This window comes from Agromyces sp. NPDC058110 (assembly GCF_042884735.1).
GTDB lineage: Bacteria > Actinomycetota > Actinomycetes > Actinomycetales > Microbacteriaceae > Agromyces.
The window spans coordinates 229093-284623 of record NZ_JBHVTI010000006.1 but is presented as its reverse complement, the minus strand read 5'-3'; the positions used below and the strand labels follow the sequence as shown (position 1 = coordinate 284623).

Genomic DNA, 55531 nt, shown 5'->3' with positions numbered 1-55531 from the left:
GAGGAGGATCGTGTCGACGCGCCTCGTCGACTCGAGGATCTGCGGCCCCTTGATGAGAATGCCGAGCTGCGCGCCGCGCGCGGTGCCGACGAGCAGCGCCATGGGCGTCGCGAGGCCGAGTGCGCAGGGGCACGCGACGATGAGCGTCGCCACCGCGGCGGTGAAGGCGACCTCGGGGCCGGCGCCTGCGAGCAGCCATCCGACGAGCGCGGCGAGCGCGAGCCCGATCACGATCGGCACGAACACCGCCGAGACGCGGTCTGCCAGGCGTTGCACGTCGGCCTTGCCGACCTGCGCCTGCTCGACGAGCTTGGCCATCGTGGCGAGCTCGGTGTCGGCGCCGACCCGCGTCGCCCGCACGACGAGTCGCCCGTCGACGTTGATCGTCGCCCCGACGACGGCATCGCCCGGCGTGAGCTCGACGGGCACGGACTCGCCCGTCAGCATGCTCGCATCGACGGCGGAGGCCCCCTCGACCACGACGCCGTCGGTCGCGATCTTCTCGCCCGGACGCACCACGAACCGGTCGTCGACCGCGAGGTCGGCGACGGGCACGCGCACCTCGACGCCGTCGCGGAGCACGGATGCATCGCCGGCGCCCATCTCGAGCAACGCCGTGATCGCCGCCGTCGAGCTTCGCTTGGCACGCGCCTCGGCGTAGCGGCCGGCGAGCACGAAGACCGTGACCGCGGCCGCGACCTCGAGGTAGATCTCGTCGGCGCCCGCGCCGGGTGCGGTGAACAGCTCGAACGACATGGTCATGCCCGGCATGCCCGCGTGACCGAAGAACAGCGCGTAGGCCGACCAGGCGAGGGCCGCGAGCACGCCGACGCTCACGAGGGTGTCCATGGTCGCGGCGCCGTGGCGCAGGTTGATCCACGCGGCCCGGTGGAACGGCCAGGCCCCCCACAGGGCGACCGGCAAGGCGAGCGCGAACGCCAGCCACTGCCAGTTCGTGAACTGCAGCGCGGGGATCATCGACAGCGCGACGACCGGCACGGCGAGCACGGTCGACACGATGAGCCGACGACGCAGGGATGCCGCGCCGTCGCGCTCGTGCGCACTGCCGTCGTCGTGCGATCCGGCGCTGGTGGTCCGGGGGTCGCCGGCATCGGCGCGGCCCGCCCCAGCGGAAGCGAGGTCGGCCGCGGCCGCGGTCGCCTTCGGCGAGGGTGCGGTGGCCGTGTAGCCCGTCGCCTCGACCGTCGCGATCGCGTCGTCGACGCTCACGCCGTCGGTCAGGCGGATGCTCGCCTTCTCGGTGGCGTAGTTGACCGTGGCCTCGACGCCGGGCATGCGGTTGAGCTTCTTCTCGACGCGCGCCGCGCACGACGCGCAGGTCATGCCGCCGACGAGCAGGTCGACCTGCTGGGCGGTCATGAGGCCAGTTCGGCCACCTCGTAGCCGGCCTCGTCGACGGCGGACGCGATCTCGTCGGCGCCGACGGCCGACGTGCTCTGCACGGTCACGCGGGAGACCCCGCCCGCGACGAGCTCGACGTCGACCGACGTGACGCCCTCGAGTCGACCGAGCTCGCCGGTGACCGAGCCGACGCAGTGCGCGCAGGTCATGCCCGCCACGCCGAAGGTCGAGGTCGTGCCGGATGCTTCGTTCGTGCTCATGTGTTCCTCCTGCGTTCCTAGGTGGTACCCCCGTGGGGTATTCGTACGAACCCAACGGTACACCACCCCGGGGTATTCCGCACACGTGCGCCGACACCGACGGACACTGCGCGAACACCACCCGAGCGTCGCCCCGCCGTCGCGAGCGAACGCGACGGGAACGGACGGATCAGGTCGTCAGGCCGCCGGCGTCGCGCAGGTCGCGAGCTCGGTCATCTTCGCGGTCGCCTGGTCGAGCGACCAGGGCAGCTCCACCAGCGGCGCCTCGCGCCCGTCGACGGCGTCGGCTTTCGACCCGATCGAGGCGAGCGCGAACGCGGCCTCGCGCACGAACGCGTCGCTCGCACTCGAGTTGTTGAGCACGATCACCACGGTCAGCCCAGACGTCGGGTCGGTGAGGGCGGCCGTGAGCGTGCCGGGCGCCTCGCTGACGTCGCCGCGCATCGGGCCGTAGGTCGAGCCGCCGATGCCGCCCTGGTACCAGGTCGGCACCGAACCGCTCAACGCCTGCGTCGCCCACTGGTCGGCCGTGGTGCTCTCGGACCACAGCGAGCCGGTGGCGAACGCCTCGCTGAAGACCTGCAGGTCGTGCAGCGAGGTGACGGCGCCGGCGGCCTCGGCGCCCATCGAGCTCGACTGGTCGGACTGGTCGAGGCGCGTCGCGCAGTCGGGGCTGCCGTCGCCCTTGAGGGCCGCGGAGTACGCCCCGAGGAGCCCTCGGCCACTGGCGTCGGGACCGGGGATCGCCGTGTCCTCCAGCCCGAGCGGGTCGAACACGTACTGGTCGGCGAGCGCCTGCCACGACTGCGCGGTGTGCCGCTGCAGTCCCATCGCCACGAGCAGCACGCCGGTGCGGGACTCCCGCACCGCACTGCCCGGCGCACCCGTGCGCGAGAGCCCCATGCCCGTGGCGACGAGCTCGTTGTCGGACCAGGGCCGCTCGGGGTTCGTCGTGAACGCCTGCTCGAGGCCGGGGTAGTAGTCGGCGACGCCGGAGGTGTGCCGGCACAGCTGCTCGTACGTGATGCCGTCGAGCGAGGGGATCCAGTCGACGTCGTCGGCGATCTGGTCGGTCAGTTCGAGCCTGCCGTCGTCGACGAGCTTGAGCATGATCGCGCACGTCACCTCCGACGTGATGGTGCCCATGCGGAACGGCGTGTCGACGGTGACCGGCGCGGCTCCCTCGTCGAACGAGACGGTTCCGGATGCCGCGGTCCACTCCCCCGACCACGGAGCCCAGACGCCGGCGATGCCGCCGCTCGATCCGCTCAGGGCGACCGCCTGCTCGAGCACGCCCTGCAGGGCGTCGGCGCTGGTGTCGACGAGCCGGGCGTCGACCGGATCGAACTGCGCGGCCGGATTCGCGGGCCCGAACGAGCACCCCTGGAGCCCGATCGAGAGCACGACGAACGCTCCGGCGGCGATGCCCCATCTCCGCCGCCGATTCCCCCGGCGAGCAGCCACAAGCCCCCCTAAGCTGTGTCTCGACGAGAGTCTAACCCGGCGTTCCTGTGCAAGCGATCAGGACGCCGAGCCGATCTCGCGGTGGGCTCCCGACATGAAGCGCTCGACCGCCGGATCGACGATGATGTCGCTCGGCCGGAGCGGCCTCGAGAGGTAGAGGCCGTCGAGCGAGGTGAGCCGGCTGAGCGCCACGTAGGTCTGCCCGGGGCTGAACACGCGGGGGCCGAGGTCGACGATCGCCGTGTCGTAGCTCGCCCCCTGCGACTTGTGGATCGTGACCGCCCAGGCCAGCCGCAGCGGGAACTGCGTGAACTCGGCCACGATCTGCCGCTCGAGCTTCTTGCGGCCCGGATCCCACGAGTACTTGTACTTCTCCCACGTCGCGGGCTCGACCTCGTGCTCCTCGCCGTCGACCTCGACGCGCAGCTCGCGGTCGAGGCGCGTGACCGTGCCGATGGTGCCGTTCACCCAGCGCTGGCCCTCCGGCCCGATCATGGTGTCGTTGCGCAGGAACATCACCTGGGCCCCGACCTTGAGCTCGAGTCGCTCGTCGGCGGGGTACGCGCGGCCGCCGAAGTCGCCGGCGACCTCGGCCTCGTTCGCCTTCGACGTGCCGGGCAGGCGATGCAGCTGCGTGGCGTTGATGCGGTTGACGGTGCCGTTGGTCGTGGCGAGCGTGATCGCGCCGTGCTCGGGCAGCGGGCGCCGGGCGCCGATGCCGTTCAGCACCCCCGCGATCTCGGCGGTGACCATGCCGTGCCGCACCGCGTTCAGCATGTGCTTGAACTCGGCGTCGTGCTGCCGATGCACTTCGCCGAGCTCGAAGATGCGCAGGTCGGTCTCGTGCCACACCTTCGCGTCGAAGAACCACATCGAGTCGTACGTGTCGGCGAAGTAGGCGCGCTCGTCGCCGTCGCCCGGCACGGGCGCGAGCTGGTACGGATCGCCGAACATGACGACCTGGGCGCCCCCGAACGGCTCGCGCCTGCGCTGCCTGGCCTGACGGAGCGCGCGGTCCATGGCGTCCATCAGGTCGGCGTTCACCATCGAGATCTCGTCGATGACGAGGGTGTCCATGGCGTTCAGGATCTTGCGCACCGCATCGTTCTGCTCGATCTCGTGGTCGGCGATGACGCCGATCGGCAGGCGGAAGAGGGAGTGGATCGTCTGGCCGCCGACGTTGAGGGCCGCCACGCCAGTCGGCGCGCAGATCACGATCTGCTTCTGGGTGTGGAAGTTCAGGTGGTTGAGCAGCGTCGACTTGCCGGTGCCCGCACGACCCGTGACGAACACGTGGTCGCGGGTGCCCTCGATCGCCTCGAAGACCGCGGTCTGCTCGCGCGTGAGGGTGGGGGCCACTGGTTCTCCGGGTGATGGTCGCCGCCCGCCGCGGGCCGCTTCTGGGTGCGCCGGCCTGGCGCGCTCCAACTGTAACCGGGCGACGCGGGTTCGTCGGCGCCCGGCGCTCCGGATGTGCAGGCCGCATGCAGACCGCCGCAGCCTGTGGACGAGCGGATGCCGCGGCGCGACGCCTGCGGCATGCGTCGCCGCCTAGACTGACGGGGTGACTGGCTCGGGGGTGGCACGCGGCCGGCTCTCACCGCTGTCGATCGCCGGGTGGGCCGGGCTCGCCGTGCTGCTCGTCGGAGCCTTCCTCGCCGCCCTCGGCGGGCTCAACCAGACCACGTACGGCGCCGCGACGTTCGTCGAGCGCTACCTCGACGCCATTGCCGACGACGATCTGGCGACCGCCGTCACGACGCCCGGCGTCGCCCTCGACGCCGACGAGCTCGAGGCGAAGGGGCTGTCGGCCGACATCTCCACCGCGATGCTGAGATCCGATGTCATCGAGGCCGGGCCCGAAGACGTGCGCATCGTCGACGACGTCGTGAACGACGACGGAACGCACACCGTCACAGCCAGTTACCGGCTCGAGACGGCGATCCTGCAGACGTCGTTCGACGTGCGGCCGATCGACCCCCTCTACGGCGTGCTGAACCGCTGGGAGTTCGTCGAGAGCCCGATCGCGGTCGTCGACGTCACCGCTGCGCACTACCCCGTCTTCACGGTCGGCGACCTCACCCTCGACACGCGCGCCGGGAAGACCGGCGACGAGCTGAGCGCGTTCACCCAGACCGCGCCCTACCTCGCGATCGCGCCGGCCGCGTACGTGTTCGGCGCTTCCGACACGCTCGTCGCGGCGGCGCCGGTGCCCGCCACGACCGAGCCCGGCGCGAACGTCGCCGTGACCGTCGACGCCCAGCCGACCGCCGACTTCAACACGCGCGTGCAGACCCAGGTCGACGCGTACCTCGACGGCTGCGCGACCCAGGCGGTGCTGCAGCCCGCTGGCTGCCCGTTCGGCATCGAGATCGACGACCGCGTGCTCGGCACGCCCGTGTGGTCGATCGTCGAGTACCCCGAGGTCGTGCTCACGGCGGGCGAGACGGCATTCGACATGCCCCCGACGGCCGGCACCGCCCACATCTCGGTCGAGGTGCAGTCGCTCTTCGACGGCGAGATCAGCCAGCTCGAGGAGGACCGGCCCTTCAAGGTCGCACTGAGCGCGACGATCCGTCCCGACGGCAGCATCGCGATCCAGCTGCAGCAGACCGACTGATCCCGCGTTCCCTCGACCACGGCGAGATCGCCGCGGCGCGACCGGGGTCAGCCCTGCCGATCGTGCTCGGCGATCGCCGCGAGGCGGGCGTTGTAGGCTTCGAGCTCGGCGTCGCCCGTGCGGTCGGCATGCCGGTCGCGCCGCTTCGACTCCTTCTGGTCGCTGCGCGACCACTGCACCGCGACGGTGATCGCGAGCGCCACGGTCGGGATCTCGCCGATCGACCAGGCGAGCCCGCCGCCCATCTGCTGATCGACGAGCGCATCGGTGCCCCAGCCCATCGCGCCGTACCAGTCGGCGAGCAGCAGGCCGGCGCTCGACATGATCGCGAGGCCGAAGAATGCGTGCAGCGCCATGGTGCCGAGCAGCAGCACGAGCCGGAACGGGTACGGCAGGCGGTACGGCACCGGGTCGATGCCGATGAGCGACTGCACGAAGAGGTACCCCGTGATGAGGAAGTGCACGATCATCCACTCGTGCCCGATGTGGTCGACCATCGTCCAGCGGAACAGCGGCGAGTAGTAGAAGACCCAGAGCGACCCGGCGAACAGCACCGCCGCCACGATCGGGTTCGCGATGACGCCCGCGAACTTCGAGTGCACGGCGAGCAGGATCCACTCGCGGCCGCCGCGCGACCCGTCTTTGCGGGCCTTGATCGCGCGAGCTGCGAGCGTGACGGGGGCGCCGGGCACGAGCAGCACCGGCACGGCCATCGTCAGCACCATGTGCGCCGCCATGTGCGCCGAGAACAGGTACTGCTCGTAGGCGTTCACGCCGCCGTTCGTGATGTACGCGAGCAGGAGCATGCCCGAGACCCAGAGCACCGAGCGGTACACGGGCCACTTGTCGCCGCGACGCCGGAGGCGCCAGACGCCCGCGAGGTAGAAGAAGATGCCGAACGCGCAGCCGAGGATCCAGAGCAGATCGAGGTTCCACTCGGTGAAGTAGCGGTACAGGTCGGGCCACGGCGGCAGCGGCTCGCCCGTCAGGATCTCGGCCGGCGTCTGCGCGATGACGCCCGGCTCCTCGGCCACGGGCGTCGCGGTACGGGCGAGCGCGGCGGCCACGCCGGAGGCGATGCCCATGAACGCGAGCTCGGCGACCACCAGCACCCAGAACTCGGAGATGCGGGATGCCGGGCGGGCGCCGGCCGCGCCGGAATCGGCCGCGCGCGACATCCGCCCGATCAGGTACCGGCGCTGGATCGCCCCGAACCCGCCGAGCGCGAGCAGCGCGAGCAGCTTCACGACCACGAGCACGCCATAGGGCGTGGCGAGCTGGCTCCACGTGCCGATGCGCAGGGCCGCGTTCGCGTACCCCGAGACGGCCACGACGATGAAGCAGATCAGGGCGACGGTCGAGTAGCGCGCGAGCACGACCGGCAGCCGCACGCCGTCGAGCTCGCGGCGCAGCAGCACGATCGTCAGCAGCCCGCCGAGCCAGACGGCCGCGAACACGAGGTGCAGGCCGAGCGACGTGATCGCGGCGTTGTGCCCGGCCGTGCCGGCCGAGTGCCCCTGCTGCGCCATCGGCACGAGCGAGACGACGGCGAGCACCGCCACGAACACCAGGGCGGTGTGGTTGCGCACCGCGAAGCAGAGCACGGTGACCGCGGCGCCCACGAGGGTCGTCGTGAGCCACGACTGCCCGAGCGGGATCGTCGTCAGGAACTGCCCGAGCTGTGCGCCGAAGGTGTCGCCGAGACTCAGCGGAACGCCCGTGACGACGAGGAACGTGAGCAGGCCGGTCAGGGCGCTGGCCACGGTGAACACGGCAGCGGATGCGGCGGCGACGTCGAGGGCGACGTCGAACTCGCGCCGCTTCGGGGTCAACGCCCAGACCGCGAGCACGAGGGCGCCGAGCATGCCGGCCGCACCGAGGTTCACGAACAGCTTCGCGATCGGCAGGCCCCAGCGGGCGAAGGGCCCCGGGTCCTGGATCAGCTGCGGCGCGGCTCCCCCGCCGTAGGCGAGTGCCGCGACCGTCGCCACGAGCGCGGCGACGATGAGGGCGGCAGGGCCGAACACACGGACTGAGCGGGGCACCGGACAAGCCTACGCGGCGCACGGCGCCTGCCCGGCCACAGGAGGTTACGCGGGTGGCCGGGCAGCGGCGGGACGCGGAGCGCGACGACGTCCCGCCCCGGCCGCGGCAGGCCGAGTGCGACGACGGGCCCAGCCGCAGCACGCGGAGCACGACGACGTCCGCTCGGCCGCATCGCCCGTGCACGACGAAGGGCGCCCGGCCGCAGCCGGACGCCCTTCGGGGTCGCGAAGTTACTTCGCGGCAGCCTTCAGCTTGGAGCCTGCCGAGACCTTGACCGAGTAGCCGGCCGGGATCTGGATCTCGGCGCCGGTCTGCGGGTTGCGGCCCGTGCGGGCGGCACGGTGGGTGCGCTCGACGGCGAGCCAGCCCGGGATGGAGACCTTGGTGCCCGAGCCCACGGACTCGGCGAGGGCCTCGAAGAGGCCGCCGAGAACGGCGTCGACGGTGGCCTGGCTCTGCCCGGTCGACGCAGCGACCTTCGCGACGAGCTCGGTCTTGTTGAGCGACTTGTCAGCCATTGAATGTCCTCCTCGGACGTTCGCTGTTCTGTACAGCAGTTTTATGAATTTCGGGAACGATCGTTCAACCGCCCCCGTGGCCGTTCGGGCCGCCTCGAATGTAGCAGAGAACCCCGGAATCTCGCGGATTTCCGGCCTTTTCGGGCAGGGATGACCCGGCGTGTCGCGCCGTGACGACCATGGCGGCCCACCGATCGAGGTCGCGCGATGCGCGCCGCGGCCGCCCGCGGCATCCGTCATCGATGCCCGGAGACGACGAAAGGGGCGCCCCGGAGAACCCGGGACGCCCCTTTCGGAAAGCGGGTGCTTACCAGCTCGACTTGGTGATGCCGGGCAGCTCGCCACGGTGCGCCATGTCACGGAAGCGGACGCGCGAGACGCCGAACTTCGTGAGGACACCGCGGGGGCGGCCGTCGATGGCGTCACGCGAACGCACGCGGATGGGCGATGCGTTGCGGGGGAGCTTCTGCAGGCCGACGCGAGCGGCCTCGCGGGACTCGTCGGTGCCGTTCGGGTCGACGAGGGCCTTCTTCAGCTCGAGGCGCTTCGCCGCGTAGCGGTCGACGATCACCTTGCGCTGCTCGTTGCGCGCGATCTTGCTCTTCTTCGCCATTGTTTAGCGCTCCTCTCGGAAATCGACGTGCTTGCGGATCACCGGGTCGTACTTCTTGAGCACGAGACGGTCGGGGTTGTTGCGACGGTTCTTGCGGGTCACGTAGGTGAACCCGGTGCCTGCCGTCGAACGGAGCTTGATGATGGGACGGATGTCCTGCTGCTTCGCCATTAGAGCTTCACCCCACGAGCCTGGATGTCCTTGACGACCGCTTCGATGCCACGGGCGTCGATCACCTTGATGCCCTTGGCGGACACGTTCAGGGTGACGTTACGACGAAGCGAGGGCACGTAGTAGGTCTTCTTCTGCACGTTCGGGTCGAAGCGGCGCTTCGTCCGGCGGTGCGAGTGCGAGATGTTGTGACCGAAGCCGGGAACGGCTCCAGTCACCTGGCACACTGCTGCCATTGGTCTTTCCTCCAATACCGAGGGGCGGATGCCCCTCCCAAGGTCTCTTGTCTGCTGACGACCACACGCCGGAACCCGCGATTTCTCGCGGGGAACGAAGTGGGATTGTCGCGGTCTGGGCAGTGGATGTACCCAGCCAAAGGTACAGTCTACCAGAGAGGCCGATCACGGCCGAATCGAGCGGATGCCGCGGCGGGCTGCCGCGACATCCGCCCAGGGGTTCAGCTGGTCAGGGTCGAGACGTAGTCGCTGTTGTCGGCGATCCACTGCTCGACCACGGGGCCGTAGTCGTCGGAGTCGTTCTCGTTGAACATCGCGTTCTCGAGCGAGTACAGCAGCTTCGAGTCCATCGTGAAGGCGCTCAGCCAACCGGCGAGGGTCGGGTGGGTCTCCTCGAACGACGCCGAGCCGAACGAGTGGATGCCCTCCGAGCCGCCGAGCGCGCCCTCGGGGTCCTCGAGGTCCTTCAGCGGGAACGCGTCGTACGCCCAGTGCGGGCTCCAGAGCGTGACGGCGATGTTCTCCCCGGCTTTCGTCGCCGCGGTCAGCTCCGAGAGCATCGCGGGCGTCGAGCTCGTGAGGTACTCGAGGTCGTCGAGCCCGTAGGTCGGAATGACCTCGTCGGTCGTGACCCGGTTCAGGCCCGACCCCGGCTCGATGCCCACGAGGCGGTCGCCGAACAGGTCGGCGTTGTCGGCCAGCTCGTCGAGCGAGTCGATCGGGGCGTCGGCGTTCACCGCAATGGTGAGCTTCGCGTCGCGGTTCCATGCGCCCAGGTCGACGATGTCGTCGCCGTACTCCTCGACGTAGTCGGCGTGCGTCGTCGGCAGCCAGGTGTCGAGCGTCACGTCGTAGTCGTCGCTCGCGAGCCCGCTGTACACGGGTGCGGGGTCGGCGTAGTCGATCGTCACGTCGTAGCCCTGCTCGGTCAGCACCGCCTTCCAGAGCTCGCTCGCGGCGACGCCCTCGTCCCAGCCGTTGAACACGGCGATCGTGACGTCCTTCTGGTCGCCGTTCTCGAGGGTCTCGGCCTCGCCGCCGTCGGCCGAGCAGCCGGCCAGCACGAGGGCGGATGCCGCGGCGAGCGCGAGGGCTCCTGCAGACACGGACTTCTTCATGGTGTTTCCTTTCCTCCCGCGGGCTGTGGTCCGCGGGTGTTGGGGATGCCGCGCAGGCGCGCGACGGGGCGGCGACGGCGATCGGATGCCGCGGCCGGGGTTCTGCGGAGGTCAGGCCGTGCGGGCGGGCACGGGCGCGTCGGCCGCAGGTGCCGCCGAGGCAGCGGTCGGAGACGTCGTCGCCTGCGCAGCGGCATCCGGAGCACTGGTCGCCGATGCGCCGGTCGCGGGTGCGCTCGTCGCCTGGGCGCCCGTCGCCTGGGCAGTTGTCGCCTGGGCACCCGTCGCCTGGCTCGACGACTTCCGGCCCGCGCGACGCCGGCCCGCGCCGGAGCCGAGCGCGCCAGTGATGCGGTCGAGGATGATCGCGAGGATCACGACCGAGAGACCGGCCTCGAAGCCGAGGGCGACGTCGATGCGGTTGAGCGAGGCGACCACGTCGCCGCCCAGTCCGCCTGCGCCGACCATGCCAGCGATGACCACCATCGAGAGCGAGAGCATGATGACCTGGTTGACGCCGGCCATGATGCTCGGCATCGCGAGCGGCAGCTGGATCTGGCGCAGGATGCGGCCGGGCGAGGCGCCGAAGGCGTGACCGGCCTCGACGACCTCCTTGTCGACGCCGCGGATGCCGAGCTCGGTCAGCCGCACGCCGGGGGCCATCGCGAAGACGATCGTCGCGACGATGCCGGGCACGACGCCGACGCGGAAGAGGATGAGCGCCGGGATCAGGTAGACGAACGCCGGCATGGTCTGCATGAAGTCGAGCACGGGGCGCACGATCCTCGACGCGAGGTCGGATCGGGCGGTCCAGATGCCGACGGGCACGGCCAGCGCGATCGCGATGGTGCTCGCGACGAGCACGAGTGCGAGCGACTCCATCGCGTGGTCCCACTGGTCGACGCCGACGATGACGAGCAGGCCGAGGGCGGTGCCGAGCGACAGCTTCCACCCCTTGAGGAACCAGGCGAGCGCGGCCAGGGCCACGATCACGATCCAGAACGGCGGGGTGGCGAGCACGAACTCCACCGCGTCGTAGAACGCGAGGAAGACCGTGCGGATGATCGCGAAGAACCACCCGAGGGTGTCGGTGAGCACGTCGATGAAGCCCTCGGCGAGGTCGCCGAGCGGAAGTCGGAAGTCGTTCATGCGAGGCTCCCCCTCAGGGCTGCGAGTTCGTCGGCGGGCACCGGCGTGTCCGGTGGGGCGGCGGCCGCGGTCTCGCGGAGCGTCGCCGTCATGACGTCGACGGGCACGGTCGCGGGCGTCTGCAGCGCCTGGAGCTCGCCGGTGTCGGTGCTCACGTTGCCGAGCGCGGCGAGCAGGGTCACCCGGGGCACGACCCCGAGGAGGCGGCCCTCGTCGTCGACCACGGCCAGCGGCAGGTCCTGCTCGACCGAGCTCTCGAAGAGCTCGGACAGGTGCGTGTCGGGTCCGACGACGGGGTAGTCGTTCGAGATCGCGCCCTCGAGCGAGCGCTCGCCTCGCCGGACGAGCCGCAGCACGTCGCGGTCGTGGGCGACGCCGAGCAGCCGCCGGCCGGCGCCGACCACGAAGACCATCGACGTCTGCAGGTCGCGCATCGCGCGCAGGGCCGCGCGAGGTCCGGCCGAGCCGGAGGCCATCGCCCGGGGCGTCTCCATGACGTTGCCGGCGGTCAGCACGCGGGCGCGGTCGACGTCCTGCACGAACTGCGCGACGTAGTCGTCGGCCGGGTCGGTCAGGATCTCCTCGGCGCTGCCGATCTGCACGACGCGGCCGTCCCGCATGACGGCGATGCGGTCGCCGAGGAACATCGCCTCGTTGAGGTCGTGCGTGATGAAGACGATGGTCTTGCCGAGTTCCTGCTGGAGCTCGACGAGCTGCTCCTGCATCTCGCGACGGATGAGCGGGTCGAGCGCGCTGAACGCCTCGTCCATGAGCAGGATGTCGGCGTCCGCTGCGAGCGCCCGGGCGATGCCGACGCGCTGCTGCATGCCGCCCGAGAGCTCCGACGGCATGCTGTCGGCCCACTCGGCGAGTCCCACCCGCTCGAGCACGCGCTGGGCGCGCACTCGGCGCTCCGACGCCGCGACGCCCTGGATCTCGAGCCCGTAGGCGGTGTTGTCGAGCACCGTGAGGTGCGGCAGCAGCGCGAAGTGCTGGAACACCATGGCGACGTGCCGACGACGGATGCCGCGGAGTCGGCGGGGTGCGACGCCGGTGAGCGTCTCCCCCATCACCGTGACGGTGCCGGCGGTGGGCTCGACGAGCCCGTTGAGCATGCGGATGAGCGTCGACTTGCCCGAGCCGGAGAGGCCCATGACGACGAAGATCTCGCCCTGGCGCACGTCGAAGTCCACGTCGACGACCGCGGCGGTGCCGAGCGGTGCGAGCTCGGCGCGCGTCGCGCCGGCTCGCAGGCGTTCGAGCGCTTCCGCCGGGCGGCGACCGAAGAACTTGGTGAGCCCCCGAACCGCGAGCGCGTCGACGGGGGCGAGGTCGGCGTCGGATGCTGCGCGCGGTTCGGCGGCAGTCCGCCCGCTGTTGCCGGGCTGTTCGGGGATGCTGTGCTGCTGGGGGATGCTGTGCTGTTCGGGCATCGAAGGTGCTCCATCGGCACGTGCGGGAACCGCAGCCGGGTGCAGGGAGGCAGGCGGGAGCGCACGCGTCACGGCCGGGTTGCGGCGATCCGGGATCCGGGACTCAAGCAGCGACGGAGGTCGTGCGAATCCCGGCTCCAGCGCGCATCGCCATCGGGGCGATGCACCACGCGCGGAACCGTACGACCTCCGAGGTGAGTGCCGCCGGGGCGGCCTCGCCCGGAGGGCGCGGACTGGGTTGGGCGGCCCGTCAGGGCCGCATTCAACCGTATGGCCCTCCGACGGGGGTCGCCAAATCCCTCACTCGGAAATCGTCCTGATCTGGGGTTCCGTGCCCTCAGGTTTCGGAATGCTCCTCCGTGAGAGCAGTGCCGCGGTGAAGAAGCAGAGCGCGCCGAGCGCGGTGCCGAGGTTCGCCCAGAGCTCGCTGACGAGATCGCCGGAGGCGCGCAGCACGTAGGCTCCGAGCGCCGAGGCGGCGAACGCGACCGATCCCGCGGCGTTCAACCAGGTGCCGTGCCACGTGCGCGCGTCGAGGTCCCACAGGGTCCCGCGGTCCTTCGTCGCGATGACGGCGAGCGTGCTCGACACGAGGAAGGCGAGCGAGCCCCAGGCATCCGGCTTCCAGCCCGCGCCGGCGAGGTCCGGGCGGGCGAGGGCCGCGGCGAGCGCCGCGCCCGTCGAGATGTTGAACAGCAGCGTTCCGGCGAACTGCACGGCCGCCGCCCACCAGTCCGCGCGGTCGGCGGGGTTCGTGTCCTGGTGCGGCGCCGAACGACCGCTGAGGCTCAGCTGGATGAACGCGGCGGCCGTGAAGAGCACCGATCCGACCACGAAGGTGGTGGCGGTGCCGACCGCGCCGATCCATGCGGCGTACCAGGGCAGGGCTCCGGCGAAGAAGCAGGCCGACCCCGCGGCAAAGCCCCAGGCCTCGCGACGCAGTCGCCGCACCGTCGAGACGCGCGGCTCGGTGGTCTCGCCCACGGCAGACGCCTCTCCGCGATCAGTGGTGGAACGTCGGCCCGAGTCCCGGGTGCGGCATCGGCGCCTCGAGCGAGTCGAGGAACGCCGTCTCGGTGCGGATGTCGCGCAGGAGGTCTTCGGCGAGATCGTGGCTGAGCCCGTCCCGGCTCACGATGCGCATGACCGTCTGGTCGGACTGCTCGCCCGACAGCGGATACGCCGGCACGAGCCATCCGCGGATCCGGAGTCGCTCCGACAGGTGGTACAGGGTCCACCTGTCGGTGTGCCCGGGCTTCAACCTCCACGCGAAGACGGGGATGTCGCTGCCGTCGGTCAGCAGCTCGTAGGCGTCCATGCGGCCGATGGCGCCCGACAGATAGCGTGCGACATCCTGCGTCGTCTGCTGGAGCTGCCGGTACCCGTTCCTGCCGAGGCGGAGGAAGCGGTAGTACTGCAGCAGCACCTGTGCGCCGGGGCGCGAGAAGTTGAGCGCGAACGTCGGCATCTCGCCGCCGAGGTAGCTCACGCGGAACACCAGATCGTCGGGCAGTGCGGCGACGTTGCGCCAGACGACCCACCCGACCCCCGGGTAGACGAGTCCGTACTTGTGCCCCGACGTGTTGATCGACTGCACGCGCTCGACCCGGAAGTCCCACTCGAGCTCGGGCTGCAGGAAGGGCGCCACCATGGCCCCCGAGGCGCCGTCGACGTGCATCGGGATGTCGAGCCCGGTCTCGGACTGGATCTGGTCGAGCTTCGCCGCGATCGTGGCGACCGGCTCGTAGGCGCCCGTGTACGTGACGCCCATGATCGCGACCACGCCGATGGTGTTCTCGTCGACGACGTGCTCGAGGCCCGTGCCGTCCATGAGCGGATGCTCGTCGGTCGTCGGGATGAGCCGCATCTCGACGTCGAAGTAGTTGCAGAACTTCTCCCAGCACACCTGCACGGCCGAGCTCAGGATGAGGTTCGGCTTCTCGGCGGGCTTGCCCGCCGCGCGCCTCGCGTGCTGCCAGCGGCGTTTCAGGGCGAGGCCGCCCAGCATGCACGCCTCCGACGATCCGATCGTCGACGTGCCGATCACGTCGTGGCGGTCGGGCGCGTTCCAGAGGTCGGCCAGGATCCGCCAGCAGTACTCCTCGATCGCGGCGGTCGCGGGGTACTCGTCCTTGTCGATCATGTTCTTGTCGAACGCCTCGGCGTAGAGGCGATCGGCGTGCTCGTCCATCCACGTGCCGACGAAGGTCGCGAGGTTGAGCCTCGCGTTGCCGTCGAGCATCATCTCGTCGCTGACGATGCGGTAGGCGGTCTCCGGCAGCATCGATCCCTCGGGGATCTCGGTGTAGCGCGCCGTCGTCGACTCCCCGACTCGGCTGAATGTGGGCAGGAGTGCCTCGTCCTCTGACGCCATGGATCTCTCCTTCGAGCGGTCGGTCGGCTCCGGCCTGAACGCATGCGGGAGCCGACGACCGAGGAGGTGCCCGCTCCCCAGGTCGGTCACCGTCTACCCGCCGAACGATACGCCGGATCGAGGGCGCTCCGACACCCCTCGATCGGGCCACGCGAGCGCGGGCGCGAGCGGGTCAGCGGCTCTCGGCCGCCTGCGACGCCGTGCACTCGGCGCACAGGCCGAAGATGTCGACCACGTGGGCCGCCTGCGTGAAGCCGTGCTCGGCCGCCGTGCGCTGCGCCCACGCCTCGACCTCGTCGGCGGCGATCTCGACGGTGCGACCGCAGTTGCGGCAGATGAGGTGATGGTGGTGGCCGGTCGTGCTGCACGCCCGGTAGAGCGATTCGCCCTCGGGCGACTGCAGCGAGTCGGCCTCCCCCGTTGCGGCGAGGTCGCCGAGCGCGCGATAGACGGTCGCGAGTCCGATCGGCGAACCGCTGGCGTGCAGCGACGAGTGCAGCGCCTGCGCGCTGATGAACCCCTCGGTGCCGTCGAGGGCTTCGCGAACGGCTTCGCGTTGCCAGGTGTTGCGCTTCATGCGGTGCGTGCGTCCTCTGCGGTCTCCACGGGTATCGCGGACGCCCTCCACGGTAGTGCCCGAACCTTGGAGCCGGCGAGCGCGACGATCAGGAACGTCGTCGCCGTGAGCACGATCGCCGGCCCGGCGGCGACCGCGAGCGAGCGTGATGCGAGCACGCCGAGCACGCCCGAGGCGGCACCGACGAGGGGCGCGACGACGAGCATGCCGCGGTACGTCGTGGTCACGAGTCGCGCTGCCGCGGCCGGGGCCGCGATGAGGGCGATCGCGAGGATCGCGCCGACCGCGGGCAGGGCGCTCACGACGGTGGCTGCCGTGAGGCCGAGCACGAGCAGCTCGACCGGCCACTCCCGGTAGCCCGCGGCGCGGAACCCCGCCTGGTCGAAGGTCGAGAACACGATGCGACGGCCGAACACGACCACCAGCACGAGCGCCGCCAGGCCGACGGCGACGGCGAGGGCGATGTCGGCGTTCGTCACGGTGAGGATCGAGCCGACGAGCAGCGACTCGGGCTGCACGGGCAGGCTCGGCACGACGGCGGCCAGGATGGCGCCTGCGGCGAAGCCGCCGGTGAGCACGATGCCCGCCGCCACCTGCGCTCCCTGGTTGCGCACGCGGGCGATGCCGGTCATCACGAGCACGAGCACGACGGATACCGCGGCCGCACCGAGCGGCACGCTCACGCCGAGCGCCGCCGCCGCGACGGCGCCGGGGTAGGTGCCGTGCGTGAGCGCCTGCGCGAAGAAGGTGCGCTTGCGCAGCACCACGAGCGTGCCCACGAAGCCGCCGACCGCGCCGATCACGGCCGCGGCGAGCATGGCGCGTTCGAAGTAGGTCACGGTCGCCCCTCCCCCGCGTGCGCCACGGCCCTGGCGGTGGGCGCAGCGGCGCGGAGCCCGTCGCGACGAGCACCCCGTCGCCCGGCGGCCGAGACCAGCAGGCTGCCGAGCAGCACGACCGCGTAGGCGAGCACGAACACCGCGACGATGGTGCTGCCCGCCGGCAGGTCGACCCCAGCCCCGACGCTCGCGGCGAAGCCCGCCGATAGCCCGAGCCAGGAGGCGATCGCGGCGAACGCGCCCGCGATCGGGAAGAGCCGCCAGAGGCGCCCGCTCAGGAGTCGTGCGGTCGCACCGGGCACGACGAGCAGGGCGAGCACGAGCAGCGACCCGACCGTGCTCGCGCCGGCCACGACCACGAGCGCGACCGCCGCGTTGAGCGTGAGGTCGAGCGCGAACTCCCGGTTGCCCGCGGCACGACTGCCTGCGGGGTCGAAGGCTCGGAACACCTGCTGCTTGGCGGTGATGCCGACCATCGCCAGTGCGATCGCCGAGATCACGACGAGCGGCACGACGTCGCTCGGCGGAATGGTCAGCACCCGCCCGAACAGGAGCTCCTCGAGCGCCCCCGCATAGTCGTCGCTCCGCGACACGACGATCACGCCGATGCTGAACGCAGCCGTCAGCACGACGGCGATGCCCGCGTCGTTCGCGATGCCCGAGCGCAAGAGCCAGGTGAGCGCGACGGCGCCGAGCAGGGCGGCGATCGCCGCGCCGGGCAGCACCCCGGCCGCTCCACCGACCGCGAGCCCGATCGCGAGTCCGGGGAACACCGCGTGCGTGAGGCCGTCGGAGATGAACTCGAGGCCGCGCAGGTTCACGAGCACGCCGACCACGCCGGCGACCACGGAGAGCACGAGCATCACGAGCAGCGCCCGCGACATGAACGGCAGCGCGAACGCGCCGAACAGGGCGTCGACGAGGCTCATGCGGCGCTCCCGGCGCCGCTCCCCCGCCGCCGGCCGCGCACCGCGGTCGGCGCATATGCGCGTTCCGGCATCAATGCCCCTCGTGGTCGGGCACGACGAGCGTGTGCTCGTCGATCTCGACCTCGACGCCCTCGAAGCAGTCCCGCACATTGGCGAGGGTGAGCGCGTCCTGCACCGGCCCGAAGGCCGTCTGCCGCTTGTTCAGCAGCAGCACCGAGTCGCAGACCTGCTGCGCGAGGTCGAGGTCGTGCGTCGACACGAGCACCGCGACGCCCGACTGCTTGAGTCGGCGCACGGTGTCGACGAGCGCGTCGCGATTCGGCTGGTCGAGGCCGTTGAACGGCTCGTCGAGCAGCAGCAGGCGCGGATCGGCGGCCAGCGCCCGTGCGAGCAGGCCCCGCTGGCGCTGCCCGCCCGACAGCGAGCCGAACCGCTTGCCGGCCTGCTCGGTGAGCCCCACGGTGTCGAGCGCGGTGCGCACGGCGTCGCGATCGGCGCGACCCGGCCAGCGGAGCAGCCCCAGTCGGCGGTACCTGCCCTGCATCACGACCTGCTCGAGGCTGATCGGGAAGTCGACGTCGAACTCCATGGTCTGCGGCAGGAACCCGACCATGCCGTGATCGGCATGCGTCGCGTCGCCATCGGCGAGCTCACCGCCGAGCCTCATGCGCCCGCCGGTGAGCGGCACCAGGCCGAGCACTCCGCGGAGCAGCGTCGACTTGCCGGCGCCGTTCGGCCCGATGAGCGCGACGGCCTCGCCGGGGGAGACCGTGAAGTCGAGCTCGCTGACGCCGTCGCCTCCCGGATGGGTGAACGCGGCATCCTCGAGTGTCAGCACCACGCCCGAGTTCATGGAGTCATCATCGCAGCGACGCCGGGAGCGCGGAATGCTCCACGCCCCACGACTCGACGATCAGTCGCGTGTTGTGGATCTGCGAGCCGACGTAGGTGGCTCCCTCGGTTCCGGCTTCGCCCAGCGAGTCGCCGTAGAGCGCATCGGGCCCCGAGTAGACCGTCACGCCGGCCTCCTTCGCGATCGCCTCCGCCGCCTTCGGCGACAGCGACGCCTCGGAGAACACGGCCTTCGTGCCGGTCGCCTCGATCGCGGCGACGAGCTCGTCGATGTCGGCGGCGCTCGGCTCGGCGTTGTCGTCGAAGCTCGGGATGACGCTGCCGATGAAGTCGATGTCGTACGCGTCGACGTAGTAGGTGAACGCGTCGTGGTTCGTCACGAGCAGGCGCGAGCCCTCGGCCACCTGGTCGACGCTCTGCTCGATCCAGTGATCGAGGTCGTCGAGCTGCCCGAGGTAGGCGGTGCGGTTCGCCTCGAGCGCGGCGCCGTCGATGCCCTCCAGCCCGGCGAGTCCGTCGGCGATGTTCTCGACCATCGTGCCGGCGAGCTCGGGGTCGGTCCAGATATGGGGGTTCCCGGCACCGTGGTCGTGACCGTGGTCGTCGTCGGCCTCCTCGCCCTCGTGGTCGTCGGCGTGGTCGGCGGCGTCGGCGGCTTGGTCATGGTCGTGGTCGTCGTGCTCGTCGGTGCCGAAGAGCTCGATGCCGGTGCTCGCGTCGATGAGCACGCCGTCGAACCCGGACGCCTGCAGGGCGTCGTCGAGCCACGACTCGAGGCCCGCGCCGTTCATGACGACGGCGTCGGCGTTGCCGAGGGCGAGCAGCTGCGCGGCCGACGGGTCGAAGCTGTGCGCGCTCTGGCCGGGGGAGAGCAGCTGCGTGAGCCCGACCTCGTCGCCGGCGAGCTCGTGCACGAAGTCGCCGACCTGGGTCGTGGTGGCCACGATCTGCGGCCCGGACGTGGTGCCCGGCGCCGCGGAGCCGGACGACGTCGCGCACCCGGTCAGGGCCAGCGCGGCGACCCCGAACGTCGCGAGGGCGGCGAGGGCGGGCAGCGGTCGCCGGGAGCGGCGTCGGGAGTTCGTCATGCCTCCGAATCTACGTTTATTGATAATGATTGTCAAAACCATGTACGACATTGCACCTTCGTGAAATGTGGGTCACTGCCCCTCGCACTTGTCGGTCGCCCGTGCGAGCATGAAGCACGTGGATACGACGACCCCCTCACTCGCGTTGCATCCGTTCACCGTCGATGACGCAGAGCGGCTCCTCTCCGGCGAAGTCGACCCCCGCGACGGCTGGGAGGGCGGGTACTCGTTCACCGAGGAGCCCGAGCTCCTGCGCGAGTTCGTCGCAGCCGTGCGCGCGTCGGGCGACCCGGCGCCCTTCGGCCCGTACCTCGTGCACCTCCTCGACGGCGATGCCGCGGGTGCCGCAGTCGGCGGCGTGAACCTGTTCGGGCCGCTCTCCGACGACGGCGTCATCGAGTTCGCGTTCGCCCTCGTTCCCGCCGCGCGCGGTCGAGGCCTGGCCGTGAGCGTGGTGCGCGAGGCGATCGCGCTCGCCCGCGCGAACGGCGCGCGCACGGTGCGCGCCGAGGCCGAGATCTCGAACCTCCCGGCCCGTCGGGTGCTCGAGCACGTCGGCATGGCGGAGCACATCCGCACCGACGACTCGATCACCTACGAGATCCGCTTCTAGCGGGCCGCGTCCGGCGCAGCCGCGCGCACGCTACTCGAGCAGCAGCGCCGGCTCCTCGATGATCGAGGCGACGTCGGCGACGAATCGCGAGACGACGTCGCCGTCGACGACCCGGTGGTCGAACGACCCGCCGATGGTGGTGACGAATCGCGGACGCACCTCGCCGTCGACGACCCACGGCTTCTGCTTGATCGTGCCGAGGGCGACGATGCCGACCTCGCCCGGGTTCAGGATGGGCGTGCCGGTGTCCATGCCGAAGACGCCGATGTTCGTGATCGTGATCGTGCCGCCCTGCATCTCGGCCGGCTGCGTCTTGCCCTCGCGGGCGGTGAGCGTCAGTTTCTCGAGCGCCGTCGCGAGCTCGACCATCGACATGTCCTGCGCGTTCTTCACGTTCGGCACGATGAGCCCTCGGGGGGTCGCCGCGGCGATGCCGAGGTTGACGTAGTGCTTGACGATGATCTCGTCATCGGTCCACTGGGCGTTGACGGTCGGGTTGCGGCGCACGGCCCACAGCATGGCCTTCGCCATGATGAGCAGCGGTGAGATGCGGATGCCGGCGTAGTCGGGCGAGGACTTCAGGCGCTTCAGGTACTCCATGGTGCGCGTCGCATCGACGTCGACGAAGACCGATACATGCGGCGCAGAGTATGCACTCTGCACCATTGCGCTCGCGATCGCCTTGCGAACGCCCTTGACCGGAATGCGGGTCTCGCGGTCGGACGGAGCCTCGGGCGTCTGGATGTTGCGGAACACGCTGGCCTGGCTCGCCTCGCGGATCACGTCGTCACGAGTGATGTCACCGATCGGCCCGGTCGGCGCGACCCGCGAGAGGTCGACGCCCAGGTCTTTCGCGAGCTTGCGGATCGGCGGCTTCGCGATCACCGGCACCCCGGAATCGGGGCGTGCGGGCGCGACCGGAGCGGCACTGTCGGGCGCGGGCGTCTGCACCGGGGGAACCGGGGGAGCCGGCGGCGCCGGCGCGAGGTGCTCGTGCGCCCCGCCGGGGGATGGATGGCGTTGACGGCGGCGGGTGCTCGACGGACCCGACGATCCGTGGCCGACGAGCACGGCTCCGCCGCCCTCCGAAGGGGCGGGCGCGTGCGAGGCCACGGTGGAGGCGGGAGCCGGCGCGGCCTGGGCGGCAACCTGCGTAACCGATTCAGCCGGTGTCGCGGCCGCGGCGGGCTCGACCGACGGGGGAGCGGTCGAGGCCGGCGCGCCGCCGGCATCCGTCGTCTGCACCACGAGGATCGGCGTGCCCACGTCGACCGTCGCTCCTTCGGCGACCAGCAGCTCGGTGACGACGCCCTCGAAGGCGCTCGGCAGCTCGACGAGCGACTTCGCGGTCTCGATCTCGACGAAGACCTGGTCGAGCGCGATGGAATCGCCGGGCGCGACGCGCCATTGCACGATCTCGGCTTCGGTGAGTCCCTCCCCGACATCGGGCAACGGGAATCGGATCTCAGTCATCTCTCCACCCTCGCAGTCGATCTATGCCGTCAAGGTCATATCGAATCGGTGTGCGCCGTCAGTACGCGAGTGCGCGATCGACGGCCTCGAGCACCCGGTCGGGGCTCGGCAGGTACTCGGTCTCGAGCGCGGCCGGCGGGAACGGCGTGTCGAAGCTCGAGACGCGCAGCACGGGCGCCTCGAGCGAGTAGAACGCGCGCTCGGCGACGGTCGCGGCGATCTCGGAGCCGACGCTCACCGAACCGTACGCCTCTTGGGCGACCACGAGCCGGCCGGTGCGGTTGACCGACTCGAGCAGCGGCCCGTAATCGATGGGGGAGAGCGAGCGGAGGTCGACGACCTCGAGGCTCGTGCCCTCTCCGGCCGCGATGTCGGCCGCCTGCAGCAGCGTCGAGATCATCGCGCCGTGCCCGACGACCGTGACGTCGGTGCCCGATCGGATGACCCGGCTCGAGTGCAGCGGAACGCCCGAGCGGTCGAGGTCGACGGGACCCTTCGGCCAGTAGCGGCTCTTGGGCTCGAAGAACAGCACGGGGTCGTTCGAGGCGATGGCCTCCTGGATCATCCAGTAGGCGTCGTGCGGGCTCGACGGGCTGACGACGCGCAGGCCTGGCGTGTGCGCGAAGTACGCCTCGGGGCTCTCCTGATGGTGCTCGATCGAGCCGATGTGCCCGCCGTACGGCACGCGGATCACGATCGGCATGGGCATGCGGCCCTCGTGGCGCAGGTTCATGCGCGCGAGCTGCGTGGTGATCTGGTCGAACGCCGGGAAGATGAACCCGTCGAACTGGATCTCGATCACGGGCCGGTAGCCGCGCATCGCGAGGCCGATCGCGGTGCCGACGATGCCCGACTCCGCGAGCGGGGTGTCGAGCACCCGGTGGTCGCCGAACTCGGCCTGCAGCCCCTCGGTGACACGGAACACGCCGCCGAGCGGGCCGATGTCCTCGCCCATGAGCAGCACCTTGTCGTCGGCCCGGAGCGCCTCGCGGAGGCCGGCGGTGATGGCCTTGGCCATCGAGAGCGTCTGCACGCCCTTCACGGCGGGCTCCGCCTGGGCTCCGGATGCCGCGGGCTCGCCGTCGACGGGCCCCGGCACGTTCGACTCGGTCGCCGTGGCGGGCTCGACCGCCCCGGCCTGCAGCTGCTCCTCGATGTCGGTGCTCATGCTGCGCCTCCCTCGAATCCGGTCTCGTACGCCTGGAGCCAGGCCGACTGCTCGGCCATGAGCGGGTGCGCCTCGCTGTACACGTGCTCGAAGATCGTCTCGCGCGTCGGGGCCGTGAGCTCGAGGGCGCGCCTGCGGACGTCGCTCGCGACATCCGCCGCCTCTTCGTCGACGGAGTCGAAGAAGGCCGCCGAGGCGCCGCGGGACTCGAGCCAGGCCCGGTACCGGGTGATCGGGTCGCGCTCGGCCCAGTACGCGACCTCGTCGTCGGTGCGGTACTTGGTCGGGTCGTCGGCCGTGGTGTGCGCGCCCATGCGGTACGTCAGCGCCTCGATGAACGTCGGGCCCTGGCCGGCGCGCGCCTCCTCGAGCGCGACGCGCGTCGCGGCGTAGCTCACGAGCACGTCGTTGCCGTCGATGCGCAGGCTCGGCATGCCGAAGCCGCCGCCGCGGAGCGAGAGCGGGGTGCGGGACTGGCGCGACACCGGCACCGAGATCGCCCACTGGTTGTTCTGCACGAAGAAGACCTGCGGCGCCTGGTAGCTCGCGGCGAACACGAGCGCCTCGTTGGCGTCGCCCTGCGAGGTCGAGCCGTCGCCGTAGTACACGAGCACTGCGGCATCGGTCTCGGGGTCGCCCGTGCCGCATGCACCGTCGAACCGGATTCCCATCGCGTAGCCCGTGGCGTGCAGCGTCTGCGACGCGAGCACGAGCGTGTAGAGGTGGAAGTTGCCGTTGTCGGCGGGGTCCCAGCCGCCGAGCGTCGCGCCGCGGAGCAGGCCGAGGATGCGCACGGGGTCGAGCCCGCGGATGCGGCCGACGATGTGCTCGCGGTACGACGGGAAGATGTGGTCCTGCGGCCGGGAGGCTCGCGCGGAGCCCACCTGCGCGGCCTCCTGGCCGTGGCTCGGCACCCAGAGCGCCAACTGGCCCTGCCGCTGGAGGTTCGCGCCCGTGACGTCGATGCGGCGCGAGATCACCATGTCGCGGTGGAACTGCTCGAGCTCGGCGTCGCCGAGCGCCTCGATCAGCGGGAGGTAGGCCTCGGCCTCGGGGGAGGGCCGGAGCGCTCCCTCGGGGGTCAGCAGTTGCACCGTCGGCGCGGTGAATTCTCGTTCCTGGGCGACCACGGTTTTCACGCTACCCGCTACTCGGGGCGCCCTTCTTGTGAAGCCGGCACAAGCTCTTCGAGGATCCCGAGGAGGATATCGACAGACTGGTGCTCGCCGATCGACACCCGGATGCCCTCGGGCGGGAAGGCCCGCACCACGACTCCGGCGTCGAACAGGCGCTCCGCGACGGCGGCCGTGGCCGCGCCGGTCGGCAGCCAGACGAAGTTGCCCTGCGCCTCGGGCACCGCCCAGCCCTGCGCGACGAGTCCGTCTCGCAGACGACCGCGGCGCTCGACGAGATCGTCGACCCTCGTCAGCAGTTCGGCCTCGGCGGCCGGTTCGAGCGAGGCGATGCCCGCAGCGCTGGCGGCCGCGGTGACCGCGAGCGGGATCGCCGTGGCGCGCGCGGCGTCGAGCACGGCGACCGGTCCGACGGCGTAGCCGACTCGCAGCCCCGCGAGGCCGTAGGCCTTCGAGAAGGTGCGCAGCACGACGAGGTTCGGGTGGCGCCCGATGAGTGTGCGGCCGTCGACGGATGCCTCGTCGCGCACGAACTCGACGTAGGCCTCGTCGAGCAGCACCAGCAGGTCGCTCGGCACCCTCGCCATGAACGCGTCGAACTCGGCCGCGGTGACCGCGACGCCCGTCGGGTTGTTCGGGGAGCACACGATCACGACGCGCGTGCGATCGGTGATCGCGTCGGCCATCGCATCGAGGTCGTGACCGTGGTCGGGGCGGTTCGGGATCTGCACGCTCATGGCGCCGGCGACCGTGACGAGCCCGGGGTACGCCTCGAACGATCGCCAGGAGTAGATCACCTCGTCGCCCGGCGACGCGGCGGCCAGGATGAACTGCGCGAGCAGCGCGACCGAGCCGCTGCCGACCAGCACCTCGTCGGCCGTGACCCCGAAACGCTCGGCGAGGCGTTCGCGCAGCGCGAGGGCGGTGGCATCGGGGTAGCGGTTGATCCGCGAGGCGGTCGCCGCGACGGCCTCGACCACGCCGGCCAGCGGGTCGAACGGGTTCTCATTGCTCGAGAGCTTGTGCCCGTCGGCGGGCGCAGGGCGGCCCTGCCGGTACGGAGGGAGGGCGGCGATCTCTGGACGGAGGCGGATGCCCGGCGCCGTCGACTCGGGAATGGTCACGGTTTCCACGCTACCTTCTCGCCCATGCCGCGTCGCGTCTGCGAGCATGGCCTCATGCGCTTCCTCATCAAGGTCATCGTCGTCGCATTCGCCCTCTGGCTCACGACCCTGCTCGTCGCCGGGGTCAACGTCGTGCCGTACGAGGACACCACGATCGGCACGGTGCTCACCTACCTGCTCGTCGCCGCGATCTTCGGACTCGTCAACGCGATCATCGGCACCTTCATCAGGGTCGTCGCGTTCCCGCTCTACGTGCTGACCCTCGGGCTCATCTCGTTCATCGTGAACGGGCTGCTGCTGCTGATCGTCGACTGGTTCAGCGACCTGATGGGCTTCGGCCTCGTGGTCGAGAGCTTCTGGTGGGGCGTGCTCGGCGCCCTCGTGCTCGGCCTCTTCAGCTGGCTCATCGGCCTCGTCGTGCGGCCGAGCCGGGACTGACCGCCTGATCGGGCCGGGCGCGCTCCGGCCCGATCCCGGCAGACAGCGGATGCAGGGTCCGGCCCGGGCCGGCCGGGCACGGTCTGCCGGGTTCAGCCCGCCGGGTCGCGCTCGGCCCGCCATCGGCTGCGTTCGCCGACCGTCCCGCCCGTGAATTCGGCGATGCCCGCGCGGAACGCGACGAGCCCCGGATCGTCGGAGTCGTCCATGATGGCGGTCGTGCGGCGGTACTCGACGAGTTGGTGTGCGGGCAGCCCGGCATCGCCCCCGGCGCCCGGATCGATCGCGCGACGCGCCACGACCTGCACGCCGGACGCGTGCCCCGAACCCCCGGTGGCCGGCACCAGGTCGTCTTCGTGCTCGACCGACACGAACGGACGCCCATCGGGGATCTGCGCCGTGGCGATCGGGCCGCCGAGGTTCACCCCGCCGACCACGTTCAGTTCGGGATCCGCGGCGAGCGCTGCGGCGATCACGCCCCCACCCGAGTGGCCCACGGCGAGGATCGGGTCGCCGGGCTCGGCTCCGGCCGCGACGAGGGCGTCGCGCACGGCGCGTTCGGCCGCACCAGAGTCGGCTCCGGCGACCCGCGCCGCATCGATCGGGGCGTCGTCGGCGATGCCGTGGATGTTCGAGGTCATGTCGAACGGCTCGGGCCCGGCCACGCCGCCGAACTCGACCGTGCCTCCGATGTAGACCATCCACCGCTGCTCACCGTCGACCGAGTACCGCTCGACGGTGATCTGGGCCTCGCCGTCGCTGCGCGGAACGCGTGCGGCCAGGTCTTCGAACCCGTCGGGCGGAGGCGTTGCCGCCGATGCCGACGGCGGTGCGACGGTCGTGTCGCGCTCTGGAACGGCAGCGCGCTCCCCGGCACCGGGGCGATCGGCTCCGGAGTGTTGGGCACCGAGGCGTTCGGCACCCCGGTGTTCGGCGTCGAGTCGCTCGACCCTCACCGGCCGGTCGACCAACGCCCGCCCGGTCGTCACGAGCCCCAGGACTCCGGCCGCGCCGAGCAGCAGCGACGCGCTCTCGGGTGCGTCGACCAGGCTCCCGACCCCCGCGAGGGCCGGCACGTGGCTCGCTGCGAGCAGGGCGTCGTCGGCGTGGTCGGCGAACGTTCGGACGAGCCGCACGAACGCCGGGTCGCCGAGCACGTCGCGGTGCTGCTCGAGCCAGCGCACGACCGCGTGGGCAGCCCCGTCGGCGACCCCGGACTCGGGGAGTGCACCGAACGCGCGGGCCACGGCGAGCCCGACGAGCGTCGGCAGCACGAGGGGGAGCATCGCGAGCACCGACCCGGCGAGCGCCTGCGGCGCCACGAACCCGAGCGCCCGTGCGCCGAGCTCGCCGCCGAGGTCCCACAGGGCGCTGACGAACCGCTCGGTCGAGCCATAGCGCTCGGCGCTCTGCTCGAGGCCCTGACGCACGCCGGAGATGCGGCACGCCGCCTCCTCGAGGCGCACGCCCACCGCACGCAGGTCGACCTCCGGCCACGGGAGCGGCCCGCTCGAGGAGGCCTCGGCGCACAGCGCCAGCGACCTCGCATGGAGGTCGTCGAACCGGGAGATCCACCCCGAGACGCGCGCCTCGGCCCGCACGAGGCGGTCGACGTCGGCGAGGAGGCTGTCGACCGCGACCGCCGTCGATCCCGCACCCGAGATCGTCAGGGTGTCGCTCACGACGCCGGCCGCATGGCCAGTGCGGCGGCGTGCTCGTCGACCCGAGCCTGCAGGAGGCTCGCGCACGACGAGACCGCGTCGGCGGCGTTCGCCAACGCGACGCCGGTCGACGTGAGCGTCTCGCGGAGGCCGACGAGCACCTCCGCGTACGCGGTGCCCGCGGGGGAGCACCACGCGACCGGCGCCTCGGGCAACCCGCTCCGCGCACCGATGCCGAGGTCTTCGGCGAGCTCGTGCAGCCCGTCGCCGAGGCTGCGCACGGCACCGACCTGGTCGGGCGTCGCCGCGGTGCCGCTCCAGAGCGCATGCAGCGCGTGGTCCCAGTCGTCGGAGGTGGTCATCGGGCCAGTCTCGCGACGCCGCACGGCGGACGGCCGCCCGCGGCATCCGTCGTCGGCACCGAGGATTGCGAAGGCGGCTGTGGAGGGCGACTCAGCCGAGCTCGGCCGTGATGCCCTCGAGCACGCCGACCGCTGCACGCGCGAGCGGGGTGCCGGCGTCGGTCGCGTCGACGACGGCGGTCGCGACGACGAGCGCCCATCCGCGGGCACGCTCCCAGGTCGCGGCATCGACGGCGACCAGTTCCTCGACCCGGCGCACGAACCGCTCGCGCCCCCGCGGTCCGAACGTGAGCCACGCCGTCGCGAGGTCGGTCGCCGGATCGCCCGACGTGAGGTCGCCGAAGTCGATCACGGCGGCGAGCGAGCCGTCGGCGTGCAGCAGGAGGTTGGCCGGGTGCAGGTCACCGTGCAGCCACACCGGCGGCCTATGCCAGACGGATGCCGCGAGCGCACGCTCCCACGCCCGCTCCACGCCGTCGGGGTCGGCCAGGCGACCGCCGGCCAGTCGCGCCCGCACCGAGGCGTCGCGCCTCGCGAGCGGCACCCCGCGGAACGCGTTCGCGGGGGCGTCGGCCGGAGCCGGCACGGCGAGCGCGGCGACGAACTCCGCGAGCGCCTCGGCCGCGGCATCCCTCGACGACTCCTCGAACGCGAGTGCCGACGCGCCTGAGAGCCACGGCACGATGCTCCAGGGCGCGTCGTAGCCGAACTCGGGTGCGGGCACGCCGACCCGGATCGGCGCAGGCACCGCGATCGGCAGTCGCCGGGCGAGGGTGGGCAGCCACTGCTGCTCGTGCAGCACGAGGCCGACCGCCTGGGTGCGCCGCGGCATCCGCACTGCGAGGTCGTCGCCGAGCCGGAACACGACGTTGTCCCAGCCGTTGGTCTCGCGCCGCACGGGCCCGACGAGATCGGGGTGCTGGTGGGCGACGAGCCGGCGCACGAGCTCCTCGTCGGGGTGCAGGTCGGCCTCGGGCGCATCGGCCATCGTCGCGCTCCCTCCGCCGCACTCGTGCGCTGGCCAGCGTACGCCCGAAGATTCTGCTGCGCCCGACGCGCATCGCGGCCATGATGGAGGGCATGACGCGTGCGGACGCCGCTGGGGGATTCGCGCAGCCGTTCCGAGTGTCCTTCGTCTGCACCGGCAACATCTGCCGCTCGCCGATGGCCGAGGCCGTGCTGCGCACGCTCGCCGATGACGCAGGGGTGTCGTCGCGCATCCGGATCGAGTCCGCCGCGACCGGCGACTGGCACGTGGGCGAGCAAGCCGACCGGCGCACGATCGAGGCCCTCGAGCGCGCGGGCTACGACGGCTCGAGGCATCGCGCGCGCCAGTTCGACCCCGGCGACTTCCCGAACCTCGACCTCGTGGTCGCGTTCGACCGCGGCCAGGCCCGCATCCTGCGCAACTGGGCGCACGACGACGTCGACCAGCAGAAGGTGCGACTGCTGCTCGAGTTCGACGCCGAGCTCGCCGCGTTGCAGGACGTGCCCGACCCCTACTACTCGGACGGAGCGGCCTTCGATCGAGTTCTTGGGATGATAGAGCAGGCGACGCAGGCGCTCTTCCGCCAACTCGCTCCCGCTCTCAGACAAGGAATCCGATGACCACGCTTCCTCCCCAGCCGCTCAGCCCCCTCGACGGACGGTACCGCGCCGCCGTCGGAACCCTCGGCGAACACCTCTCCGAAGCCGGCCTGAACCGCGCGCGGGTGCACGTCGAGGTCGAATGGCTCATCGCGCAGACCGACCGCGGATTCTTCGGCACCTCGCCGCTCTCCGACGACCAGAAGGCGGCGCTCCGCCGGGTCGTGACCGACTTCGGCCAGCCCGACATCGACGAGCTCGCTTCGCTCGAGGCCACCACGCGCCACGACGTCAAGGCCGTCGAGTACTACGTGCGCCGCCGCCTCAGCGACCTGAACCTCGACCACCTCGCCGAGCTGACCCATTTCGCCTGCACCAGCGAGGACATCAACAACCTCTCGTACGCCGTGACCGTGCGCGACGCGGTGCAGCAGGTCTGGCTGCCGAAGTACCGCGCCGTCATCGCGACGATCGCCGAGCTCGCCGTCAAGCACCGCGACGACGCCATGCTCTCGCGCACGCACGGCCAGCCCGCGACGCCGTCGACCATGGGCAAGGAGCTCGCGGTCTTCGTGCACCGCCTCGAGCGCATCGCGAAGCAGGTCGAGGCGACCGAGTACCTCGGCAAGTTCTCGGGCGCGACGGGCACGTTCTCGGCGCATGTCGTCGCGGCTCCGGATGTCGCGTGGCCCGAGGTCTCGCGCGACTTCGTCGAGTCGCTCGGCCTCACGTGGAACCCGCTCACCACCCAGATCGAGTCGCACGACTGGCAGGCCGAGCTCTACGGCCGCGTCTCGCACGCGAACCGCGTGCTGCACAACCTCGCGACCGACATCTGGACCTACATCTCGCTCGGCATCTTCCGCCAGACGCCCGTCGCCGGCGCGACCGGCTCGTCGACCATGCCGCACAAGGTCAACCCGATCCGCTTCGAGAACGCCGAGGCGAACCTCGAGCTCTCGAGCGCCCTGCTCGACTCGCTCGCCGCGACGCTCGTGACCTCGCGGCTGCAGCGCGACCTGACCGACTCCAGCGCGCAGCGCAACATCGGCGTCGGCTTCGGCCACTCGATGCTCGCGCTCGACAACATCCAGCGCGGCCTCGGCGAGATCGACCTCGACCTCGACGTGCTCGCGGCCGACCTCGACGGCAACTGGGAGGTGCTCGGCGAGGCGATCCAGACGGTGATCCGCGCCGAAGTGGCCGCCGGCCGCTCGAGCATCGCCGACCCCTACGCCCTCCTCAAGGAGCTTACGCGGGGCAAGCGCATCGGCCAGGCCGACCTCGTCGAGTTCGTGAGCGCGCTCGAGATCGGCGACGACGCGAAGCAGCGCCTACTGGCGCTCACGCCGGGCACGTACACCGGCATCGCGTCGGAGCTCGTCGACCGCATCTGACGATCCCGGGCGCGTGTCCGGTGCGCCGGGCGCGCGCCCCAATGCGGGGTCGGTGCGCCGGGCGCGCGCCCGAATGCGGAGTCAGTGCCCCGAGGGCGCCTGCGGGCCTGCCGGCGTGCCGCCGGAGTCGCCGTCGCGTTCGGCACGTGCCGCGGCGTCGTCATCGAGTTCGGCCGACTCGGCGGCATCGGGCTTGATCGCCATGGCGAGCAGCGCGAGCACGACGAGCACGATGATGAACACGCCGCCCGTCGCGATGGCGGTGAGCACGACGTCGCGCGTGACGCCGATCACCACGACGCCGACGAAGATCGCGGCGATCGCCGCACCGCCGACGTACTCCGCGGGGCGGAGCACCTCGCGGCGGGTCGGCTGGTAGTCGCCTGAGGGCTTGCTCACTGGAGTCGCTCCGATCGGGATGCCTGGGCGTCGGCCGCCGCGGCCCACTTCAACGAGAACCCGCCGATGAGCAGGTAGACGCCGAGCACGACCAGGTAGCCGCCGATGAGGCCGACTGCGGTGACCGTGTCGGGCGGAAGCAGGAGGAAGACGATGGCGAGGATCGCCGTGAACGCGCCTCCGACGATCCAGTCGCGCGCAGCTGCGGTGCGGCCGCGACCGCGGAGGCCCGCGTAGAGCTCCACGAACCCGGTGACGGCCGCCCACGCGCTCACGATGAAGAGCAGGAACGGCAGGCCGCCGGGCACGGTGAGCGCGAGCAGTCCGGCGACGACGGTCACGACGCCGTTGATGGCGAAGAGCGAGCGGATGCCGCGGTCGTCGATGAGGCGCAGGGACAGCGCGCCCAGCACGAGGCCCGACACGACCGCCCAGACGCCGAACGTCGTCAGGCCGAGCGCGGCCGAGTGGTCTTGCGAGAACGTGATGACCACGGCCGGCACGAGGGCGAGGAGTCCGCGGACGACCGGGACGACCCAGTACTGGGCGCGCTCCGGGGCGGCATCGCGGGCGGTGGCCACGGCGACCTCTTTCACTTCGGAGGGGGATACCGGTCCATCCTACGCGCCGCGAGGGCGCGAACCTGAGAGCCCGCAGCGCCCGCGACGACCGCGCCCGTGCGCCGCGTCGCGGTCCGAGCGCGGTCGACGCGGTCAGAGCGCGTTGATGATGTCCTGCACCCGGTCCTTCGCGTCGCCGAAGAGCATCTGCGCGTTGTCGCGCGTGAAGAGCGGGTTCGCGACGCCCGCGTAGCCCGCCGCCATGGATCGCTTGAACACGATGACGTTGGATGCCTCCCACACGCGCAGCACGGGCATGCCGGCGATGGGGCTGCCCGGGTCCTCTGCGGCAGCCGGGTTGACGGTGTCGTTGGCGCCGATGACGAGCACGACCGACGTGTCGGCGAAGTCGTCGTTGATCTCGTCCATCTCCTCGACGACGTCGTAGGGCACCTTGGCCTCGGCGAGGAGCACGTTCATGTGCCCGGGCAGGCGACCGGCGACGGGGTGGATGCCGAAGCGGACCCCGATGCCGCGCTCGCGCAGCTTCGCGGTGAGCTCGGCGACCGGGTACTGCGCCTGGGCGACGGCCATGCCGTAGCCGGGCGTGATGATCACGGTGCGCGCGTCGCGCAGCAGCGCGGCGGCATCCGAGGGCTGGATCTCGTGGGTCTCTCCCTCGACCTCGCCCGACGAGGTGGGCGCGGCGATGCCGAACCCGCCCGCGATGACTGAGATGAACGACCGGTTCATGGCCTTGCACATGATGTACGAGAGGTAGGCACCCGAGGAGCCGACGAGCGCGCCGGTCACGATGAGCAGGTCGTTGTTGAGCAGGAAGCCCGCGGCGGCGGCCGCCCAGCCCGAGTAGCTGTTCAGCATCGAGATGACGACGGGCATGTCGCCGCCGCCGATGGAGGCCACGAGGTGCCAGCCGAGCGCGAGGGCGAGCGCCGTCACGACGACGAGGAGCCACAGCTCGGGCGTGATGACGTACCAGACGGTGAGCGCGACGAAGGCGACCAGTGCGCCGAGGTTGAGGGCGTTCTTGCCGGGCAGCATGAGCGGCGCCGACTTCATGCGCGCCGACAGCTTGAGGAACGCGACGATGGACCCCGTGAACGTGACGGCGCCGATGAAGACGCCGATGAAGACCTCGGCGTGGTGGATGTCGAGGAGGGCGCCGGTCATGCCGGTCTCCTCGAGCGCGCCGTTCCAGCCGACGAGCACGGCCGCGAGGCCGACGAAGCTGTGCAGCAGGGCGATGAGCTCGGGCATGCCGGTCATCTCGACGACCCGGGCGCGCCAGAGGCCGATGGCCCCGCCGACGATCACGGCCCCGGCGAGCAGGCTCAGGCCGAGCGTGGCCTGCGGGGTGCCCCACGCGCCGGTCACGACGACGACGATCGTCGCGACGAGCGCGATGGCCATGCCGGCGATGCCGTAGCCGACACCTGCTCTGGCGGTTTCTTGCTTGCTGAGGCCCGCGAGGCTGAGGATGAACAGCAGCGCGGCGACGATGTAGGCGGCTCCGGCGATCGACGCCGGGGTGAGCAGTGCGGTGGTCTCTGGCACGTTCGGGCTCCTGGTGGGTTCTGGCGTCAGTCGTTGCGGCCGGCGGCCGTCGTGTCGGATGCGCGGCTCTCGGAGGCGTGCCCGCGCGCGAACATGGCGAGCATGCGCCGGGTCACGGCGAACCCGCCGAAGATGTTGATGGACGCGAGCAGCACGGCCACCGCGGCGAGCACCTGCACGACCGGCTCGGGGCTCGTGATCTGCACCATGGCGCCGACGACGATGATGCCCGAGATCGCGTTGGTGACGCTCATGAGCGGGGTGTGCAGCGCATGCGCGACCTTGCCGATCACGTAGAAGCCGACGACGACCGAGAGCACGAGCACCGTGAAGTGCTGGGGGAGCGGCGCGGGGGCCACCGCGTTCACCGCGAACAGCGCGGCGATGCCGAGGGCCACCAGCAACACCTTCTTGACCGGTGTCATCGGTGCGCGCGCCGGCTTCACGGGCTTCGCATCCGGAGCAGCGGATGCCGCGGCGGGCGCCGCCGACACCTGCACGGGCGGGGGAGGCCACGTCACCGAACCGGGCTGCGTCACGGTGACCGCGCGCTGCACGACGTCGTCGAAGTCGAGCACGAGCTCGCCGTCCTTGGCCGGGGTGAGGAGCTTCAGCAGGTTCACGACGTTCGTGCCGTAGAGCTGCGACGCCTGCGTGGGCAGTCGCGACGCCAGGTCGGTGTAGCCGAGGATCGTCACCCCGTTCGGCGTCACGATGCGCTCGCCCGCGACGGAGCCCGCCACGTTGCCGCCCTGTCCGGCGGCCATGTCGACGATCACGCTGCCCGAGCGCATGCTCGCGACATCCGCCGCCGTGATGAGCTTGGGCGCCGGACGGCCCGGGATGAGCGCGGTCGTGATGATGATGTCGACGTCGGCCGCCTGCTCGGAGTACATCTCGGCGGCGTGCCGGTCGTACGCCTCGCTCGTGGCCTTCGCGTAGCCGTCGGTCGACTGCTCGACCTCGACCTCGACCTTCAGGTACTCGCCGCCGATCGACTTGACCTGGTCGGCGACCTCGGGGCGGGGGTCGGTCGCCCGCACGATCGCGCCGAGGCTCGACGCCGCGCCGATGGCCGCGAGGCCGGCGACGCCCGCCCCCGCGACGAGCACCTTCGCGGGCGGCACCTTGCCGGCCGCCGTGACCTGCCCGGTGAAGAAGCGGCCGAACTCGTGCGCCGCCTCGACGACCGCGCGGTAGCCCGCGATGTTCGCCATCGAGCTCAGCACGTCCATCGACTGAGCGCGGGAGATGCGCGGCACGGCGTCCATCGCGAGCGCGGTCACGCCGTGGTCGGCGAGGGCCTGGAGCAGCGCCGGATTGAAGGCGGGGGCGAACACGCCGACGATCGTCGCCCCGGGCACCAGCTCGGCGATGTCGGCCTCGGTGGGCGCGTTGACCATCAGCACGATCTCGCTGCCGAGCGCGGTGCTGCGTGCGACGAGCTCGGCGCCCGCCTCGGTGTAGGCGGAGTCGAGGAACGCCGACCGATCGCCCGCGCCGGCCTCGACGACGACGCGATAGCCGAGCGCGACGAGCTGCTTCACCGTGGCGGGCGTGGCCGCGACCCTCGTCTCGGGGGAGTGCTCGGTCACGATGCCGATCTGGGCCATGCGGTGCTCCTTCACGTCGGCGCGCCCCTCGGTGCGGCGCTGCGGCTTTCGGGCCGTCTCCGCGGGACGCACGCGGACGTGCGATGCGGCGACGGTGCTGCGAGCACCACCCTAGGCGCAGAACGACGCCGAAGGCAGGGCGCATTCGCGCGGACTGCGGCGGGCGCTCCTGGCCGGTCTCGGGTGGTCGTGCTCGGGGGTCAGCGTATGGTCGGCCGCGCGTCGGCGAACGCATGTTTCGACCCGTTCAACGTGAAGGAATCGCAGTTCTTTCATGCAACGGAAATGCGCGACTGCCCAGACGGTCCTCGGGACCCCCAGCCGGTCCTCGGGACTCCCCAACCGAACATGGGGAGCCGCTCCCGATGCCCCACCGGGGCCGGCCGACCGACCATGGGGCTGTCCGGTCGATCGATCGGTTCCACCTCGAAACGAAAGCACCGCCATGAAGACCTTCCTCATCGAACGAGACGTCCCCGGGGCGTCCGAACTCACCCACGCGCAGCTCGTCGAGATCGCCCGCACGTCGTGCGACGCGGTCGACTCCCTCGGCCTGCCCTACCTCTGGGTCACCACGTTCGTCGCCGGCGACAAGCTCTACTGCCTGCACGGCGCGGAGAGCGCCGAGGTGGTGCGCGAGCACGCGCGCCGCGGCGGCTTCCCCGCGAACGTCGTCGCCGAGGTCGTGGCCGACTTCGGTCCGCACACGGCTCGGGAGGCGGCATGATCTCCGAACCGGTCTTCGCGACCGCCGGCGCTCGCGTCGAGCATCTCCAGCGCGCCGGCCGGTTCGTCGACGGTCTCGTCGACCTCGTCCGCCGTCTCGGCGGGAGCCGGGCAGTGGGGCGGATGCCGCGTGCCGCACGCGTCCGCCGACCCCGCGCCCGACCCAGCGCCCGCCTCGTCGACCGCGTCGTCGCCCGTGAGGAGCTGTCGATGCGGCACGCCCAGGAGCTCATGGCGATGCAGCTGCTCGCGCAGCGCCACGCGGCGATCCTCGGCATCGGACTCGGGTGAGCCCGACCGCCGATACCCCGCCGGAACAGCCCCGTGACGCCTACCATGGCGCCATGGGGCTGTTCGAGCGGGCACCCGAGCTCGCGACGATCGAGCGCGAGGTGCGCGGCATCGGCGACGGCGGGCGGGTGCTCGTCGTCACGGGCGACGCGGGCTCGGGCAAGACGAGCCTGCTCGCCGCCGCGTTCGACCGCAGCGAGGACGGGCCGCTCGCAGCATCCGCCCCTCGTCTCGTGCGCGGCCTCTGCGACCCGCTTGCGACGCCACGCCCCCTCGGACCGATCTCCGAGGTGCTCGACCGGCTCGAAGCCCGGCCCGCCTCGCTCGCGGGCGCCGCGGCCCGACCGCTCGGCGACACCGAGCGGCACCTGGTCGACCTCGTGGCCGCCGAACCCACCATCCTCGTCATCGAGGACGCGCAGTGGATCGACGCCGCGTCGGTCGAGGTGCTGCGCCACCTCGTACGGCGACTCGACGCACTGCCGGTGCTGCTCGTGCTGAGCTACCGCGACACCACCGTGGGCGTCGGCCATCCGCTGCTGCCGCTGCTCGGCGAGACGGCCCGCGCCGAACGCGAGACGCGACTGCAGCTGCGGCCGCTCACCATCGACGCCGTCACCGCGATCGTCGGCGAGGCTGCCGACCCGGCACGGGTGCTCGAGGTCACGGGCGGCAACCCGTTCTTCGTCGGCGAGATCGCCCGCCATCCGGGCGACGAGATGCCCGCCACCGTGCGCGACGCGGTGCTCGCGAGCACCGCGCAGGTCGACGGTGCCGGACGCGACATCCTGGAGCTCATCGCAGTCGCTCCCGACGGCCTCGACGACCGCCTGCTGCCGCCCCTCGGCATCGACGTGCCGACCCTTCGCTCGCTCGAGGCCACCGGACTGCTCGTGCGCACGCGCCGCGGCGTCGGGTTTCGGCACGAGCTCGCGCGGCTGGCGCTGACCGAGTCGATCCAGCCCGGTGTCGAGGCGCTCCTGCACCGCCGCCTCCTCGACGCGTTCGAGCGGCTCGGCTCCGGCGACGCCGCCGTGCTCACGCACCACGCCGCGGCCGCCGACGATGGGCCGCGCACGCTCCGTCACGCGACGGTCGCGGCCGAGGAGGCGATCGCCGCGGCATCCCACAGCGAAGCCGTGTCGTTCCTGGAGCTCGCGCTCGAGCAGCTCGACGACGACCCCGACGAGCGGGCACGGCTGCTCGAGGCGCTCAGCACCGAGCAGTACATGGTGAGCCGGCTGCCCGACTCGATCGAGTCGATCTCGGCCGCCCTCCGGCTGCGCGAACAGCTCGGCGACGCCGCCGGCATCGCCGCCGCGCACGACCGGCGGGCGATCGTGGAGTACTACTCCGCCCGGCGCGCGGCCGCCGAGACGCATGCCTCGCTCGCGGCGGCCGCGGGCGCGGGCGGCGACGCCGAGGCATCCGCCCGCGCGACCATGGCCTACCTCGCGTACCGCCGGCACGACCTCGGCGCCGCACGGGGCATCGTCGACGGCACCGAGGCGTCGGCAGGATCGACCGCCCGGCTGCGTCTGTCGATCACGGATGCCGCGGCCGACCTCGTGGAGGGCCGCCTTGCCAGTCGAGGGCTGCTGCTCATGCACGCGGCGACCGCGATCGAGCGCTCGCTCGACGAGATCGGCACGACCGCGTACTCGAACCTGTCGGCGCTCGACATCGAGCACCGTCGGTTCCGGGAGGCAGAGGCGGTGCTGGCGCAGTCCATCCCGCTCACGGTCGAGCGCGAGATCCCGATCTGCTCCCAGTGGCAGACGGGCATGCGTGCACGGTTGCACCTGCTCCGCGGGCGTTGGACGGCCTCGGCCGAAGACGCCGCCGCGATCCTCGACGAGCACGGCGCACCGCTCGCGACGGTGTGGCCGCACCTCGTGACGGCCCTGCTCGCGCTGCGCCGCGGCGACGGCACCGTCGACGTCGACGCGCATCTGGATGCCGCGTGGCGCGACAGCCTCGAACTCGGCGAGTCGCTCATGGTGCTCGCGGTGCTCGCCGCGTACGCCGAACGCTCGTGGACCACCGGCGAAGCCGAGCCCCTGCTCGACGAGGTCGACGCCCACCTCGCGCGCGCCGCCTCGCTGCCCGGCACGGAGTGGGCCGTCGGCGAACTGCTCGTCTGGCTCGCGCGCCTCGGTGCTCGGCGGCACGGGGCCGCGGAATCGGCCGCGGTCTCGGGGCCGCACCGGCTCGAACTCGCGGGGGCCCATGCCGAGGCGTCCGCCGCCTGGGACGCACTCGGCGCGCCCTTCGACGCTGCGCTCTCGGCCGTGCACGGGAGCGCCCCCGAGGCAGCGAGGGACGCGCTCGCGCGCCTCGACGCGATGGGGGTCGACGCGACCGCAGCTCGGGCCAGGGAACGGCTGGCCGAGCTCGGCGTGACGGGCCTGCCGCCCCGCCCGCGCCGGAGCACGCTCGCGAACCCGTCGGGTCTCACCAACCGGCAGCTCGACGTGGCGCGGCTCGTGGCGCAGGGCTATACGAACGCCGAGCTCGCCGATCGCCTCTACATCTCGGCCAAGACGGCCGACCACCACGTGTCGGCGATCCTCGCCAAGCTCGGGCTCGCCAGCCGCCGCGACATCATCCGCTCCGCGGACGAGCTGGGGCTCGGCTGAGCCCCAGCTCATCGGTCGTCTCGATCGGGCAACCTCACTCCACGGCGTCGTCGCCGCGCCTGCGCACCTTCGTGTCGCCCCGCTCGGGGATGAGCTTGAAGTCGGTGAGCAGCTCGCCGACCTGCGTGCCGTCGAGCTTCTTGAGCAGGCGATCGCGCAGGAACTTCGGGCCGGGCAGGTCGACCGCCTCGCCGTCGCGCAGCCGGCTCGTCGCCTTGAGCAGCGCCCGCACGTCGTAGGTCGAGCCGAACACCTCGGGCACGCCGCGGTCGACGCCGAGCAGGCGGTACGCGGCCTCCATGCCCGTGCGCACCGAGTACTCCGTGGTGAAGATGCAGTCCCGCGTGGTCTCGGCGAACTGGCCGATGAACGCGAAGTTCACCGAGCCCTCTGGCACGACGTCGGGCCGATCGCCCGCGTGCCTCGGCATGAAGAACGACGTGACGTAGGGCATCATCACCGGCACGGTGCGCGCGCCGTTCGCCGCGAGCTCGGCGATCTGGTCGACCGGCACGCCGAGGTGGTACAGCCATTCCTGGGCGATCTCCTCGCCCGTGCACTCCGACATCGTCTTCTTCACGTAGTCGCCGGGCACGTCGACGAAGAGGCCGTACACCCAGACCACGATCTGGTCGCTCGGCTGCTGCTTGAAGTGCGGCTGCCGGTTGACGGTCCAGCTCATGAGCCAGCTCGAGTCCTTGGCGGTCACGATGCCGCCGGTCACGACGCGGCCGCTGAACGGGTCGCGCTTCGCGATGCGCTCGATGTGCTCGGGGATGCGCGGGTCGAGCGTGGTGACGGTCGCCGATTCCCACTTGGTCTTCTCGATGTCGCCGGCGAACACCTCGGGCCGACCGAACGCGTCGTGCTTGGCCGCGATCCGTCGCCAGAGGTCCCACGCGGGTGCGGGGCCCGTGTCGAGCTTCGCGGGCGTGTGCTGGTCGCCGTCGTTCGAGTTCTCGGTGAGCGAGCCGATCGTCGCGAGCACGAGGTCGTGCTCGCCGAGGTCGACGCCGCCCTCCTCGCCGTCGCGCACCCAGTGGATGCGCGTGGCCTGCTTGGCGCCGTCTTCACCGGCGGCGCCCTCGGAGAACGTGAAGTCGATGTCGGTGACCTCGGTGGAGAAGTGGAAGGTGACGCCCTGGTCGAGCAGCCACCTGTACATGGGCAGCACGAGCGACTCGTACTGGTTGTACTTCGTGAACTTCAGCGCCGAGAGGTCGGGCAGTCCGCCGATGTGGTGGATGAACCGGTGGAGGTAGAGCTTCATCTCGAGGGCGGAGTGCCACTCCTCGAAGGCGAACATGGTGCGCCAGTAGAGCCAGAAGTTGCTCGCGAGGAAGTCGGCGCCGAACACCTCGTCGATGCGCTTGCCCTCCATCTCCTCGCGCGGGGCCATGAAGACCTTGACGATGTCCTTCTGGGCGGCGTCGCTCAGCGTGAAGAGGTTGTTCGTGTGCGCGTCCTGCCCCCGCTGCTCGGTGACGCGGCAGAGCGAGAAGTTCGGGTCGTCCTTGTTGAGCCAGTAGAACTCGTCGAGCACGCTCGCTCCCTCGACCTCGAGCGACGGAATCGTGCGGAACAGGTCCCACAGGCATTCCATGTGGTCCTCCATCTCGCGACCGCCGCGGATGACGAACCCCTTCTTCGGCTCCTTGATGCCGTCGAGCGCACCGCCGGGCAGCTTGAGACGCTCGAGAATGGTGATCTTCTCGCCGCTCATCTGCCCGTCGCGGATCATGAAGACGGCCGACGACATCGAGGCGAGGCCCGCCCCGACGAACCACGCGGACTTCTCGTCGACCCCCTCGGGCTTGCGCGGTCGTGCGAAGGCCTCGTAGTTGCCGTTGCTGTAATACATGCATCTCCCCCCGGATCGTGCACTGCGACGGTGCGCAGCACCGCTCTCCACGCTAACGGCCGGATGCCTCGAACGCACGAGGTGCGCGGTGCACGTCCGTCCGTCTTCACCTGAACGTCATCGGCGGCGGCGGATGCTACGTTCGGATATCGAACACCGAGGTCGAGGAGCGTGCCGGCATGGCCGAGGAGCGGGCGAACAGCGCCGGGTCGCAGACGCTGAGCCGTGGCATCCGACTGCTCGAACTGCTCGCCGACGCCGACCGCAACCTCTCGATCGACGAGCTCGCGGCGCAGCTCGGCGTGCACCGCTCCGTCGCCTACCGGCTGCTGCGCACGCTCGAGGACCACGGGCTCGTCGCACGCGACAGCGGTGGCCGCATCACGCTCGGCACCGGTCTCGCGGCGCTCGCCTCCGGCGTGGCGCGCGACCTCCAGCAGGTCGCACTGCCCGAGCTCAGCGAGGTCGCGAACGAGCTCGGCATGACCTGCCTGCTCGCGGTGCAGGTCGACGCCGACGAGGCGGCCACGCTCGTGAGCGCGGCCCCGCGGCAGAGCATGGCCGTGGTGTCGTACCGGCCGGGCCACCGGCATCCGCTCACGCGCGGGGGCCCGGGCAAGGCGATCCTGCTGTCGCTGCCCGAGCACCAGTGGGCGGATGCCGCGCCGCCGGCGTTGCGCGCCGAGATCGCCGAGAGCCGCGAACGCGGGTACGCCGTGAGCCACGACGAGGTCGTGCCGTCGCTCCGGTCGGTCGCCGTGCCGCTCGAGCTGCCCGGGCAGCCGCACGCGGCGATCGCGGTGATCCACGTGTCCTTCTCGCGCCCCGAGGCCGAGATCGCCGCGCGGCTCACGCTCGCGGCCGCGAGCGTGCGTCGCGCCTACGGCGCCTGACCGAGTTCGACGAGCGCGGAGCGGCACACCGCGGACATCCGGATGCCGCGCGCGACGGCTGGGAAGCAGGCGAGTAGGGTCCCCGCATGAGCGAGCTCAGCAGTGTGCAGACCGTCGACGCGTTCATGCGCGCGTTCCGCGAGCAGGATCGCGAACGCGCGGAGAGCCTGATGGCCGAAGATTTCGTGTTCACGAGTCCGCAAGACGATCACCTCGACAAGGCGACCTGGCTCGAGCGATGCTTTCCGACCGCCGATCATTTCGACCAGCCGGCTCGAACACTCGAACTCGTCGAGGTCGATGGCGTCGTCCTGCACCGTTACGAGTACGCGGTGAACGGTCGCAGGTGGCGCAACGCCGAGGCGACGACGGTCGTCGACGGCAGGGTGCGCGAGGTGGAGGTCTACTTCGGCGGCGCGATCGACTGATCGACTCGGATGTCGCAGCAGGGCCTCACCGCGCGAGCAGCGCCCCGCGGAAGAACTCGGCCAGCTCGCCGCTCGCCGTCAGCGGCAGCACCTGCGCGACGTAGTGGTCGGGCCGCACGACGACGACCACGCCGTCGCGCGACAGCCCGCGCGTCTCGAAGATGTCGTCGTCGGCGTCGACGCCGTAGACCTTCTCGTAGTCGGTGAGCCCGAACGGCCCGGTCGCGGGACGGAACACGGCCGGCGTCTCCATCAGGTCGACCTCTCCGTGCGGCTGCTGGTACACGACCTTCACGTCGAACACGTCGTCGAAGCTCGCTCCGGCAGGCACGTGCACGCGGAGCGGGGAGTCGGATGCCTCGGCGAGCCAGGTCGCCCACGTCGCCAGCGCCGAGTCATCCGCCCGCGAGATCGCGCCGTCGGCGAACGCGTAGATGCGCCACCGTCCGTCTGCGCGGTGATGATGGCCCAGGTGCACGGGGTTGCCGTCGCAGACGCGCGCGACCGGCGACGACTTGAAGCGCTTGCCCACGGGGAACCCGGTCGCGAGCGCCTGGTGCTCGTCGCCGGCCACGATCATCGACGGCGTGTACTGCGTCATGAAGCCGGCAGGGAACTCGAAGGTGCGCACGTAGAAGTCCTCGAGCTCGGCCGGGTCGCCCAGGTCTTCGGGCTTGGTCGCCATGAGCCTCGACCATTCGCGGTCGAAGTCGATGAGCTCCTTCGCGACCACGTGGCGCTCGGCGTGGTACGTCTCGAGCAGCGACGCGTCGGCGCGGCCGTCGAGCACGTGGCCGAGCTTCCAGCCGATGTTCCAGCCGTCCTGCATCGACACGTTCATGCCCTGGCCGGCCTTCGCGCTGTGCGTGTGGCAGGCGTCGCCCGTGATGAACACGCGCGGCGTGCGCGTGCCCTGCTCATCGAGGGGCACGTCGTCGAAGCGGTCGGTCACGCGGTGCCCGACCTCGTAGACCGAGTGCCACGGCACGTTGCGCACGTCGAGCGTGTACGGGTGCAGGATGTCGTTCGCCTTCGCGACGACCTGCTCGAGCGTCGTCCTGCGCACGGCGCCGTGGTCGTCTTCGGCGACCTCGCCGAGATCGACGTACATGCGGAAGAGCTGGCCGCCCTCGCGCGGGATCAGCAGAATGTTGCCCGCCTCGGACTGGATCGAGCACTTCGTGCGGATGTCGGGGAAGTCGGTTACCGCGAGCGTGTCCATGACGCCCCAGGCGTGGAACGACTGCGCTCCCACGTGCTGCGCGCCGATCGCCTCGCGCACCTTGCTGCGGGCGCCGTCGGCGCCGACGACGTACTTCGCGCGCACGGTGCGGCGCTCGCCCGTGAGCTCGCCGTCGAGGGCGACCGCGTGCGAGGCATCGCCCGCTCCGGTGCCGACGCCGGTCGCGCGCTCGAGCGTGACGGTGACGGGATGCTCCGGCAGCTCGCCGTCGGGGCCGGGCTGCGCGACCTCGAGGCCGACGAACTCCCATCCGTAGTCGGGCACGAGACGGCCGGGGGAGTTGCGCGCGTACTCGGCGAAGTAGTCGAGCACGCGCGCCTGGTTCACGATGAGGTGCGGGAACTCGCTGATGCCGGTGGGGTCGTCGGGCGTGACGGCGGCGCGGTGGATGTTCGCGGGCTGCTCGGGGTCGGGCTTCCAGAACGCCATCTCGGTGATGCGGTAGGCCTCGGCGATGATGCGCTCGGCGAACCCGAACGCCTGGAACGTCTCGACGCTTCGCGCCTGGATGCCGTCGGCCTGTCCGATCGCGAGGCGGCCGCCGCGGCGCTCGACGAGTCGGGTCGACACGTTCGGGAACTGGGCGAGCTGCGCGGCGGCGACCATGCCGGCCGGGCCGGAGCCCACGATGAGCACGTCGACCTCTTCGGGCAGTTCGGTCGGGCGGTCGAGGCCGATGCCGGCCGCGGGCTGCACCCGGGGATCTCCGGAAACGTAGCCGTAGTGGTGGAACTGCACGGGTGGTCCTCACGTCGTCGTGGTTCAGATACCTTTCGTGTTCGATAAACGAACGAGGCATTCTGATATCGCTCAGACAGTGTAGATCGCGGGCTCGACGACGACAAGCGGATGCCGCGGCATCCGCTCGCTCTCGGGCGGCCGGTCACCGACACGACGTGCGCCGGCGCAGTGCGCCCGCCACCGGCATCCGCTCACCGGGAAGCAGGCTCAGGCCTCGGGAACCGGCATCCCGAACCGTTCGAGCGTGATGTCGACCGGCTCCGGGCCGCGCCGCACGCCGACGTCGAGCGCGTCGATGCGCGCGAGCTCGTCGTCGGTCAGCTCGAAGTCGAACACGTCGAAGTTCTCGGCGATGCGTCGGGGACTGACCGACTTCGGGATGGCCGAGCGCCCTTCCTGCAGGTGCCAGCGCAGCATGACCTGTGCGGGCGACTTGCCGTGCGCCGACGCGATCGCGCCGATCGTCCGGTCGTCGAGCGTGCTGCCGCCCTGGCCCTCGCGGTAGAACGTGATGCCCCCGATCGGCGACCACGCCTGGTTCAGGATGCCGCGTTCCGCATCGAGTGCGAGCAGGTCGCGCTGCTGGAAGTACGGGTGCACCTCGATCTGGTTGACCGCGGGCACGACCTCGGCGACCTCGAGCAGCGCCTCGAGGTGCTCGGGCATGAAGTTGCTCACGCCGATCGCGCGGACCTTGCCCTCGGCGTACAGGATCTCGAGCGCGCGGTAGGCCTCGAGCGTGCGATCGAACGCCGTCGGCAGCGGCTGGTGCAGGATCAGCAGGTCGAGCTGCTCGAGGCCCAGCTTGCCCGCCGACTTGTCGAACGCGTGCAGCGTCTCGTCGTAGCCGTAGTCGCTGATCCAGACCTTGGTCTCGACGAAGAGGTCGTCGCGGTCGATGCCCGAGGCCGCGATCGCGTGTCCGACCTCGCGCTCGTTGAGGTAGGCCGCCGCGGTGTCGACGTGCCGGTACCCGACCCGCAGCGCTTCGGCGACGGCCGCCTCGGTCTCGGCGGGCGCCGACTGGTAGACGCCGAAGCCCAGGGCGGGCAGCTCGACGCCGTTGTTCAAGGTGAGGGTGGGGATGTTGCTCATGACCTCGACGCTACGCTCGCCGTCCGACCGCCGGGAGGTTCCGTCGGTACCCGTCAGCGCGGTCCGTCGCGCACCCCCGCCCGGTGACCGCGTCGACCGCCCGCACCGGGCGGCGTCCGCCCATAGTCTGGGCACGAGTCCCGCCACCGACGAACGGAGTCCGCCATGCCCGCAGCCCTGATCGAGGTGCGCCGCGCGTACACCGCCGACGAAGAGGTCGCCATCATGGACGCCGTGCACGCGGCACTGGTCGATGCGTTCCGGATCCCGCCCGAAGACCGCGACGTGCGCCTCATCGCGCACGAGCCGCACCGGTTCGCCTGCTCGCCCGACGTGGTGCAGCCCGAACGGCGCACCCTCGTCACGATCGATTGCTTCGCCGGGCGTTCCCCCCGGGCGAAGGCTGCGCTCTACGCCGCGATCGTCGACCGGCTCGAGCCGCTCGGCATCCCGCGCGACCACGTCACGACCGTCGTGCACGACATCCCCCGCGAGAGCTGGGGCCTCATGGGCGGCGTCGCCGCGAGCGAGGTCGACCTCGGGTTCGACGTGCAGGTCTGAGCGGATGCCGATGGCGCGGGCTCGTGCGCATCACGGCCGCCCGCGGCATCCGCCCACCGTCGCCCCGCCCCTCAGTGCCCCGAACGACCCCGCGGCGTCCACCCGGGCGGCAGCGGCCCCGAGACATCCGCCCGCTCCTCGTCGGCCGCGGCCGACCACCCCTGGGCTTCGTCGACGGCGTCGAACCCGCCGCGCGCGACGCGCAGGCCGAGATCGTCGTGGTGCATCCGCGGCGCACCGCCACGTCGGGCCGAGGCGCGCACGTTCCACGCATCGTCGGCGAACCCGCCGCCGCGGAACACCCGGTAGTCGTCGTACCTGGCCGGGTCGAGCAGGTCCCAGCACCACTCCCACACGTTGCCGAGCGTGTCGAACAGGCCGAAGAGGTTCGGATGCCGGCCGCCGACGTTCTGCGCCGACCCCACGCCGTCGGCGCTCGTCCAGGCGATCTCGCGCAACGGCCCGTAGTGCGGTGCGGTCGACCCCGCGCGGCACGCGTGCTCCCACTCCGCCTCGGTCGGCAGGCGGTACCCGTCGGAGTCGACGTGCCACGTCACGTGCTCGCCGTCGAACGAGTACGCCGGATCGAGGCCCTCCCACTCCGACGCCGCGTTGCAGAACCGCACGGCGCGCAACCAGCTCACGTCGGTCGCCGGACGCCGGGGATGGTCGGCGGTGATGCCGAGCATCTCGGCGACCTGCTCCTGCGTGACCGGGTAGACGCCGATCTCGAACGCCTCGAGCTCGACCGTCCGATGCAGCTTGCGACGTGCGTCGTGCAGGGTCACCGCACCCGCCGGGATGCGCGCCAGCTCGAGATCGGTCACCTGCGCAGTCTGGCACGCACCCCGCGACGCCCGCCCGGGCGTGACACGGACGCCGCGACATCCGACCGCGACGCCGGCAGCTCGACGACCGGCACCGACGCCGTCACGACCGCGTCGACGACCATCGAGCCGTCGACCGGGCCGATGATCGGGATCGCGGTGGTCTCGGTCGGCTCGGCGGGCTCGACCGGCAGCCGCGCGAGGCGGCGGTGCTCGCGGAGGTATGCCGGGATCAGCATGGCCGTCGCACCCACCCAGGCGAGCGGGTTGCTCAGCACCACGCCGACGTAGCCGACGAGGGCGCCGAGCACGATCGCCGCCCCGACGCGCATGACGAGCTCGATGACGCCCGTGACCGTGGGCACGAGCGTGTGTCCGAGCCCCTGCAGCGCGCCCCGCAGCACGAAGAGCACGCCGAGCGCGCTGTAGCTCAGGCCGTTGATCACGAGCATGAGCGTGGCGAGCTGCACGACCTCGTCTGAGCCGTCGCCGATGAACAACCGCACGAACACCGTGCCGAATCCGACGAGCAGCGCGCCGAGCAGCACCGACGCGATGATCGACATCCAGGTCGCCTCGACGACTCCGCGGCGGATGCGGTCCGGCCGGCCGCCGCCGAGGTTCTGCGCGGCGTACATCGAGACCGCGAGGCCGAGCGCCTGCAGGAGTGCGATCGCGAGCCCGTCGACGCGCGATGCCGTCGTGTAGGCGGCCACCGCATCGGCGCCGAGCGCATTGAGCGCGACCTGCACCGAGAGCGTGCCGATCGCGATGATCGACGCCTGGAACCCCATGGGGAGGCCGAGCCGCAGGTGCTCCGCGAAGTCGGCCCGCGTCACCCGCCAATCGGCGCGGCGCACGTGGAGTTCGGGCACGCGACGACGCACGTGTGCGAGGCAGAGCAGCACCGAGATCGCCTGGGCGACGACCGTCGAGAGCGCCGCCCCGCCGACGCCCCAGCCGAGCGGACCGACCATGAGCACGACGAGCACGACGTTGAGCGCACACGCGATGCTCAAGTAGATCAGCGGCGTTCGCGAGTCGCCGATCGCGCGGATGATCGCCGAGAGGTAGTTGAACGCCATCATCGCGGCAGCACCGAGGAAGCTGACCTGCGTATAGACGGTGGCCTCGGCGAGCAGCTCCGGCGGGGTCTGCAGCAGCCGGAGCGCCGGCTCGGCGATGAACGGCGCGCCGACCGTGAGCAGCAGGCTGATGCCGGCGGTGAGCAGCGTTCCCGTCGCGACCGAGCGACGCACCGCCTCGTGGTCTCGCGCGCCGAACGCCTGCGCCGTCGGGATCGCGAACCCGCTCGTCACGCCCCACGCGAAGCCGAGCAGCAGGAAGAGCAGGCTGCCCGTCGCTCCCACGGCCGCGAGCGAATCGACGCCGAGGTGGCGGCCCACGACGACCGCGTCGGCGAACTGGTACATCTGCTGCACGGCGTTGCCGATGAGCAGGGGCAGGGCGAAGACCAGGATGACGCGCCAGGGGCGTCCGGTCGTCAGGGCGGTGGACATGTGCGTGCTCTCGTACGGGCGTCGATGGGGTGGGAGGTCGGCGTGGCCGCCCGGTTCGCGCGACGTTCGCCCGCGACATCCTATCGAATCGATTCGACCCTTGTCGCCCACTGTGCGCCATGTCGGCGGCGGATGGGACGATCCTCCCGGAATCGAGCGACGGGAGGCCGCATGCGGGGCGAGGCGACCGTGCTGCACGCCGACCTCGACGCCTTCTACGCCTCGGTCGAGCAGCGCGATGCGCCGGCCCTTCGCGGCCGCCCCGTGATCGTCGGCGGCGGCGTCGTGCTGGCCGCGAGCTACGAGGCGAAGGCGCGCGGCGTGCGCACCGCGATGGGCGGCAGGCAGGCGCGCGAGCTCTGCCCCGACGCGGTCGTCGTGCCGCCCCGCATGGACGCGTACTCCGCTGCCAGCAAAGACGTGTTCGCGATCTTCCGCGACACGACGCCGCTCGTCGAGGGCATCTCCATCGACGAGGCCTTCCTCGAGGTCGGCGGCCTGCGACGGCTGTCGGGCACGCCCGAGCAGATCGCCGTGCAGCTCAGGTCACGGGTGCGCGCGGAGGTCGGGCTGGCGATCTCGGTCGGGGTCGCACGCACCAAGTTCCTCGCCAAGGTCGCGAGTGCCGTCAGCAAGCCCGACGGGCTGCTCGTCGTCGAGCCCGATCGAGAACAGGAGTTCCTGCTGCCCCTACCCGTCGAGCGCCTGTGGGGCGTCGGGGCGGTGACGGCCGAGAAGCTGCACCGGCTCGGCATCCGAACGGTCGGCGAGCTCGCCGACCTCGAGGCCGCGGCGGCCGAACGACTGCTGGGCCGTGCAGCCGGCGCGCACCTGCACGCGCTCGCGCGCCTGCGCGACCCCAGGCCCGTCGACGGCACGAAGCGGCGCGGATCCATCGGGTCGCAGCGCGCGCTCGGCACCCGCCCTCGTTCGCCCGAGGAGCTCGATCTCATCCTCACGCAGATCATCGACCGTCTCGCTCGCCGCTTGCGCGAGCGCGACCGCGCCTGCCGCACCGTCGTGCTGCGACTGCGCTTCGGCGACTACACGAAGGCGACCCGGTCGCGCAGCGTGCGCACGCCCACCGATCGCACCTCGGTGCTGCTCGATCTCGCGCGCGGCCTGCTCGCGGCGGCGCATCCCACGATCACCGCCCGGGGCATCACGCTGATCGGGGTGTCGTTCGCGCAGCTCTCCCGGGCCGACGCGATGCCGCCCGAGCTGCCGATCGACTGGGGCGACGGGCACCGCCTCGACACCGTGCTCGACTCCCTGCGAGGCCGCTTCGGTGCGACATCCGTCTCGCGTGCCGCCCAGCTCGGCCGCGACCCCGGCCTCGATGCGCCGCTGCTGCCCGAGCACGAGTGACCGATGCCGATCTCCCGCTCGCTCGAGCGGGAGGTCGAGCAGGCGCGTCAAGGAGATGTCACGGCGTCACGCGTCACGGCGACACGATGGGGAAGGACGGGTCGAAGTCGACGAGCACCGCGCCGAGCGCGTCGAGCTGGCTCTCGTCGCCGTCGAGCGCGACCTTGCCGGCCGCCGCGAGGGTGCGCGTCACGGCGGGCTTCAGCAGACAGCCGATCAGGAGCGGCTTCGGTGCACTGAGGGTGAGCGACCCACCGTCGCTCGCCCCTCGCCGCGCGTTCAGCACGCCACGAGCGACCCAGAAGTGCCAGCGCTCGTCGCTGTCGGTGAAGTGCAGGTCGATGCGGATGTCGGCATCGGCCGCCTTCGGGCCGTCGACGTGGACCGCGATGAAGTCGAACAGGATGTCGATGGGCATGCCGAGGATGCTGTCTTCGCTCGCGGTGGTGAACGCGGTCGGTTGCACGCCCTCTCGAAGCTCGCGCGCGGCGGTGAGGAAGATGCCCCGCCATTGCGGCCCTTCGGCCTGGTAACCGAGTTGCTCGTAGGCATCAGCCTGCAGCTCCCGAGCCTCGCTGTCGTCAGGATCGGCGAACACCGCCTTGTGGAGGATCTCCGCCGCCCAGCGGTAGTCCCCGGCCTCGACGGCCCGCCTGCCCTCCGAGAGCACCTTGTCTCGACCGATGAAGTCGACGTACCGCTTCGCTGCATCCACGGGCGTGTGCGGGTGCAGCGACACCGGGTCGCCGTCCCACATGCCGAGCTCCTTGGTGAACACGGCGCGCACGTCGTGGTGCACGGTGCCGTGGTAGCCGTGATTCGCCCAGTTCCTGTCGAGCGCCTCCGGGAGCCGGATCTCCTCGGCCGCTTCCAGGGGCGTGTACCCCTGGTTCGCGAGTCGCAGCGCCTGGTCATGGACGTACTTGTAGGTGTCTCGCTGCGACTCGATCAGTGCCGCGACCTCTGCGTTGCCCCACACCGGCCAGGTGTGCGGTCCGTAGTGGACCTCGGCTTCGTCGCCCCACCGCTCGAGCGTCTCGTCGAGGTAGCGGGCGAAGTTCCGCGCGTCGCGCGTGCGCGCGCCGCGAAGCGTCTGGATGTTGTGCAGCGAATGGTTGGCGTTCTCTGCGCACGTCAGCGCCTTCAGCTGCGGGATCCAGATGTGCATCTCCTCGGGCGCCTCGGTGTCGGGAGCGTAGAGGAACTCGAACTCCACCCCCGCGAGCACTCGCTTCTCACCGGTCGTCCGAATGCCGTGGGTCGGTGAGAGGTAGCTGATCGTCGGGTTGTTCGTCGACAGCGTGCCGATACCGCACGACACGAACCCTCGAGGCCCGTGGGCGAGAAGTCCGCCGAACGCGTACTGCGCGCGCCGGGCCATCGCATTGCCGGCGACGACGTTCTCTCCGATCGCGAACTTGTCGAACGACGCGATCGTCCCGGGCGCGATGATCGGCACCTTGCCGGAACGCACGTCATCGGCATCGACCACGCCCTTGACGCCGCCGTAGTGGTCGATGTGCGTGTGCGTGTAGATCACCGCCGCGACCGGCTTGTCGCTGACATGCTCGCGAATCAACCGCATGCCCTGCTCAGCGCTCTCCACCCCGGCCATGCAGTCGATCACGACCAGACCGTCTTCGCCTTCGACGACGGTGAGCTGGGCGATGTCGTTGCCTCGCACCTGGTACAGCCCGTCGACCACCTTGAACAGGCCGCCGCCGCGGATGATCTTCGACTGACGCCACAGGCTCGCATCCACCGAGTCCGGCCGGACCCCGTCGATCCATTCCAACGAGGCGGGGTCGAAGACCACGTGGCCGTCGGATCCCAGCACCGGTCCGGGCAGCGAGGCGATCAGCCCCCTCGACCCATCGGCGACGTCCTGCACGTCGTCGAGCGGGTACTGCTGCTGCGCCTCCAACAGCGCAGCGATCGTGGCCGGCGACGGATCCTTCTGCGAACGCGACATCGTGTCTTCTCTCGTCTGGCTGGAATCTCATCCCATGCTGTCGCCGCCCGATGCGGCGCACAAGGATGACATGCCCGCCCGAGCGAGGTCGTCCACGACCTGGCACGAATCCCGTGCCTCGGCGACGATCAGGTCGGCCGGGACCCCGGCCTCGATGCGCCGCTGCTGCCCGAGCACGAGTAGCGCGGATGCACGCCGCTGCGGGGCCGTTCCGTGGTGTGATGACTCATGGCGACTCCGCAGCCCGATCATCGCGATGCGCCGCGGCACGGTGTCGTCGCGCGGATCCTGCACTGGGCGACGGCGCTCGTGCTGCTCGCCCAGTACGTCGTCGGATACGCCATGGTCGGCGCTGAGGGCGCGCTCGAACCCTGGATCGAGGCCGCCTACGACGGCGATGAAGACCTGCTGCTCCCGGTCCACGTCACGATCGGATGCACGTTGCTCGCGCTCGTCACCGTCCGGGCCCTCTGGCGCAGGATCGCCACCCTGCCCGCCTGGCCCGCGACGCTCTCGCACGGCGCGCGGCGCTTCGCGACGGCCACCGAACGCGCACTCTACGCTCTGCTCTTCGTCACGCCCGCGACCGGTCTGGCGCTCGTGCTGCTCTCCGGAGAGGACTGGGAGACCGGCGACCGCACCGAATGGATGTCACCGCTCGACGTCGTCGACGACGACCTACTCGTCGGGGTCCACGTGACCTCGCAGGTCCTGCTGCTCTGCGCGATCGCCCTGCACGTCGGATTCGTGCTCAAGCATCAGTGGGTCGACCGCGACCGGCTGCTGCGCCGCATGCTCTGAGCAGTGCTGCACCGGGGGAGCAGAGTATCGGGCTCCTCCGTGGATGGTCCGTGAATCGTCTGACGACACGAACGGGCGGCTTCACCGCCTCGGCGCTCCGCGCGGGCGCGGCGCCGGCGGCGGCGGAACCTCCTTGGCCGCGATGACGGCACCGCGAGGCACCCTCTCGAGACCGCGCTTGCCCTCCACCACGAGTTCGCGGTCATCGATCGACGCCAATCGGCCGAGCGCGTCGGTCGCCTGGCCCGTGGGCAGGATGTAGCGCACGACGACCCGCATGCCCGGCTCGAGTCGGTTCAGCATGCTCGCTCCAGGAGGACCCCTACACCTGGACCATGTCGGCGAACCGCGAGAAGTGGCCGTGGAACGCGACGGTGATGGTGCGCGTGGGGCCGTTGCGGTGCTTGGCGACGATCAGGTCGGCCTCGCCTGCGCGTGGGCTGTCGCGCTCGTAGGCGGCCTCGCGGTGCAGCAGGATCACCATGTCGGCGTCCTGCTCGATCGAGCCCGACTCGCGCAGGTCGCTGAGGGCGGGCATCTTGTCGGCGCGCTGCTCGGGGCCGCGGTTCAGCTGCGAGAGGGCGATGACCGGCACCTGGAGCTCCTTCGCGAGCAGCTTCAGCGCACGCGAGAACTCCGAGACCTCCTGCTGGCGGCTCTCGACTCGCTTGCCGCTCGTCATGAGCTGCAGGTAGTCGATGACGACCATCTTGAGCCCGACGCGCTGCTTGAGACGACGGCACTTGGCCCGGATCTCGACGAGCGTCATGTTGGGGGAGTCGTCGATGTAGAGCGGCGAGTCGTTGATGCGACCACGGGTCGACGCGATGGTGGTCCAGTCGCGCGAGTCGACCGTGCCCTTGCGCATGTTCTGCAGGGGAACTGATGCCTCGGCCGAGAGCAGTCGCATGGCGATCTCGCTCTTGCCCATCTCGAGGCTGAAGAACACGGCCGGCATGTCGTTGGTGATCGCGGCCGCGCGGGCGAAGTCGAGCGCGAGGGTCGACTTTCCCATGGCGGGTCGCGCGGCGACGATGATCATCTGGCCGGGGTGGAACCCGTTCGTCAGGTCGTCGAGGTCGGCGAAGCCGGTCGGCACGCCGGTGAACTTGCCGTCGGTGTGCGAAGCGGCCTCGATCTCGTCGAAGGCGGCCGCCACGGCGTCGGAGAGCGGCACGTAGTCTTCGGTCTCGACCGAGCCCGTGACGGAGTAGATCTCGGCCTGCGCGTTGTTGACGAGGTCGACGACCTCGCCCTCGCCCTGGTAGCCCATCTGCACGATGCGCGTGCCGGCCTCGACCAGGCGACGCAGCAGCGCGCGCTCGGCGACGATCGAGGCGTAGAAGCCGGCGTTGGCCGCCGTGGGCACGAGGCTCGTGAGCGTGTGCAGGTACTCGACGCCGCCGGCGCGCTGCAGCTCTCCGGTCTTGGTGAGCTCGTCGGTGACGGCGATGACGTCGGTCGGCTCGCCGTGCGAGTAGAGCGTCAGGATCGCGTTGAACACGACCTCGTGCTTCGGCACGTAGAAGTCGATGCCGCGGATCGTCTCGATGACGTCGGCGACGGCGTCTTTCGAGAGCATCATGCCGCCGAGGGCGCTCTGCTCGGCCAGGAGGTCGTGCGGGGGAACGCGTTCGCCGCGGCGGGCTTCACCGTCGTCGGCCGGTTCGGCGAGCCCGATGTGCGCGATCGACAACTCCATGACCTCCGGTTCCAGCCCTCGGGCCGCATGCGTATGCGCCCACGACCGAGTCTCGGCGGAACCACTGACATGGGGGTTCCGACACTCGAGAATCCAGGTGATCGAAGGACGCTGCTTCACGATATGGAAGTGATCTCCACAGCACAACCCGACCTGTGGATAACTCTGGGGAGAATCTGGGCGAAACGCCGCTGAACATGTGCAATCCACCTGTGGATATCTGTGGAAATCTTGTGAATTACACGGGTTGAATTCTAATTTGATCTGGGTTTTTCGCTTTCCACACCTGTGTGGAAAAAGTTCTTGAGAACTCCACGGTCACTCACACCCCACCTGTGCACAACCGTCACAGCAAACGCTGAAGAATCCTTGCGTTCCGGGCGGTTCCGGGGCAGGATCGTGCGTCTGCCGCGCTCCGTCGAGACGCAGAACGGCGGCCCGGGCCGAAGCCCGAACCGCCGTTCGACGTGCGTTCGCGAATTACTTCGCGGCGACCACCTGGAGGATGATCGTGGCCGAGAGCTCGTCGTGCAGACGCACGACGGCCTCGTGGTCGCCGATCGACTTGATCGGCGTGGGGATGGTGACCTTGCGCTTGTCGACCGAGCCGAGGCCTGCGGCCTCGACGGCGGATGCGACGTCGGAGGTCTTGACGGAGCCGAAGAGGCGTCCGCCGACGCCGGCCTTGACGGCCAGCTTGACCTTGCCCGACTCGAGCTTGGCCTTGAGGGCCTGCGCGTCTTCGAGCGAGTGCAGGGCGCGAGCCGCGCGAGCGGCCTTGATCTGGTCGACCTGCTTCTCGCCACCGCGGGTCCACGGAGTCGCGAAGCCCTGGGGGACGAGGTAGTTGCGTGCGTAGCCGTTCTTGACCTCGACCACGTCGCCGGCGGCACCGAGGCCGGTGACCTCGTGCGTGAGAATAACCTTTGCCATTGTCGTGCTCCTTAGCGGCCGGAGCCCGAGTAGGGCAGGAGGGCCATCTCGCGCGCGTTCTTCACGGCGCGGGCGATGAGGCGCTGCTCCTGCACGGAGACACCGGTGATGCGACGGGCGCGGATCTTTCCACGCTCCGAGATGAACTTGCGAAGGGTCGCAACGTCCTTGTAGTCGATGATGCCGACCTTGATCGACTTCGCCGGGGCGGCGTTCTTCGCGCCCTTCCCGCGGCTCGGCTTGCGGCGATCGCCGCTGCTCTTTCCAGCCATTGGATTTCCTGTCTGATTGAAAACGTTGTGTGATCGGATGCCGCGGCCAGCGGCACTCGTTCACCGGCCGTGAGGCCTAGAAGGGCGTCTCGTCGCCGTAGTTCGTTCCGGGCGTGTTCCAGACGTCGCCGCCGCCCGACTGGGCTGCGGGAGCACTGGGAGCCCACGCGTCGTCGGACTGGTTGCCGCCCCCGTAGGAGTTGCCGCCGCCGACCGCACCGCGGTTGGACTGTGCACGCGTGATGGAAGCCGTTGCGTACCGGAGCGAGGGACCGATCTCGTCGATCTCCAGCTCGATGGTGGTGCGCTTCTCGCCTTCCTTCGTCTCGTAGGAACGCTGCTTGAGACGTCCGGTAGCGATGACCCGGGAACCCTTGGTGAGTGAACCGGCGACGTGCTCGGCGAATTCACGCCAGCAGCTCGCGCGCAGGAACAGCGCTTCGCCGTCCTTCCACTCGTTCGCCTGACGGTCGAACGTACGAGGAGTGGAAGCGATGGTGAAGTTGGCAACCGCCAGACCGCCCTGCGTGTAGCGCAGTTCGGGATCTGCCGTGAGGTTGCCCACCACGGTGATGATGGTCTCGCCTGCCATGGGGACTAGGCGTCCTTCTTGGCCGAAGCGGCAGCCTTCTTGGCGGCCTTCTCTTCCTGAGCCTTCGCGTGAGCGGCGACCTGGGCGATCGCCTCTTCAGCGCGGAGCACCTTCGTGCGCATGACTGCCTCGCTGAGGTTCAGCTGGCGGTCGAGCTCGTTGGTGGTCGCGGACTCAGCGGTGAAGTCGACGACGGCGTAGATGCCCTCGGACTTCTTGTTGATCTCGTAGGCCAGACGACGACGTCCCCAGATGTCGACCTTGTCGACGGTGCCGCCATCGTTACGGATGACGTTGAGGAACTTGTCAAGGCT

General features: G+C 70.9%; 55 protein-coding genes (2 of these 55 running past the window's edge). 13 read left to right on the top strand and 42 right to left on the bottom strand.

Translation table 11 applies throughout. The annotated features are described in order from the left end of the window. From ACFVS8_RS16380 to ACFVS8_RS16365, 4 genes are all read right to left on the bottom strand, one after another. A protein-coding gene (locus tag ACFVS8_RS16380; protein WP_387064544.1) for a heavy metal translocating P-type ATPase crosses the window boundary here: on the bottom strand, nucleotides 1–1380 show its 5' portion. The gene continues 966 nt to the left of window position 1, outside the view; only the first 1380 of its 2346 coding nucleotides appear in the window; its start codon is at nucleotides 1378–1380; the stop codon falls past the left edge of the window. After that, nucleotides 1377–1622 carry a heavy-metal-associated domain-containing protein gene (locus ACFVS8_RS16375; protein WP_387064542.1) on the bottom strand — a complete coding sequence of 82 codons (246 nt, stop codon included), beginning with the start codon at nucleotides 1620–1622 and terminating at the stop codon, nucleotides 1377–1379. Before ACFVS8_RS16375 ends, ACFVS8_RS16380 begins: the two co-directional genes overlap by 4 nt. A 177-nt stretch (nucleotides 1623–1799) precedes the next feature. Further along, nucleotides 1800–3026: a serine hydrolase domain-containing protein gene (locus ACFVS8_RS16370; protein ID WP_387064539.1), complete on the bottom strand. Its 1227-nt coding sequence runs from the start codon at nucleotides 3024–3026 to the stop codon at nucleotides 1800–1802. 117 nt (nucleotides 3027–3143) lie between these two features. After that, nucleotides 3144–4445: an ATP-dependent RecD-like DNA helicase gene (locus ACFVS8_RS16365; protein WP_387064536.1), complete on the bottom strand. Its 1302-nt coding sequence runs from the start codon at nucleotides 4443–4445 to the stop codon at nucleotides 3144–3146. A gap of 205 nt (nucleotides 4446–4650) precedes the next feature. Between ACFVS8_RS16365 and ACFVS8_RS16360 the strand changes: the two genes are divergently transcribed. After that, nucleotides 4651–5706: a hypothetical protein gene (locus tag ACFVS8_RS16360; RefSeq protein ID WP_387064534.1), complete on the top strand. Its 1056-nt coding sequence runs from the start codon at nucleotides 4651–4653 to the stop codon at nucleotides 5704–5706. Nucleotides 5707–5753: 47 nt separating this feature from the next. Here the strand turns inward: ACFVS8_RS16360 and ACFVS8_RS16355 are convergent, their stop codons facing one another. The 15 genes from ACFVS8_RS16355 to ACFVS8_RS16285 form a co-directional block, all read right to left on the bottom strand. Next, nucleotides 5754–7751, bottom strand: a complete 1998-nt coding sequence (locus ACFVS8_RS16355) for a cytochrome c oxidase assembly protein (RefSeq protein WP_387064532.1) — start codon at nucleotides 7749–7751, stop codon at nucleotides 5754–5756. Nucleotides 7752–7982: 231 nt separating this feature from the next. Further along, nucleotides 7983–8270, bottom strand: a complete 288-nt coding sequence (locus ACFVS8_RS16350; protein ID WP_056007305.1) for an HU family DNA-binding protein — start codon at nucleotides 8268–8270, stop codon at nucleotides 7983–7985. 307 nt (nucleotides 8271–8577) lie between these two features. Next, nucleotides 8578–8883: a 30S ribosomal protein S14 gene (gene rpsN, locus ACFVS8_RS16345; RefSeq protein WP_055853966.1), complete on the bottom strand. Its 306-nt coding sequence runs from the start codon at nucleotides 8881–8883 to the stop codon at nucleotides 8578–8580. A gap of 3 nt (nucleotides 8884–8886) precedes the next feature. Continuing rightward, nucleotides 8887–9054, bottom strand: a complete 168-nt coding sequence (rpmG, locus tag ACFVS8_RS16340) for a 50S ribosomal protein L33 (RefSeq protein WP_067880809.1) — start codon at nucleotides 9052–9054, stop codon at nucleotides 8887–8889. Further along, complete coding sequence (rpmB, locus tag ACFVS8_RS16335; RefSeq protein WP_136708936.1) at nucleotides 9054–9290, bottom strand: 50S ribosomal protein L28; 237 nt, start codon at nucleotides 9288–9290, stop codon at nucleotides 9054–9056. Before rpmB ends, rpmG begins: the two co-directional genes overlap by 1 nt. A 221-nt stretch (nucleotides 9291–9511) precedes the next feature. Beyond that, nucleotides 9512–10408 carry a glycine betaine ABC transporter substrate-binding protein gene (locus ACFVS8_RS16330; protein WP_387064528.1) on the bottom strand — a complete coding sequence of 299 codons (897 nt, stop codon included), beginning with the start codon at nucleotides 10406–10408 and terminating at the stop codon, nucleotides 9512–9514. Nucleotides 10409–10519: 111 nt separating this feature from the next. Beyond that, nucleotides 10520–11557 (bottom strand): ABC transporter permease, encoded by a 1038-nt coding sequence (locus ACFVS8_RS16325; RefSeq protein WP_387064525.1) that lies wholly within the window; start codon nucleotides 11555–11557, stop codon nucleotides 10520–10522. Continuing rightward, complete coding sequence (locus tag ACFVS8_RS16320; RefSeq protein WP_387064522.1) at nucleotides 11554–12990, bottom strand: glycine betaine/L-proline ABC transporter ATP-binding protein; 1437 nt, start codon at nucleotides 12988–12990, stop codon at nucleotides 11554–11556. Before ACFVS8_RS16320 ends, ACFVS8_RS16325 begins: the two co-directional genes overlap by 4 nt. Nucleotides 12991–13290: 300 nt before the next feature. Beyond that, entirely contained in the window at nucleotides 13291–13974 is a 684-nt protein-coding gene (locus ACFVS8_RS16315) for a hypothetical protein (protein ID WP_387064519.1), read from the bottom strand. A 19-nt stretch (nucleotides 13975–13993) separates the two neighbouring features. Next, nucleotides 13994–15364, bottom strand: a complete 1371-nt coding sequence (locus ACFVS8_RS16310) for a glutamate decarboxylase (RefSeq protein WP_387064516.1) — start codon at nucleotides 15362–15364, stop codon at nucleotides 13994–13996. Nucleotides 15365–15536: 172 nt separating this feature from the next. After that, entirely contained in the window at nucleotides 15537–15941 is a 405-nt protein-coding gene (locus ACFVS8_RS16305; protein WP_387064513.1) for a Fur family transcriptional regulator, read from the bottom strand. Next, nucleotides 15938–16780 carry a metal ABC transporter permease gene (locus tag ACFVS8_RS16300; protein WP_387064510.1) on the bottom strand — a complete coding sequence of 281 codons (843 nt, stop codon included), beginning with the start codon at nucleotides 16778–16780 and terminating at the stop codon, nucleotides 15938–15940. The genes ACFVS8_RS16305 and ACFVS8_RS16300 overlap by 4 nt, the downstream gene beginning before the upstream one ends. Further along, nucleotides 16777–17709, bottom strand: a complete 933-nt coding sequence (locus ACFVS8_RS16295) for a metal ABC transporter permease (RefSeq protein ID WP_387064508.1) — start codon at nucleotides 17707–17709, stop codon at nucleotides 16777–16779. Before ACFVS8_RS16295 ends, ACFVS8_RS16300 begins: the two co-directional genes overlap by 4 nt. Nucleotides 17710–17779: 70 nt before the next feature. Then, nucleotides 17780–18562: a metal ABC transporter ATP-binding protein gene (locus ACFVS8_RS16290; RefSeq protein ID WP_387064505.1), complete on the bottom strand. Its 783-nt coding sequence runs from the start codon at nucleotides 18560–18562 to the stop codon at nucleotides 17780–17782. A gap of 7 nt (nucleotides 18563–18569) precedes the next feature. Then, nucleotides 18570–19649 (bottom strand): metal ABC transporter substrate-binding protein, encoded by a 1080-nt coding sequence (locus ACFVS8_RS16285; RefSeq protein ID WP_387064502.1) that lies wholly within the window; start codon nucleotides 19647–19649, stop codon nucleotides 18570–18572. Between the two features lie 118 nt (nucleotides 19650–19767). On the opposite strand from ACFVS8_RS16285, the gene ACFVS8_RS16280 reads away from it, so the two are divergent. Beyond that, nucleotides 19768–20262: a GNAT family N-acetyltransferase gene (locus tag ACFVS8_RS16280; RefSeq protein WP_387064499.1), complete on the top strand. Its 495-nt coding sequence runs from the start codon at nucleotides 19768–19770 to the stop codon at nucleotides 20260–20262. 30 nt (nucleotides 20263–20292) lie between these two features. Here the strand turns inward: ACFVS8_RS16280 and ACFVS8_RS16275 are convergent, their stop codons facing one another. From ACFVS8_RS16275 to ACFVS8_RS16260, 4 genes are all read right to left on the bottom strand, one after another. Continuing rightward, nucleotides 20293–21735 carry a dihydrolipoamide acetyltransferase family protein gene (locus ACFVS8_RS16275; protein WP_387064496.1) on the bottom strand — a complete coding sequence of 481 codons (1443 nt, stop codon included), beginning with the start codon at nucleotides 21733–21735 and terminating at the stop codon, nucleotides 20293–20295. Nucleotides 21736–21793: 58 nt separating this feature from the next. Continuing rightward, on the bottom strand, nucleotides 21794–22753 hold the full coding sequence (locus ACFVS8_RS16270; protein WP_387064894.1) for an alpha-ketoacid dehydrogenase subunit beta: 960 nt from the start codon (nucleotides 22751–22753) through the stop codon (nucleotides 21794–21796). A 146-nt stretch (nucleotides 22754–22899) separates the two neighbouring features. After that, on the bottom strand, nucleotides 22900–24033 hold the full coding sequence (locus ACFVS8_RS16265; protein WP_387064493.1) for a thiamine pyrophosphate-dependent dehydrogenase E1 component subunit alpha: 1134 nt from the start codon (nucleotides 24031–24033) through the stop codon (nucleotides 22900–22902). 17 nt (nucleotides 24034–24050) lie between these two features. Next, nucleotides 24051–25154: a histidinol-phosphate transaminase gene (locus ACFVS8_RS16260; protein WP_387064891.1), complete on the bottom strand. Its 1104-nt coding sequence runs from the start codon at nucleotides 25152–25154 to the stop codon at nucleotides 24051–24053. A 60-nt stretch (nucleotides 25155–25214) separates the two neighbouring features. On the opposite strand from ACFVS8_RS16260, the gene ACFVS8_RS16255 reads away from it, so the two are divergent. Beyond that, the gene (locus tag ACFVS8_RS16255; RefSeq protein WP_387064490.1) at nucleotides 25215–25598 is read left to right on the top strand and encodes a phage holin family protein; all 384 of its coding nucleotides are present in this window, start codon (nucleotides 25215–25217) and stop codon (nucleotides 25596–25598) included. Nucleotides 25599–25690: 92 nt separating this feature from the next. On the opposite strand, the gene ACFVS8_RS16250 is transcribed toward ACFVS8_RS16255, so the two are convergent. The 3 genes from ACFVS8_RS16250 to ACFVS8_RS16240 all read right to left on the bottom strand — a co-directional run bounded on the left by ACFVS8_RS16250 (nucleotide 25691) and on the right by ACFVS8_RS16240 (nucleotide 28609). Then, a complete protein-coding gene (locus ACFVS8_RS16250; RefSeq protein WP_387064487.1) occupies nucleotides 25691–27280 on the bottom strand; it encodes a hypothetical protein in 1590 nt (529 codons plus the stop codon). After that, nucleotides 27277–27621, bottom strand: a complete 345-nt coding sequence (locus tag ACFVS8_RS16245) for a hypothetical protein (RefSeq protein ID WP_387064484.1) — start codon at nucleotides 27619–27621, stop codon at nucleotides 27277–27279. Before ACFVS8_RS16245 ends, ACFVS8_RS16250 begins: the two co-directional genes overlap by 4 nt. Nucleotides 27622–27712: 91 nt before the next feature. Beyond that, complete coding sequence (locus ACFVS8_RS16240) at nucleotides 27713–28609, bottom strand: aminoglycoside phosphotransferase family protein (RefSeq protein WP_387064482.1); 897 nt, start codon at nucleotides 28607–28609, stop codon at nucleotides 27713–27715. Between the two features lie 92 nt (nucleotides 28610–28701). Here ACFVS8_RS16240 and ACFVS8_RS16235 point away from each other — a divergent pair, with 92 nt between their 5' ends. Both ACFVS8_RS16235 and purB read left to right on the top strand, forming a co-directional pair. After that, a complete protein-coding gene (locus tag ACFVS8_RS16235) occupies nucleotides 28702–29229 on the top strand; it encodes a low molecular weight protein-tyrosine-phosphatase (RefSeq protein ID WP_387064479.1) in 528 nt (175 codons plus the stop codon). Then, complete coding sequence (purB, locus tag ACFVS8_RS16230) at nucleotides 29226–30605, top strand: adenylosuccinate lyase (RefSeq protein ID WP_387064477.1); 1380 nt, start codon at nucleotides 29226–29228, stop codon at nucleotides 30603–30605. The genes ACFVS8_RS16235 and purB overlap by 4 nt, the downstream gene beginning before the upstream one ends. Before the next feature lie 81 nt (nucleotides 30606–30686). On the opposite strand, the gene ACFVS8_RS16225 is transcribed toward purB, so the two are convergent. From ACFVS8_RS16225 to ACFVS8_RS16210, 4 genes are all read right to left on the bottom strand, one after another. Beyond that, entirely contained in the window at nucleotides 30687–31004 is a 318-nt protein-coding gene (locus ACFVS8_RS16225) for a hypothetical protein (RefSeq protein ID WP_387064475.1), read from the bottom strand. Then, nucleotides 31001–31585, bottom strand: a complete 585-nt coding sequence (locus ACFVS8_RS16220) for an HdeD family acid-resistance protein (protein WP_387064472.1) — start codon at nucleotides 31583–31585, stop codon at nucleotides 31001–31003. The genes ACFVS8_RS16225 and ACFVS8_RS16220 overlap by 4 nt, the downstream gene beginning before the upstream one ends. A 132-nt stretch (nucleotides 31586–31717) precedes the next feature. After that, entirely contained in the window at nucleotides 31718–33139 is a 1422-nt protein-coding gene (pntB, locus tag ACFVS8_RS16215; protein WP_387064470.1) for a Re/Si-specific NAD(P)(+) transhydrogenase subunit beta, read from the bottom strand. Between the two features lie 26 nt (nucleotides 33140–33165). Further along, nucleotides 33166–34752: a Re/Si-specific NAD(P)(+) transhydrogenase subunit alpha gene (locus ACFVS8_RS16210; RefSeq protein ID WP_387064467.1), complete on the bottom strand. Its 1587-nt coding sequence runs from the start codon at nucleotides 34750–34752 to the stop codon at nucleotides 33166–33168. A gap of 445 nt (nucleotides 34753–35197) precedes the next feature. On the opposite strand from ACFVS8_RS16210, the gene ACFVS8_RS16205 reads away from it, so the two are divergent. The 3 genes from ACFVS8_RS16205 to ACFVS8_RS16195 are packed head-to-tail and all read left to right on the top strand — an operon-like array spanning nucleotide 35198 to nucleotide 38408. Continuing rightward, the gene (locus tag ACFVS8_RS16205) at nucleotides 35198–35479 is read left to right on the top strand and encodes a DUF4242 domain-containing protein (protein ID WP_387064464.1); all 282 of its coding nucleotides are present in this window, start codon (nucleotides 35198–35200) and stop codon (nucleotides 35477–35479) included. Continuing rightward, nucleotides 35476–35769, top strand: coding sequence for a hypothetical protein (locus ACFVS8_RS16200; RefSeq protein ID WP_387064462.1), 294 nt, complete (start codon nucleotides 35476–35478; stop codon nucleotides 35767–35769). The genes ACFVS8_RS16205 and ACFVS8_RS16200 overlap by 4 nt, the downstream gene beginning before the upstream one ends. 53 nt (nucleotides 35770–35822) lie before the next feature. After that, nucleotides 35823–38408 (top strand): ATP-binding protein, encoded by a 2586-nt coding sequence (locus tag ACFVS8_RS16195; RefSeq protein ID WP_387064459.1) that lies wholly within the window; start codon nucleotides 35823–35825, stop codon nucleotides 38406–38408. Between the two features lie 34 nt (nucleotides 38409–38442). Here ACFVS8_RS16195 and ACFVS8_RS16190 read toward each other — a convergent pair whose 3' ends face one another. Beyond that, nucleotides 38443–40269, bottom strand: coding sequence for an oleate hydratase (locus ACFVS8_RS16190; protein WP_387064456.1), 1827 nt, complete (start codon nucleotides 40267–40269; stop codon nucleotides 38443–38445). A 179-nt stretch (nucleotides 40270–40448) separates the two neighbouring features. Here ACFVS8_RS16190 and ACFVS8_RS16185 point away from each other — a divergent pair, with 179 nt between their 5' ends. Further along, nucleotides 40449–41162, top strand: a complete 714-nt coding sequence (locus ACFVS8_RS16185; protein WP_387064453.1) for an IclR family transcriptional regulator — start codon at nucleotides 40449–40451, stop codon at nucleotides 41160–41162. Between the two features lie 86 nt (nucleotides 41163–41248). Continuing rightward, entirely contained in the window at nucleotides 41249–41590 is a 342-nt protein-coding gene (locus ACFVS8_RS16180) for a nuclear transport factor 2 family protein (RefSeq protein WP_387064450.1), read from the top strand. Nucleotides 41591–41615: 25 nt separating this feature from the next. Here ACFVS8_RS16180 and ACFVS8_RS16175 read toward each other — a convergent pair whose 3' ends face one another. Together ACFVS8_RS16175 and ACFVS8_RS16170 are read right to left on the bottom strand one after the other, a co-directional pair. Further along, nucleotides 41616–43571 carry an FAD-binding monooxygenase gene (locus tag ACFVS8_RS16175; protein WP_387064447.1) on the bottom strand — a complete coding sequence of 652 codons (1956 nt, stop codon included), beginning with the start codon at nucleotides 43569–43571 and terminating at the stop codon, nucleotides 41616–41618. A gap of 210 nt (nucleotides 43572–43781) precedes the next feature. Further along, nucleotides 43782–44669: an aldo/keto reductase gene (locus tag ACFVS8_RS16170; RefSeq protein ID WP_387064444.1), complete on the bottom strand. Its 888-nt coding sequence runs from the start codon at nucleotides 44667–44669 to the stop codon at nucleotides 43782–43784. A gap of 165 nt (nucleotides 44670–44834) precedes the next feature. On the opposite strand from ACFVS8_RS16170, the gene ACFVS8_RS16165 reads away from it, so the two are divergent. Continuing rightward, nucleotides 44835–45230 (top strand): tautomerase family protein, encoded by a 396-nt coding sequence (locus tag ACFVS8_RS16165; RefSeq protein WP_387064440.1) that lies wholly within the window; start codon nucleotides 44835–44837, stop codon nucleotides 45228–45230. 71 nt (nucleotides 45231–45301) lie between these two features. Here the strand turns inward: ACFVS8_RS16165 and ACFVS8_RS16160 are convergent, their stop codons facing one another. Beyond that, complete coding sequence (locus ACFVS8_RS16160; protein WP_387064437.1) at nucleotides 45302–46057, bottom strand: formylglycine-generating enzyme family protein; 756 nt, start codon at nucleotides 46055–46057, stop codon at nucleotides 45302–45304. Continuing rightward, entirely contained in the window at nucleotides 46054–47577 is a 1524-nt protein-coding gene (locus tag ACFVS8_RS16155) for an MATE family efflux transporter (RefSeq protein ID WP_387064434.1), read from the bottom strand. The genes ACFVS8_RS16160 and ACFVS8_RS16155 overlap by 4 nt, the downstream gene beginning before the upstream one ends. A gap of 171 nt (nucleotides 47578–47748) precedes the next feature. Between ACFVS8_RS16155 and dinB the strand changes: the two genes are divergently transcribed. After that, entirely contained in the window at nucleotides 47749–48945 is a 1197-nt protein-coding gene (dinB, locus tag ACFVS8_RS16150; protein ID WP_387064431.1) for a DNA polymerase IV, read from the top strand. A 73-nt stretch (nucleotides 48946–49018) separates the two neighbouring features. On the opposite strand, the gene ACFVS8_RS16145 is transcribed toward dinB, so the two are convergent. Next, a complete protein-coding gene (locus tag ACFVS8_RS16145) occupies nucleotides 49019–50917 on the bottom strand; it encodes an alkyl/aryl-sulfatase (RefSeq protein WP_387064428.1) in 1899 nt (632 codons plus the stop codon). A gap of 228 nt (nucleotides 50918–51145) precedes the next feature. Here ACFVS8_RS16145 and ACFVS8_RS16140 point away from each other — a divergent pair, with 228 nt between their 5' ends. After that, nucleotides 51146–51718, top strand: coding sequence for a cytochrome b (locus tag ACFVS8_RS16140; RefSeq protein WP_387064425.1), 573 nt, complete (start codon nucleotides 51146–51148; stop codon nucleotides 51716–51718). A gap of 81 nt (nucleotides 51719–51799) precedes the next feature. Here the strand turns inward: ACFVS8_RS16140 and ACFVS8_RS16135 are convergent, their stop codons facing one another. The 6 genes from ACFVS8_RS16135 to rpsF form a co-directional block, all read right to left on the bottom strand. Then, a complete protein-coding gene (locus ACFVS8_RS16135; RefSeq protein WP_387064422.1) occupies nucleotides 51800–52021 on the bottom strand; it encodes a hypothetical protein in 222 nt (73 codons plus the stop codon). Nucleotides 52022–52040: 19 nt separating this feature from the next. Further along, nucleotides 52041–53414 carry a replicative DNA helicase gene (gene dnaB, locus ACFVS8_RS16130; RefSeq protein WP_387064889.1) on the bottom strand — a complete coding sequence of 458 codons (1374 nt, stop codon included), beginning with the start codon at nucleotides 53412–53414 and terminating at the stop codon, nucleotides 52041–52043. Nucleotides 53415–53900: 486 nt separating this feature from the next. Beyond that, nucleotides 53901–54353, bottom strand: coding sequence for a 50S ribosomal protein L9 (gene rplI / locus ACFVS8_RS16125; protein ID WP_387064419.1), 453 nt, complete (start codon nucleotides 54351–54353; stop codon nucleotides 53901–53903). Between the two features lie 11 nt (nucleotides 54354–54364). After that, nucleotides 54365–54625, bottom strand: coding sequence for a 30S ribosomal protein S18 (gene rpsR, locus ACFVS8_RS16120; RefSeq protein ID WP_022889097.1), 261 nt, complete (start codon nucleotides 54623–54625; stop codon nucleotides 54365–54367). Nucleotides 54626–54701: 76 nt separating this feature from the next. Next, complete coding sequence (locus ACFVS8_RS16115; RefSeq protein WP_387064416.1) at nucleotides 54702–55217, bottom strand: single-stranded DNA-binding protein; 516 nt, start codon at nucleotides 55215–55217, stop codon at nucleotides 54702–54704. A gap of 5 nt (nucleotides 55218–55222) precedes the next feature. After that, nucleotides 55223–55531, bottom strand: partial view of a 30S ribosomal protein S6 gene (rpsF, locus tag ACFVS8_RS16110; protein ID WP_387064413.1) — the 3' portion only. The gene runs 63 nt beyond the window's last position; the window shows 309 of its 372 coding nt (coding positions 64–372); its start codon lies off the right edge, out of view; it ends in the stop codon at nucleotides 55223–55225.

Excerpts from the sequence above, each read along its gene's own strand:
- ACFVS8_RS16375 (WP_387064542.1), bottom strand. The coding sequence starts at position 1,622 with ATGAGCACGAACGAAGCATCCGGCACGACCTCGACCTTCGGCGTGGCG.
- ACFVS8_RS16350 (WP_056007305.1), bottom strand. The coding sequence starts at position 8,270 with ATGGCTGACAAGTCGCTCAACAAGACCGAGCTCGTCGCGAAGGTCGCT.
- rpsN (WP_055853966.1), bottom strand. The coding sequence starts at position 8,883 with ATGGCGAAGAAGAGCAAGATCGCGCGCAACGAGCAGCGCAAGGTGATC.
- rpmG (WP_067880809.1), bottom strand. The coding sequence starts at position 9,054 with ATGGCGAAGCAGCAGGACATCCGTCCCATCATCAAGCTCCGTTCGACG.
- rpmB (WP_136708936.1), bottom strand. The coding sequence starts at position 9,290 with ATGGCAGCAGTGTGCCAGGTGACTGGAGCCGTTCCCGGCTTCGGTCAC.
- ACFVS8_RS16330 (WP_387064528.1), bottom strand. The coding sequence starts at position 10,408 with ATGAAGAAGTCCGTGTCTGCAGGAGCCCTCGCGCTCGCCGCGGCATCC.
- ACFVS8_RS16325 (WP_387064525.1), bottom strand. The coding sequence starts at position 11,557 with ATGAACGACTTCCGACTTCCGCTCGGCGACCTCGCCGAGGGCTTCATC.
- ACFVS8_RS16320 (WP_387064522.1), bottom strand. The coding sequence starts at position 12,990 with ATGCCCGAACAGCACAGCATCCCCCAGCAGCACAGCATCCCCGAACAG.
- ACFVS8_RS16310 (WP_387064516.1), bottom strand. The coding sequence starts at position 15,364 with ATGGCGTCAGAGGACGAGGCACTCCTGCCCACATTCAGCCGAGTCGGG.
- ACFVS8_RS16305 (WP_387064513.1), bottom strand. The coding sequence starts at position 15,941 with ATGAAGCGCAACACCTGGCAACGCGAAGCCGTTCGCGAAGCCCTCGAC.
- ACFVS8_RS16295 (WP_387064508.1), bottom strand. The coding sequence starts at position 17,709 with ATGAGCCTCGTCGACGCCCTGTTCGGCGCGTTCGCGCTGCCGTTCATG.
- ACFVS8_RS16290 (WP_387064505.1), bottom strand. The coding sequence starts at position 18,562 with ATGAACTCGGGCGTGGTGCTGACACTCGAGGATGCCGCGTTCACCCAT.
- ACFVS8_RS16285 (WP_387064502.1), bottom strand. The coding sequence starts at position 19,649 with ATGACGAACTCCCGACGCCGCTCCCGGCGACCGCTGCCCGCCCTCGCC.
- ACFVS8_RS16275 (WP_387064496.1), bottom strand. The coding sequence starts at position 21,735 with ATGACTGAGATCCGATTCCCGTTGCCCGATGTCGGGGAGGGACTCACC.
- ACFVS8_RS16270 (WP_387064894.1), bottom strand. The coding sequence starts at position 22,753 with ATGGCCAAGGCCATCACCGCCGGCCTCCGCGAGGCGCTCCGGGCCGAC.
- ACFVS8_RS16255 (WP_387064490.1), top strand. The coding sequence starts at position 25,215 with ATGCGCTTCCTCATCAAGGTCATCGTCGTCGCATTCGCCCTCTGGCTC.
- ACFVS8_RS16245 (WP_387064484.1), bottom strand. The coding sequence starts at position 27,621 with ATGACCACCTCCGACGACTGGGACCACGCGCTGCATGCGCTCTGGAGC.
- ACFVS8_RS16240 (WP_387064482.1), bottom strand. The coding sequence starts at position 28,609 with ATGGCCGATGCGCCCGAGGCCGACCTGCACCCCGACGAGGAGCTCGTG.
- ACFVS8_RS16235 (WP_387064479.1), top strand. The coding sequence starts at position 28,702 with ATGACGCGTGCGGACGCCGCTGGGGGATTCGCGCAGCCGTTCCGAGTG.
- purB (WP_387064477.1), top strand. The coding sequence starts at position 29,226 with ATGACCACGCTTCCTCCCCAGCCGCTCAGCCCCCTCGACGGACGGTAC.
- ACFVS8_RS16210 (WP_387064467.1), bottom strand. The coding sequence starts at position 34,752 with ATGGCCCAGATCGGCATCGTGACCGAGCACTCCCCCGAGACGAGGGTC.
- ACFVS8_RS16205 (WP_387064464.1), top strand. The coding sequence starts at position 35,198 with ATGAAGACCTTCCTCATCGAACGAGACGTCCCCGGGGCGTCCGAACTC.
- ACFVS8_RS16200 (WP_387064462.1), top strand. The coding sequence starts at position 35,476 with ATGATCTCCGAACCGGTCTTCGCGACCGCCGGCGCTCGCGTCGAGCAT.
- ACFVS8_RS16195 (WP_387064459.1), top strand. The coding sequence starts at position 35,823 with ATGGGGCTGTTCGAGCGGGCACCCGAGCTCGCGACGATCGAGCGCGAG.
- ACFVS8_RS16190 (WP_387064456.1), bottom strand. The coding sequence starts at position 40,269 with ATGTATTACAGCAACGGCAACTACGAGGCCTTCGCACGACCGCGCAAG.
- ACFVS8_RS16185 (WP_387064453.1), top strand. The coding sequence starts at position 40,449 with ATGGCCGAGGAGCGGGCGAACAGCGCCGGGTCGCAGACGCTGAGCCGT.
- ACFVS8_RS16180 (WP_387064450.1), top strand. The coding sequence starts at position 41,249 with ATGAGCGAGCTCAGCAGTGTGCAGACCGTCGACGCGTTCATGCGCGCG.
- ACFVS8_RS16170 (WP_387064444.1), bottom strand. The coding sequence starts at position 44,669 with ATGAGCAACATCCCCACCCTCACCTTGAACAACGGCGTCGAGCTGCCC.
- ACFVS8_RS16165 (WP_387064440.1), top strand. The coding sequence starts at position 44,835 with ATGCCCGCAGCCCTGATCGAGGTGCGCCGCGCGTACACCGCCGACGAA.
- ACFVS8_RS16155 (WP_387064434.1), bottom strand. The coding sequence starts at position 47,577 with ATGTCCACCGCCCTGACGACCGGACGCCCCTGGCGCGTCATCCTGGTC.
- dinB (WP_387064431.1), top strand. The coding sequence starts at position 47,749 with ATGCGGGGCGAGGCGACCGTGCTGCACGCCGACCTCGACGCCTTCTAC.
- ACFVS8_RS16145 (WP_387064428.1), bottom strand. The coding sequence starts at position 50,917 with ATGTCGCGTTCGCAGAAGGATCCGTCGCCGGCCACGATCGCTGCGCTG.
- ACFVS8_RS16140 (WP_387064425.1), top strand. The coding sequence starts at position 51,146 with ATGGCGACTCCGCAGCCCGATCATCGCGATGCGCCGCGGCACGGTGTC.
- ACFVS8_RS16135 (WP_387064422.1), bottom strand. The coding sequence starts at position 52,021 with ATGCTGAACCGACTCGAGCCGGGCATGCGGGTCGTCGTGCGCTACATC.
- rplI (WP_387064419.1), bottom strand. The coding sequence starts at position 54,353 with ATGGCAAAGGTTATTCTCACGCACGAGGTCACCGGCCTCGGTGCCGCC.
- rpsR (WP_022889097.1), bottom strand. The coding sequence starts at position 54,625 with ATGGCTGGAAAGAGCAGCGGCGATCGCCGCAAGCCGAGCCGCGGGAAG.
- ACFVS8_RS16115 (WP_387064416.1), bottom strand. The coding sequence starts at position 55,217 with ATGGCAGGCGAGACCATCATCACCGTGGTGGGCAACCTCACGGCAGAT.